Source organism: Desulfonatronum thiosulfatophilum (genome assembly GCF_900104215.1).
Classification (GTDB): domain Bacteria; phylum Desulfobacterota; class Desulfovibrionia; order Desulfovibrionales; family Desulfonatronaceae; genus Desulfonatronum; species Desulfonatronum thiosulfatophilum.
This window is the reverse complement of record NZ_FMXO01000005.1, coordinates 57,312-113,686: the sequence shown is the minus strand read 5'-3', so window position 1 is coordinate 113,686 and position 56,375 is coordinate 57,312. Positions and strand designations below refer to the sequence as shown.

General features: G+C 51.2%; 63 protein-coding genes and 5 tRNA genes (1 of these 68 only partly in view). 11 read left to right on the top strand and 57 right to left on the bottom strand.

The features are described 5' to 3' along the window. Nucleotides 1-114 precede the first annotated feature (114 nt). Entirely contained in the window at nucleotides 115-1,038 is a 924-nt protein-coding gene (locus tag BLP93_RS05445; protein ID WP_092118240.1) for a manganese-dependent inorganic pyrophosphatase, read from the top strand. Between the two features lie 77 nt (nucleotides 1,039-1,115). Here BLP93_RS05445 and BLP93_RS05440 read toward each other — a convergent pair whose 3' ends face one another. The 56 genes from BLP93_RS05440 to BLP93_RS05165 form a co-directional block, all read right to left on the bottom strand. Beyond that, nucleotides 1,116-1,406, bottom strand: a complete 291-nt coding sequence (locus BLP93_RS05440; RefSeq protein ID WP_208596573.1) for a ComEA family DNA-binding protein — start codon at nucleotides 1,404-1,406, stop codon at nucleotides 1,116-1,118. Nucleotides 1,407-1,688: 282 nt separating this feature from the next. Beyond that, nucleotides 1,689-2,975, bottom strand: coding sequence for a polynucleotide adenylyltransferase PcnB (gene pcnB, locus BLP93_RS05435; RefSeq protein WP_161946199.1), 1,287 nt, complete (start codon nucleotides 2,973-2,975; stop codon nucleotides 1,689-1,691). 212 nt (nucleotides 2,976-3,187) lie between these two features. After that, nucleotides 3,188-4,240, bottom strand: a complete 1,053-nt coding sequence (gene selD, locus BLP93_RS05430) for a selenide, water dikinase SelD (protein ID WP_092118234.1) — start codon at nucleotides 4,238-4,240, stop codon at nucleotides 3,188-3,190. Between the two features lie 326 nt (nucleotides 4,241-4,566). Next, the gene (locus tag BLP93_RS05425; RefSeq protein WP_092118231.1) at nucleotides 4,567-5,484 is read right to left on the bottom strand and encodes a selenium metabolism-associated LysR family transcriptional regulator; all 918 of its coding nucleotides are present in this window, start codon (nucleotides 5,482-5,484) and stop codon (nucleotides 4,567-4,569) included. Between the two features lie 78 nt (nucleotides 5,485-5,562). Next, nucleotides 5,563-5,994: a 50S ribosomal protein L17 gene (gene rplQ, locus BLP93_RS05420; protein WP_092118228.1), complete on the bottom strand. Its 432-nt coding sequence runs from the start codon at nucleotides 5,992-5,994 to the stop codon at nucleotides 5,563-5,565. Beyond that, nucleotides 5,972-7,024, bottom strand: coding sequence for a DNA-directed RNA polymerase subunit alpha (locus tag BLP93_RS05415; protein WP_092118225.1), 1,053 nt, complete (start codon nucleotides 7,022-7,024; stop codon nucleotides 5,972-5,974). The genes rplQ and BLP93_RS05415 overlap by 23 nt, the downstream gene beginning before the upstream one ends. Before the next feature lie 18 nt (nucleotides 7,025-7,042). Beyond that, entirely contained in the window at nucleotides 7,043-7,669 is a 627-nt protein-coding gene (gene rpsD, locus BLP93_RS05410) for a 30S ribosomal protein S4 (protein ID WP_092118486.1), read from the bottom strand. Between the two features lie 25 nt (nucleotides 7,670-7,694). Further along, nucleotides 7,695-8,087: a 30S ribosomal protein S11 gene (gene rpsK, locus BLP93_RS05405; protein WP_092118222.1), complete on the bottom strand. Its 393-nt coding sequence runs from the start codon at nucleotides 8,085-8,087 to the stop codon at nucleotides 7,695-7,697. A 59-nt stretch (nucleotides 8,088-8,146) separates the two neighbouring features. Continuing rightward, nucleotides 8,147-8,518 carry a 30S ribosomal protein S13 gene (rpsM, locus tag BLP93_RS05400; RefSeq protein ID WP_092118219.1) on the bottom strand — a complete coding sequence of 124 codons (372 nt, stop codon included), beginning with the start codon at nucleotides 8,516-8,518 and terminating at the stop codon, nucleotides 8,147-8,149. Nucleotides 8,519-8,528: 10 nt separating this feature from the next. Continuing rightward, entirely contained in the window at nucleotides 8,529-8,642 is a 114-nt protein-coding gene (rpmJ, locus tag BLP93_RS05395) for a 50S ribosomal protein L36 (protein ID WP_084031770.1), read from the bottom strand. 120 nt (nucleotides 8,643-8,762) lie between these two features. Next, nucleotides 8,763-9,557, bottom strand: a complete 795-nt coding sequence (map, locus tag BLP93_RS05390) for a type I methionyl aminopeptidase (protein ID WP_092118216.1) — start codon at nucleotides 9,555-9,557, stop codon at nucleotides 8,763-8,765. A gap of 2 nt (nucleotides 9,558-9,559) precedes the next feature. Then, nucleotides 9,560-10,867 carry a preprotein translocase subunit SecY gene (gene secY / locus BLP93_RS05385; RefSeq protein WP_092118213.1) on the bottom strand — a complete coding sequence of 436 codons (1,308 nt, stop codon included), beginning with the start codon at nucleotides 10,865-10,867 and terminating at the stop codon, nucleotides 9,560-9,562. After that, complete coding sequence (rplO, locus tag BLP93_RS05380) at nucleotides 10,848-11,318, bottom strand: 50S ribosomal protein L15 (RefSeq protein ID WP_092118210.1); 471 nt, start codon at nucleotides 11,316-11,318, stop codon at nucleotides 10,848-10,850. The genes secY and rplO overlap by 20 nt, the downstream gene beginning before the upstream one ends. 64 nt (nucleotides 11,319-11,382) lie before the next feature. After that, nucleotides 11,383-11,871, bottom strand: coding sequence for a 30S ribosomal protein S5 (gene rpsE / locus BLP93_RS05375; RefSeq protein WP_092118483.1), 489 nt, complete (start codon nucleotides 11,869-11,871; stop codon nucleotides 11,383-11,385). Between the two features lie 11 nt (nucleotides 11,872-11,882). Continuing rightward, nucleotides 11,883-12,242, bottom strand: coding sequence for a 50S ribosomal protein L18 (gene rplR, locus BLP93_RS05370; protein WP_092118207.1), 360 nt, complete (start codon nucleotides 12,240-12,242; stop codon nucleotides 11,883-11,885). A 9-nt stretch (nucleotides 12,243-12,251) separates the two neighbouring features. Then, nucleotides 12,252-12,788: a 50S ribosomal protein L6 gene (gene rplF, locus BLP93_RS05365; RefSeq protein ID WP_092118204.1), complete on the bottom strand. Its 537-nt coding sequence runs from the start codon at nucleotides 12,786-12,788 to the stop codon at nucleotides 12,252-12,254. A 12-nt stretch (nucleotides 12,789-12,800) separates the two neighbouring features. Next, nucleotides 12,801-13,181 carry a 30S ribosomal protein S8 gene (gene rpsH, locus BLP93_RS05360; protein WP_092118479.1) on the bottom strand — a complete coding sequence of 127 codons (381 nt, stop codon included), beginning with the start codon at nucleotides 13,179-13,181 and terminating at the stop codon, nucleotides 12,801-12,803. A 15-nt stretch (nucleotides 13,182-13,196) separates the two neighbouring features. Then, nucleotides 13,197-13,382 (bottom strand): type Z 30S ribosomal protein S14, encoded by a 186-nt coding sequence (locus BLP93_RS05355; RefSeq protein ID WP_092118201.1) that lies wholly within the window; start codon nucleotides 13,380-13,382, stop codon nucleotides 13,197-13,199. A gap of 15 nt (nucleotides 13,383-13,397) precedes the next feature. Further along, a complete protein-coding gene (gene rplE, locus BLP93_RS05350) occupies nucleotides 13,398-13,937 on the bottom strand; it encodes a 50S ribosomal protein L5 (RefSeq protein ID WP_092118198.1) in 540 nt (179 codons plus the stop codon). 12 nt (nucleotides 13,938-13,949) lie between these two features. Then, entirely contained in the window at nucleotides 13,950-14,273 is a 324-nt protein-coding gene (gene rplX, locus BLP93_RS05345) for a 50S ribosomal protein L24 (RefSeq protein WP_092118195.1), read from the bottom strand. Nucleotides 14,274-14,282: 9 nt separating this feature from the next. Next, nucleotides 14,283-14,651: a 50S ribosomal protein L14 gene (gene rplN, locus BLP93_RS05340; RefSeq protein WP_031388519.1), complete on the bottom strand. Its 369-nt coding sequence runs from the start codon at nucleotides 14,649-14,651 to the stop codon at nucleotides 14,283-14,285. Between the two features lie 9 nt (nucleotides 14,652-14,660). Beyond that, nucleotides 14,661-14,927, bottom strand: coding sequence for a 30S ribosomal protein S17 (rpsQ, locus tag BLP93_RS05335; protein ID WP_092118192.1), 267 nt, complete (start codon nucleotides 14,925-14,927; stop codon nucleotides 14,661-14,663). Continuing rightward, nucleotides 14,924-15,124 carry a 50S ribosomal protein L29 gene (gene rpmC, locus BLP93_RS05330; RefSeq protein ID WP_092118189.1) on the bottom strand — a complete coding sequence of 67 codons (201 nt, stop codon included), beginning with the start codon at nucleotides 15,122-15,124 and terminating at the stop codon, nucleotides 14,924-14,926. Before rpmC ends, rpsQ begins: the two co-directional genes overlap by 4 nt. A gap of 3 nt (nucleotides 15,125-15,127) precedes the next feature. Beyond that, nucleotides 15,128-15,538 carry a 50S ribosomal protein L16 gene (gene rplP / locus BLP93_RS05325; protein WP_092118185.1) on the bottom strand — a complete coding sequence of 137 codons (411 nt, stop codon included), beginning with the start codon at nucleotides 15,536-15,538 and terminating at the stop codon, nucleotides 15,128-15,130. Further along, entirely contained in the window at nucleotides 15,538-16,176 is a 639-nt protein-coding gene (gene rpsC / locus BLP93_RS05320) for a 30S ribosomal protein S3 (protein ID WP_092118182.1), read from the bottom strand. Before rpsC ends, rplP begins: the two co-directional genes overlap by 1 nt. A 13-nt stretch (nucleotides 16,177-16,189) precedes the next feature. Then, nucleotides 16,190-16,522 carry a 50S ribosomal protein L22 gene (gene rplV, locus BLP93_RS05315; RefSeq protein ID WP_092118179.1) on the bottom strand — a complete coding sequence of 111 codons (333 nt, stop codon included), beginning with the start codon at nucleotides 16,520-16,522 and terminating at the stop codon, nucleotides 16,190-16,192. An 18-nt stretch (nucleotides 16,523-16,540) separates the two neighbouring features. Next, entirely contained in the window at nucleotides 16,541-16,828 is a 288-nt protein-coding gene (rpsS, locus tag BLP93_RS05310) for a 30S ribosomal protein S19 (RefSeq protein WP_092118176.1), read from the bottom strand. 11 nt (nucleotides 16,829-16,839) lie between these two features. Next, nucleotides 16,840-17,670: a 50S ribosomal protein L2 gene (gene rplB, locus BLP93_RS05305; protein WP_092118173.1), complete on the bottom strand. Its 831-nt coding sequence runs from the start codon at nucleotides 17,668-17,670 to the stop codon at nucleotides 16,840-16,842. Nucleotides 17,671-17,673: 3 nt separating this feature from the next. Next, nucleotides 17,674-17,964 (bottom strand): 50S ribosomal protein L23, encoded by a 291-nt coding sequence (gene rplW, locus BLP93_RS05300; RefSeq protein WP_092118170.1) that lies wholly within the window; start codon nucleotides 17,962-17,964, stop codon nucleotides 17,674-17,676. A gap of 2 nt (nucleotides 17,965-17,966) precedes the next feature. Then, a complete protein-coding gene (gene rplD / locus BLP93_RS05295; protein WP_092118166.1) occupies nucleotides 17,967-18,587 on the bottom strand; it encodes a 50S ribosomal protein L4 in 621 nt (206 codons plus the stop codon). An 18-nt stretch (nucleotides 18,588-18,605) separates the two neighbouring features. Next, nucleotides 18,606-19,241, bottom strand: coding sequence for a 50S ribosomal protein L3 (rplC, locus tag BLP93_RS05290; protein WP_092118163.1), 636 nt, complete (start codon nucleotides 19,239-19,241; stop codon nucleotides 18,606-18,608). A 12-nt stretch (nucleotides 19,242-19,253) separates the two neighbouring features. Beyond that, nucleotides 19,254-19,568 (bottom strand): 30S ribosomal protein S10, encoded by a 315-nt coding sequence (rpsJ, locus tag BLP93_RS05285; protein WP_092118160.1) that lies wholly within the window; start codon nucleotides 19,566-19,568, stop codon nucleotides 19,254-19,256. A gap of 5 nt (nucleotides 19,569-19,573) precedes the next feature. Beyond that, nucleotides 19,574-20,767 (bottom strand): elongation factor Tu, encoded by a 1,194-nt coding sequence (tuf, locus tag BLP93_RS05280; RefSeq protein WP_092118123.1) that lies wholly within the window; start codon nucleotides 20,765-20,767, stop codon nucleotides 19,574-19,576. Nucleotides 20,768-20,776: 9 nt separating this feature from the next. Next, entirely contained in the window at nucleotides 20,777-22,855 is a 2,079-nt protein-coding gene (fusA, locus tag BLP93_RS05275; protein ID WP_092118156.1) for an elongation factor G, read from the bottom strand. Between the two features lie 13 nt (nucleotides 22,856-22,868). Then, on the bottom strand, nucleotides 22,869-23,339 hold the full coding sequence (rpsG, locus tag BLP93_RS05270) for a 30S ribosomal protein S7 (protein WP_092118153.1): 471 nt from the start codon (nucleotides 23,337-23,339) through the stop codon (nucleotides 22,869-22,871). Between the two features lie 18 nt (nucleotides 23,340-23,357). After that, on the bottom strand, nucleotides 23,358-23,729 hold the full coding sequence (gene rpsL, locus BLP93_RS05265; protein WP_092118150.1) for a 30S ribosomal protein S12: 372 nt from the start codon (nucleotides 23,727-23,729) through the stop codon (nucleotides 23,358-23,360). Nucleotides 23,730-24,167: 438 nt separating this feature from the next. After that, the gene (gene rpoC / locus BLP93_RS05260; RefSeq protein ID WP_092118147.1) at nucleotides 24,168-28,325 is read right to left on the bottom strand and encodes a DNA-directed RNA polymerase subunit beta'; all 4,158 of its coding nucleotides are present in this window, start codon (nucleotides 28,323-28,325) and stop codon (nucleotides 24,168-24,170) included. Between the two features lie 76 nt (nucleotides 28,326-28,401). Further along, complete coding sequence (gene rpoB, locus BLP93_RS05255) at nucleotides 28,402-32,505, bottom strand: DNA-directed RNA polymerase subunit beta (RefSeq protein WP_092118144.1); 4,104 nt, start codon at nucleotides 32,503-32,505, stop codon at nucleotides 28,402-28,404. A gap of 677 nt (nucleotides 32,506-33,182) precedes the next feature. Next, complete coding sequence (rplL, locus tag BLP93_RS05250; RefSeq protein ID WP_092118141.1) at nucleotides 33,183-33,563, bottom strand: 50S ribosomal protein L7/L12; 381 nt, start codon at nucleotides 33,561-33,563, stop codon at nucleotides 33,183-33,185. Between the two features lie 39 nt (nucleotides 33,564-33,602). Beyond that, nucleotides 33,603-34,133 (bottom strand): 50S ribosomal protein L10, encoded by a 531-nt coding sequence (gene rplJ / locus BLP93_RS05245; RefSeq protein ID WP_092118138.1) that lies wholly within the window; start codon nucleotides 34,131-34,133, stop codon nucleotides 33,603-33,605. 228 nt (nucleotides 34,134-34,361) lie between these two features. Next, on the bottom strand, nucleotides 34,362-35,060 hold the full coding sequence (gene rplA, locus BLP93_RS05240) for a 50S ribosomal protein L1 (RefSeq protein WP_092118476.1): 699 nt from the start codon (nucleotides 35,058-35,060) through the stop codon (nucleotides 34,362-34,364). A 17-nt stretch (nucleotides 35,061-35,077) separates the two neighbouring features. Beyond that, entirely contained in the window at nucleotides 35,078-35,503 is a 426-nt protein-coding gene (gene rplK / locus BLP93_RS05235) for a 50S ribosomal protein L11 (protein WP_092118135.1), read from the bottom strand. 32 nt (nucleotides 35,504-35,535) lie between these two features. Continuing rightward, a complete protein-coding gene (gene nusG, locus BLP93_RS05230; RefSeq protein ID WP_092118132.1) occupies nucleotides 35,536-36,081 on the bottom strand; it encodes a transcription termination/antitermination protein NusG in 546 nt (181 codons plus the stop codon). Between the two features lie 45 nt (nucleotides 36,082-36,126). Next, a complete protein-coding gene (gene secE, locus BLP93_RS05225; RefSeq protein ID WP_092118129.1) occupies nucleotides 36,127-36,375 on the bottom strand; it encodes a preprotein translocase subunit SecE in 249 nt (82 codons plus the stop codon). Nucleotides 36,376-36,394: 19 nt separating this feature from the next. Further along, nucleotides 36,395-36,471: transfer RNA gene (locus tag BLP93_RS05220), tRNA-Trp, on the bottom strand. 21 nt (nucleotides 36,472-36,492) lie between these two features. After that, the gene (gene rpmG / locus BLP93_RS05215; protein WP_092118126.1) at nucleotides 36,493-36,642 is read right to left on the bottom strand and encodes a 50S ribosomal protein L33; all 150 of its coding nucleotides are present in this window, start codon (nucleotides 36,640-36,642) and stop codon (nucleotides 36,493-36,495) included. Between the two features lie 18 nt (nucleotides 36,643-36,660). Next, nucleotides 36,661-37,854, bottom strand: coding sequence for an elongation factor Tu (gene tuf, locus BLP93_RS05210; protein WP_092118123.1), 1,194 nt, complete (start codon nucleotides 37,852-37,854; stop codon nucleotides 36,661-36,663). A 98-nt stretch (nucleotides 37,855-37,952) separates the two neighbouring features. Next, a tRNA-Thr gene (locus tag BLP93_RS05205) sits at nucleotides 37,953-38,028 on the bottom strand. A gap of 33 nt (nucleotides 38,029-38,061) precedes the next feature. Further along, nucleotides 38,062-38,138, bottom strand: a tRNA-Gly gene (locus BLP93_RS05200). Between the two features lie 73 nt (nucleotides 38,139-38,211). Further along, nucleotides 38,212-38,297, bottom strand: a tRNA-Tyr gene (locus BLP93_RS05195). Nucleotides 38,298-38,307: 10 nt separating this feature from the next. Further along, a tRNA-Thr gene (locus BLP93_RS05190) sits at nucleotides 38,308-38,382 on the bottom strand. 374 nt (nucleotides 38,383-38,756) lie between these two features. After that, the gene (qrcD, locus tag BLP93_RS05185) at nucleotides 38,757-39,989 is read right to left on the bottom strand and encodes a menaquinone reductase integral membrane subunit QrcD (protein WP_092118120.1); all 1,233 of its coding nucleotides are present in this window, start codon (nucleotides 39,987-39,989) and stop codon (nucleotides 38,757-38,759) included. Between the two features lie 3 nt (nucleotides 39,990-39,992). After that, nucleotides 39,993-40,766: a menaquinone reductase iron-sulfur cluster-binding subunit QrcC gene (qrcC, locus tag BLP93_RS05180; RefSeq protein WP_092118117.1), complete on the bottom strand. Its 774-nt coding sequence runs from the start codon at nucleotides 40,764-40,766 to the stop codon at nucleotides 39,993-39,995. Nucleotides 40,767-40,784: 18 nt separating this feature from the next. Further along, on the bottom strand, nucleotides 40,785-42,941 hold the full coding sequence (qrcB, locus tag BLP93_RS05175) for a menaquinone reductase molybdopterin-binding-like subunit QrcB (RefSeq protein ID WP_092118113.1): 2,157 nt from the start codon (nucleotides 42,939-42,941) through the stop codon (nucleotides 40,785-40,787). A 14-nt stretch (nucleotides 42,942-42,955) separates the two neighbouring features. Continuing rightward, nucleotides 42,956-43,537: a menaquinone reductase multiheme cytochrome c subunit QrcA gene (gene qrcA / locus BLP93_RS05170; RefSeq protein WP_092118473.1), complete on the bottom strand. Its 582-nt coding sequence runs from the start codon at nucleotides 43,535-43,537 to the stop codon at nucleotides 42,956-42,958. A gap of 324 nt (nucleotides 43,538-43,861) precedes the next feature. Further along, nucleotides 43,862-45,310: a mannose-1-phosphate guanylyltransferase/mannose-6-phosphate isomerase gene (locus tag BLP93_RS05165; protein WP_092118110.1), complete on the bottom strand. Its 1,449-nt coding sequence runs from the start codon at nucleotides 45,308-45,310 to the stop codon at nucleotides 43,862-43,864. A 492-nt stretch (nucleotides 45,311-45,802) separates the two neighbouring features. Between BLP93_RS05165 and BLP93_RS05160 the strand changes: the two genes are divergently transcribed. From BLP93_RS05160 to BLP93_RS05150, 3 genes are all read left to right on the top strand, one after another. Beyond that, entirely contained in the window at nucleotides 45,803-46,318 is a 516-nt protein-coding gene (locus BLP93_RS05160) for a ferritin (protein WP_092118107.1), read from the top strand. 172 nt (nucleotides 46,319-46,490) lie between these two features. Beyond that, a complete protein-coding gene (locus BLP93_RS05155) occupies nucleotides 46,491-48,206 on the top strand; it encodes a 2-oxoacid:acceptor oxidoreductase subunit alpha (protein WP_092118104.1) in 1,716 nt (571 codons plus the stop codon). 47 nt (nucleotides 48,207-48,253) lie between these two features. Next, nucleotides 48,254-49,108 carry a thiamine pyrophosphate-dependent enzyme gene (locus BLP93_RS05150; protein WP_092118102.1) on the top strand — a complete coding sequence of 285 codons (855 nt, stop codon included), beginning with the start codon at nucleotides 48,254-48,256 and terminating at the stop codon, nucleotides 49,106-49,108. A gap of 226 nt (nucleotides 49,109-49,334) precedes the next feature. Here BLP93_RS05150 and BLP93_RS05145 read toward each other — a convergent pair whose 3' ends face one another. Beyond that, complete coding sequence (locus BLP93_RS05145; protein WP_139162929.1) at nucleotides 49,335-49,970, bottom strand: FlgO family outer membrane protein; 636 nt, start codon at nucleotides 49,968-49,970, stop codon at nucleotides 49,335-49,337. Nucleotides 49,971-50,651: 681 nt separating this feature from the next. On the opposite strand from BLP93_RS05145, the gene BLP93_RS05140 reads away from it, so the two are divergent. The 7 genes from BLP93_RS05140 to BLP93_RS05110 form a co-directional block, all read left to right on the top strand. Then, on the top strand, nucleotides 50,652-51,368 hold the full coding sequence (locus tag BLP93_RS05140) for a hypothetical protein (protein WP_092118096.1): 717 nt from the start codon (nucleotides 50,652-50,654) through the stop codon (nucleotides 51,366-51,368). A gap of 12 nt (nucleotides 51,369-51,380) precedes the next feature. Continuing rightward, on the top strand, nucleotides 51,381-52,223 hold the full coding sequence (locus BLP93_RS05135; protein ID WP_092118093.1) for a FlgO family outer membrane protein: 843 nt from the start codon (nucleotides 51,381-51,383) through the stop codon (nucleotides 52,221-52,223). Between the two features lie 512 nt (nucleotides 52,224-52,735). Further along, nucleotides 52,736-53,308, top strand: coding sequence for a peroxiredoxin family protein (locus BLP93_RS05130; RefSeq protein ID WP_092118090.1), 573 nt, complete (start codon nucleotides 52,736-52,738; stop codon nucleotides 53,306-53,308). A 10-nt stretch (nucleotides 53,309-53,318) separates the two neighbouring features. Next, a complete protein-coding gene (locus tag BLP93_RS05125) occupies nucleotides 53,319-53,957 on the top strand; it encodes a redoxin domain-containing protein (RefSeq protein WP_208596572.1) in 639 nt (212 codons plus the stop codon). 496 nt (nucleotides 53,958-54,453) lie between these two features. Continuing rightward, nucleotides 54,454-55,098 carry a protein-L-isoaspartate(D-aspartate) O-methyltransferase gene (locus BLP93_RS05120; protein ID WP_092118088.1) on the top strand — a complete coding sequence of 215 codons (645 nt, stop codon included), beginning with the start codon at nucleotides 54,454-54,456 and terminating at the stop codon, nucleotides 55,096-55,098. A 123-nt stretch (nucleotides 55,099-55,221) separates the two neighbouring features. Further along, nucleotides 55,222-56,142 (top strand): Mrp/NBP35 family ATP-binding protein, encoded by a 921-nt coding sequence (locus BLP93_RS05115; protein WP_092118085.1) that lies wholly within the window; start codon nucleotides 55,222-55,224, stop codon nucleotides 56,140-56,142. A gap of 232 nt (nucleotides 56,143-56,374) precedes the next feature. Continuing rightward, on the top strand, nucleotide 56,375 holds a 1-nt sliver of the coding sequence (locus BLP93_RS05110; protein ID WP_092118082.1) for a lytic transglycosylase domain-containing protein. The gene runs 602 nt beyond the window's last position; only 1 of the gene's 603 nt is visible here; the start codon is cut by the window's right edge — 1 of its three bases falls inside, at nucleotide 56,375; its stop codon lies beyond the right edge, outside the window.

Here is a 56,375-nt window from a genome sequence, read left to right as displayed (position 1 = left end):
GGTCGCAAAGATCCTGCCTCTTGGCAGCGTTAGCGCTTCGTGCTATAAAGCACAATCTGTTTTTTAATTGACCAGAGTCCCTATTCCACAAGTATTTAACAGAGGAGGTCGTGAATGGCTGTTTACGTTGTAGGACACAAGAGTCCCGATACCGATTCGGTATGCGCTGCTATCGCCCTTGCTGACCTGAAGAGCAAGCTCGGCGTTGAATCCAAGCCGGCTGCCCAAGGCGAACTCAACCCGGAAACCAAATTTGTCCTGGACAAGTTTGGCGTCAGCGCTCCTGAAGTCGTGACGGATGCCACGGACAAAAAGATCTTTCTGGTTGACCACTCTGATTTGTCCCAGAGCCTGGACAACCTTTCCAAGGCCGAAATCCTGGGCATTGTGGACCACCACAAGCTTGGCGACGTGACCACTCCCAATCCTATTGAAGCCTGGATCTGGCCCGTCGGCTGCACCTGCACTGTGGTCAAGGCCATGTACGATTTTTACGGCGTTGAGATTCCGAAAAGCATCGCCGGAATCATGCTCTGCGCCATCGTCAGCGATACGGTTATTTTCAAGTCCGCTACTTGCACTCCCAAGGACGAGGAAGTTGCCGATGCTCTGGCCAAGGTTGCCGGTGTTTCCGATACCAAGGCTCTGGGCCTGGAAATGTTTAAGGTTAAGTCCGCGGTTGAAGGCACTCCAATCCGGGAACTGGTTTTCCGTGACTACAAGGACTTCAACATGAGCGGCACCAAGGTCGGCATCGGTCAGCTGGAAGTCGTCGATCTCTCCCTCCTGGACAGCGTCAAGGACGCGCTTTATGAAGACATCCAGAAGGTCAAGGCCGAAAAAGGCAACCACAGCGTTTTTCTGCTGCTTACGGACATCATGAAGGAAGGCACAGAGATGCTTATCGTTTCCGATGATCCTTCCGTTGTCCAGAAAGCCTTCGGAAAAGCTCCTGAAGGCCACAAGGTATGGCTCGACGGCGTGATGAGCCGCAAAAAGCAGGTCGTGCCTAATTTCGAAAAGGCTTTTGCCGGCTGATTCGTCTAATCCCGCAATAAAAAAGCCCGGATGATCAACTCATCCGGGCTTTTTTGTAATGCAGTATCAAGGAAGCGTTAAGCAGGATCATCCACTGTGATCAGATCCTCCAATTTGTTATAGGTCGCTTCTCCAATACCACTGACTTTCTGAATGTCTTCTTTCTCTTCAAAAGGGGTTGCCTCGCGGTAGGCAATGATTCTCTCGGCCAGAGCGGGTCCAATGCCGGGCAACGTCTGCAAAATTTCACTCGGCGCTGTGTTGATGTTGACCTTTTCATCAGCGTACACCATGGTTGTGCCCATGATCAGGCATAATGCCATGGCTCCAAGCCATAACCCAACCACACGTTTCAAGGTGTATAACATAGTTACTCCTCCTTTGCGTTTAGGGTTTACGAACCGACACTGCTTCAGCAGCATTTCGGACTGTTTATATTCATGGAAAAAGAAAATCAATACCCTGAATGCTATTTTTTCATGCTCAGTTTTACAACCTGCTCAAGCAACCATGAAGCATCACTGAACTGAAACTTCAATACTCTTCCCCTTTTCACGAAAAGAGTCGCTGTAGTCATAGCTGGAATTTCCGTACCCACTCAACAATATTTGCGGCCAATAGCAATGATCCGGCTTGCCGTTCGAGACCAGTCATCGTCGCCTTCTTCTTGAAGATCGTCGATACGGCTGCCGAACTTGTTCCGAATTCCCGCCTTCAGCCGTGATCCGCGCCAGCTGTGCTTCGGATTCTTTCCGCAGAGCTCTCCAGGGCTCACTGCGACTGAGATCCTCTCCGGCCACGCGCAACCCTAATTCATACAATGCCAAGGTTTCCGGAAAGCCTTCCTGGGCGGCGAACCCGCGTTTGGAGAATCTTTTGCGCTTATCCGGGACAAAACGCGATTGGTTGGTCATGATCTGGATCATCCGCGCCGACATCCACCGGGGCATGCTGATCCGTACACAAACAGGCACAAGGAGTTCGGCCAGCAGTTCGTTGGCTGAAACGCGTTCGCCCTTAGCCTCGAATTCAGCGAAACGCGCGGCGACAAGGCGCTGGATGGGAACAAACAGCAGAGTTGCGAAAATCAGAACCACTTCCAGCTTTCCCGTCTCCTTGATGCGGTCATCCAGGTGCCGTAACCAAGACCACAAAATGGAATCCTGGCTCTGATCATGATCCAGGTATTGCGAAACTTCCGGCATCAACTCTTGCAAAAGCCCTGTTTTGTACAACAGCCGAACAGATTTTTCGCCGCTGCCGTAGGAGAAAAGCTTTTGCAGCTCTTCGAAGATCCTTGCCGGCGATGACTTGCGAATCTCCGCGGAGTGACGTGTTATGGCATTGTATGTCGCCGGTTCGATGTTGAAATCAAGGCGTGAGGCAAAACGGATCGCTCGAATCATGCGCACCGGATCTTCACGAAAGCGGATATTTGGATCCCCGATACAACGAATCAAGCGGTTCTCAATGTCGCTGACGCCGCCGACATGATCAATAATGGAGAATTTACCAATCTCGTAGAATAATGCGTTTATGGTGAAATCTCGGCGTAGTGCGTCTTCATTCGGGGTTCCATAACAGTTGTCCCGGAACACATACAACTCATCGCTCCCGTTTTCTTCTGGCTCCGGGCATCGCCGGAAAGTCGATGTTTCGATGATCTGATCGTTAAACTTGATATGTGCCAAGCGAAACCGGCGTCCAATCAAAAAACAGTTGCGAAATACTTTTTTGATCTGATTCGGCGTGGCATTCGTGCTCACATCGAAGTCCTTGGGCACCCGGCCAAGAAGAAGGTCACGCACGCTGCCACCCACAAGATAGGCGATGTAACCTCTGCGCACCAGACGATACATGACCTTAAGGGCGTCGGGGTGAATGTTTTTCCGAGAAATGGGGTGCTCTGATCTTGAAATACGTATTACTTCCGTCACTGTACGGGAAATCCTTCAAAACGAGTTAGACTTGTGCGGGAAACGCAACTTTACGACTATTCAAGCCACGGCCGGCAAACGTCGGCGATATGATGGATGAAGTGAGGTCGGTTTCCATTTTGGGCTCAGATTATGCATGACGGAGCAGCAACGACCGTAGACCTGCTTCTGTCTTGTGGGCACTTGCGCAGCAGTTGTCACCCGAATGGAACCTAGCTGAGGATCAAGCGGGGTAATCCTGGTTCATAGGGCAAAACCTGTCCAATGACATCAGCCTTATCCCCGCCTTCCAAAAGCAATTCACGTGCTTCAGCCAAGCGATGTTCAGGCACGCCAAGCACCAGGCCGCCGGAAGTCTGAGCATCAAACATCAAATCCGCACGCAAGAGATCAACGCTGGATTCAATATGGACCTGACTGGCGCAGTATTTCTTGTTTGCAAAGCTTCCCGCCGGGAGCATCCCCATGTCCACCAATTCAAGAGCTTTGTCCATGATCGGTACATTACCCACATCCAGCTTGATGGACTTGTTGGAAGCTTTGGCCATTTCCAGAAGATGACCGCCAAGGCCGAACCCCGTCACGTCCGTGGCCCCTTTCAAGCCGAGTTGAGCAATGACTTTCCCGCCAATGCGGTTTAGCCGGGCCGCCCAATGATGCAACAGTTCTTCCATGCTGTCGGCACCTGGGAGACCAGCTTTGAGACCTGTAGCCAAAACTCCGGATCCGAGAGGCTTCGTCAGAATCAGTCGGTCGTCGGATTGGAGACCGCCATTGGTTGCGAATCCGTCCGCAGCGACAACCCCTGAAACGGACAATCCATATTTGATTTCCTGATCCTCCACGCTGTGTCCGCCGGCTAAAACCGCACCGGCTTCCTGAATTTTGCTCAAACCGCCACGTAATATCTCCTTGAGAATATCCTTGGACATCGTCTTGATGGGAAAACAGACAATGTTCATTGCACATAGCGGTTCTCCCCCCATGGCATAAATATCCGAAAGGGAATTCGCGGCGGCAATTTGGCCGAACCAGTACGGGTTGTTGACAATGGGCGTGAAGAAATCAACCGTTTGCACCAGGGCCATGCCTGGCGGAAAGCGCACAATAGCGGCATCCTCGGCATTTGCCGTTCCTGAGATCAACCGTTCATCATGGCCGGTGATCAGACCGTCCAGAATGCTCTCCAGGTCCCCTGGAGATAATTTGGAGGCTCAACCAGCGGCGGATACGGTTTGTACAAGATTCACAGTGCCAGAAGCCATCATCAAACTCCCCTTACATGTTGTTGGCATTAAAACCGATCCCGTGGGGCAGCAGCTCAATTCTCCTGAGACGAGCATGTTGCTTTACAGTGCCAGAGAAACTGGTCAGCGGTTAGGCTTGCCTTGTTTCGCGGCCACAATAGCCTTCAAGGCTGTGTCAGTTTAATATGCCAGATTTGAAAGCAACGGGTGCTTCAACTCTCCGATATGATTTCACGAAATACAAAAATCCTGCTCCAATCACATTCTAGCGGCAAATCAGAGCATCGAGACAAGTTGCTGTTGTCACAAATTACGGTATGGTAGTTGTCTGAAAGAAATGCGTGTCACTTCACCGGCAATGAAGCTGGTTGCGATACCGTATCAATCAAATAATTGAGGAAAAACCGGATTACAGGAAACTGATGACGCTGAGGATTGTGGACAACATAAAAACTGCGATGGAACTGCAACTCCGGGACATCAAGGGCAACCAGTTCACCACGTTGGATATAATCACGTGCAGCTAGCTTCGAGCTTACAGCGATTCCAAGGCCACACCGGACAAACCGCAGCAACGCTTCCGTGCTGTCCACCACGCTGAGAACCCTTAACATCCTGGGAGAAAAACCGGCTGCCTGCAGTGCCGATTCTGTGGCCAGCTGCGTTCCGGAACCAGGTTGCCGAACAATCCATGGCATCCGTGTTATGCAGTCAAGTGTAAATGGTGGTGCATACGCCCGAAGAAAATCAGGTGCCGCCAAAACAATTAGAGAATCATCAAATAGGGCAACGAATTCAAGTTCCGGGACATTTTCACGTGCACCGACTATCCCAATGGAGATATTACCGAGAAGAATTTGATTCACAATTTCTCGCGAATCACCTTGAATTAAAGAAATGGAAACATCCGGATACCGTAGCAAAAAACTGTTCAGCAATGAAGGTATCAAGTAGTTTGCGGGAATGGTGCTGCCGCCCAGAACCAATTCTCCGGAAACCTTGTTCGAGAGCAAACGAATTTCCGTCTCGGCCTGGTCCAAAGCGTCAAAGATTGTCTTGCAATGGCGATATAGAACATCAGCTGCCTGAGTAGGCTGGATTCCACGTCCAAGCCTGTCAAAAAAAGAAACCTCCATGAATTGCTCCAAAGAGGCGACATGAGCGCTGATGGTGGGCTGAGATAAAAAAAGTTCCTCGGCAGCTCTAGAAAAACTTTTTCGTTCGTAAACTTTGCTGAATGCCCTGAGCTGTCGGATATCCATAGATTGCATCTAGTTAATAGGTTTTACCTATAAGTATGTACAAAAAAAAGCAGAGCCGAAGCTCTGCCTTGTAAGTTACTACTTGTCGGAGGCTTCTGGCTCAGTCTGATCAACTCCCCCGGTATCTTGCGTGGCAGGGACACCAATTTCAGAATATTTGGTGAATTCGATCATGGCCAATGGTGCACAATCTCCTGGACGAGGGTCGCCGAACTTGAGTACTCGGGTGTATCCACCTGGAACACCTTGATACAACGGAGCGATTTCATCAAATAATCTTTTGACAATCGTATGGCTGCCCAAAGCTTTGTATACCAGTCGACGAGAGTGCAAATCATTGCGCTTGGCAGTGGTAACAAGCTTTTCAACGACGCCGCGTAACTCTTTCGCCTTGGCTTCCGTTGTTCGAATCCGACCATGCGTAATCAGTGCAGTGGCCATATTTCGGAACATGGCTTTGCGATGTGCCGGGGTCCGGTTGAATTTTCTACCGCTCTTCCTGTGTCTCATTATTCTCTTCCTTCTTCAGCCATTCTTGAAATTTCTCTTCAAAATTGGGCACGACAGTACCAAAATCAAAACCCATTTTATTGACGACGCGCCGAATTTCCTCAAGAGATTTGCGCCCAAAGTTGCGAGTCTCCAGAATTTCATGTTCAGATTTCTGAACAAGCTCGCCAAAAATAGCGATTCCGGCACTTTTCAAGCAATTTGTCGCCCGTACTGACAGTTCAAGATCTTCTATGGATTTGAACAGCAACGGATCAATATCTTGATGGGCTTGGCTTGAAGTTCCCTGTTCGTCCTCACTGTCGTCAAAGGTAATGAAGACAGACAACTGGTCTTTGAGTATCTTTGCTGCATACGCAAGGGCTTCATCAGGGCGGACCGAAGCATCCGTCCAGATCTCCATGACCAATTTATCGTAATTGGTCATTTGACCAACCCGAGCCTGCTCGACGGAATACGCGGCCTTAACGACAGGTGAGAAGCTTGAATCAATAGCAATCAATCCGATTTCCTCAGCAAGACCTTCATGAAGGTCAGCCGGTACATATCCCTTCCCCATGCGCACTTCTAATTCGAGCTTTAAGTCGATGTCATCAGTGAGCGTAGCGATGATCTGGTCTGGATTGACAATCTTGACCCGTTGATTCTCCTGAATGGCCGAGGCAGTGATTTGACCCTTGGTATTCGCTGAGAGTTGAAGACGTTGGGGTTCGTCAGTGGTCATAGCCAGTCGAACTTGCTTCAGATTAAGAACAATATCCGTTACATCTTCAAGTACGCCGGGAATGGTCGTGAATTCGTGCTGCACACCCTCTATGCGAACGGCAACAATGGCTGCTCCCTGCATTGAGGAAAGCAGCACACGCCGAAGAGCATTGCCAATGGTTGTCCCAAAACCACGCTCCAATGGCTCACAAACAAATTTTCCATAGGAGGAGGACGAACGCTTGTCTTTGACAAGCTGGTCCGGTCTGACCAGTTCCGTCCAGTTGCGGGTATTGAGTAACTTGTCGCCTTTTCGAATGAACATTCTTTACACCTGCAAAGATTATTTTGAATACAGTTCGACAATGAGCTGTTCGTTAATCTGAAATGATATATCTTCGCGTGTCGGAACGGCGACCAACTTGCCTTTGTGTTGTGATCCGTCAACTTCAAGCCAGGGCGGAGTGCCTCGACGGGCAATAACCTGCTGCGCTTCCTGAATAACAGGTACCTTGCGACTGGCTTCCTTGACGAGTATCTCGTCGCCGATACGCATTCGGAGTGAAGGAATGTTGACCTTGTGTCCGTTCAAGGTGAAGTGGCCGTGACGAATTAATTGGCGGGCCTGATCCCTGGAATTGGCGTAGCCCATTCTGTAAACGACATTATCAAGACGTGTTTCAAGGAGAAGCAGCAGGTTTGTTCCAGTCACGCCACGCTGCTTGTCGGCCTTGTAAAAATAGTTGCGGAAGGGTTTTTCCAAAACGCCGAAAGTGCGACGCAGTTTTTGTTTTTCCCGCAACTGAAGAGCATAATCACTAAATTTTTTGCGTGCTCGCCCGTGATCGCCGGGAGCATATGGACGTCGCTCATATGCACATTTGTCGGTAAAACATCGATCGCCCTTCAAAAAAAGTTTTGAACCTTCCCGGCGGCATATGCGGCACTTTGCGTCTGTATATCTGGCCAAAATCAATAACCTCCCCTAATCTGGGTTAAACACGTCTTCGTTTGGGGGGACGGCAACCATTATGCGGAATCGGCGTGATATCCCGAATGTAAGTTACTTGGAAACCAACCCTGTTAATCGCTCTCATGGCTGCTTCGCGTCCGGAGCCTGGTCCTTTAACAAGAACCCCGACCGTGCGCATACCCTGTTCTTGTGCTTTGCGTGCAGCTGTTTCCGCTGCCAGTTGCGCAGCAAAGGGAGTGCTCTTGCGTGAGCCTTTGAAGCCGGCCATTCCAGAACTGGCCCAACTTATGACGTTTCCTTTCTGATCGGTGAAAGAAATAATGGTATTGTTGAAGCTGGCCTGGATATGAGCGATTCCTAATGGAATATTCTTTTTTTCTTTCCGCTTGCCGACTTTACGAGCAGGTTTTGCCATGCTGATTACGCTCCTGTCCCTAGTATGTTCTCAAAAGGGTTAATATATAAAAGCCGAGATTATTTTTTCTTCTTGCCGACGATAGAGCGACGTGGTCCTTTGCGTGTTCTAGCATTGGCGTGCGTGCTCTGGCCGCGAACGGGAAGTCCTTTACGATGACGCAGTCCCCGATAGCATCCGATATCCATAAGGCGCTTGATGTTGCTGGTCACGTCCCGGCGCAAGTCACCTTCGACTTTATAATTTGATTCGATAATTTTGCGAATGTCGTTGACCTCGTCAGCTGTAAGATCATCGGTTTTTTTGGTCCAAGCAATGCTTGTGGCATCAAGGACTTTTAAGGCAGTTGTTCGCCCTATGCCGTAGATGTACGTCAAGGCAATATCCATCCGCTTGTTCTTGGGTAAATCAACCCCGGAAATTCGTGCCACGTTTCCTCCATTATCCTTGTCGTTGCTTGTGACGGGGGTTCTCGCAAATAACCCGTAAAATTCCATTGCGACGTATGATCTGACACTTGTCGCAGACTTTCTTCACAGATGGTTTAACTTTCATAGCTTGCTCCACATATTTCCGTCAGAAGGTGTTGAGTATTCTTTGAATCATCACGTTGGTCGACCACATAGAATGCCATAATAATCAATCTTACCGCTAAATCAAAAGCTTAATCATGGTTCAGGAATCTCTCCCTTGGCCGTATTCGGCGTGACTCCTGCTCAGGATTTCTGTTCCGTTAGAAGTCAAGGCTATTGTGTGCTCAAAATGAGCGGCAAGACTTCGATCCTTTGTGATGGCTGTCCAACGATCAGGGAGAATTTCCACTTCATCTCTACCGGCGGTAACCATTGGCTCTATGGCAAGCACCATTCCGGTTTTTAACGGAATATCGGTGTACCTTTGAGGTACAAAATTCGGAATTTCAGGCTTCTCGTGAAGACTGCGTCCGATTCCATGTCCGACAAATCGTTTTACGACTGAACAACCTTCTCCCTCTACATAACTCTGTATCGAACGGGATATATCATAAAGTTGATTCCCGACGACTGCTGAACGTATTCCGATATCCAGGGCATTTCGGGCAACGTCGATCAATTGCTGAGAGGTTGGAGAAATGTTTCCAACAGGAAATGTTCGCGCCGAATCGCCATAAAAACCCTGATATATAATCCCAAAATCAAGACTGACAATATCGCCTTCTTCAAGGTATCGCTCTGAAGGAAACCCATGCACAACCTGATCGTTCACTGAACAACATAATGCATAAGGAAATCCACGGTATCCAAGAAAAGCCGGTTTAACGTCAAATCTTGAGCACCAAGTTAAGGCAATTTCTTCCAGTTCCAGGGTTTTAATACCAGGACAAATCTTTTCCTGCAGTGCATCAAGAATAATGGAGACAATCCGATTTGCTTCACGAAGGATATTTATCTCTTTCTCGTTCTTGAGATAAATACCGAGAAACTTCTTCACTCTTAACGCCTGCCTTTAATCCGTGTCTTTTGCATCAATCCTTCATATTGATGAGTTATCAAATAGGAATCAACCTTGCTCATGGTATCCATCGCGACAACAACGGCAATCAATACACCTGTTCCACCAAAATAGAAAGGAACGTTAAACTGGGCTATAAGCAGCATGGGAAGAACACAAATCGCTGATATATATAATGAACCCCACAAGGTAATCCGGCTAAGGACGGTGTCGATATATTCTCGAGTCTTTAAACCTGGACGTATTCCGGGGACGAAACCACCCTGCTTACGAATATTTTCGGCTATGTCCTTGGGGTCAAAGATGATAGCTGTATAGAAATAGCAGAAAAAGATGATCAAAGCCACGAAAACGGTATTATAAATGATGCTCGCTGGATCGAAGATAACGGAAATTCTATTCAGTATTTCTGATTGCGAGAATGAAGCCAAAGTCGCCGGAAACATAAGCATTGAAGATGCAAATATGGGTGGAATGACACCGGCTGTATTGATCTTCAGTGGCAGATGGGTCGTCTGCCCCCCGTACATCTTACGCCCCAACATACGTTTGGCATATTGTATAGGGATTCGGCGCTGTCCTCGTTCCATGAAAACGATGAATATAAGTACCGAAGCAACAAGCACCGCCAACAAAATAGCGACGAACAGCGAGATCTGTCCAGCACTCATCAAGCGGAATGTATTGAAAACAGCACCTGGCAGCTGGGCCACGATACCGGCGAATATAATCAGGGAAATTCCGTTACCTATACCATACTCGGTAATCTGCTCACCGATCCACATCAACAGAACCGTGCCGGAAACAAGGGTAATAATAGTCGTCAGCCGGAAAGCCCAACCCCCGTCAAGGACGACGGGAACTCCGGCCGGACTGGTCATGTTTTCAATGCCAATAGCAATTCCAAGTCCTTGAATGGCGGCTATAAGCACAGTACCGTATCGCGTATACTGTGTAATTTTCTTGCGCCCAGCGGCTCCTTCTTCCTTCAATCTTTTCAATTCAGGACTGACCACAGTCAAAAGCTGAATTATGATGGAAGCGGAAATGTAGGGCATAATGCCCAATGCCATGATAGACAGGTTGCTTAACCCACCGCCGGCAAACATGTCGAACATGCCGAACAGGGTACCTTGCATACTGGCAAAAAAATCCACCATAGCGCGTGAATCAACGCCTGGAACCGGTATATGTACACCGATTCGGCATGTTGCCAGCAACAAAAAGGTAAAAAGAATCTTGCGTTTGAGTTCCGCAAGTCCTCCTGCTTTACTCGTTGTCTGCTGCACTCTGCTCGCCTTCCATGGCAATGGCTTGGCCACCGGCTTGAGTAATTTTTTCTATAGCCTGCTTGCTGAATTTGTGCGCTTCAACACGGACGGATGTTGAAACAGATCCCCGGGCAAGAATCTTCACAGGCATTCCCTTCTTCCCAAACCCGGCACTATAAATTTCTTCAAGAGAAATGGACTCGGATTTTGGAAAAGATTCCAGAAGGCGATCAAGATTCACCACGGAATATTCGATTCGGAACGGATTCTTGAAACCGCCTTTAGGGAGCCTGCGCTGCAACGGCATCTGTCCCCCCTCGAATCCGGGAGCCTTGGTACCACCACTGCGGGATTTTTGCCCCTTGTTACCTTTTCCGGATGTACAGCCGGTTCCGCTGCCAGAACCACGACCGACTCGCTTACGCGATTTCCGTTCTTCAAAAAATGGATACAGCTCGTGTAATCTCATGATGTCCTTCCAAATATGTTAAACCCGGAATAAGCTTCTATCGTGTGCGTTTCCGGAAAAGGAATCAACGTATCAGCTTGACGGATTGGCCGCGCAGAGTGCTGACCTGTTCGGCGGATCGCAAGGATACCAGGCCTTGTACTGTCGCTTTGAGCACGTTGTGTGGGTTGTTTGTTCCAATAGCTTTGGTCAATATGTCGCTGACTCCGACTGCTTCCATCACGGCACGAACGGGGCCGCCTGCGATAATGCCTGTTCCCTTGGAAGCAGGTTTCAAAACTACTCGCCCTGCGCCGTATTGACCTTCGACTTTATATGGAACCGTTCCATCAACCAGGTTGATCTTTTGCATGGATTTGCGAGCGCGTTCCGTTGCCTTGCGTATGGCCTCAGGAACCTCGTTGGCTTTGCCAAGACCGTAGCCTACTGAATCCTTACCATTGCCCACAACCACCAAGGCGCTAAAACTGAATCGGCGCCCGCCTTTTACAACTTTGGCCACGCGGTTCAAATAAACAATTTTCTCAATGAATCCTAGTTGCGTCTGTTCCATGAAGGTCCCCATTAAAATTGAAGTCCGCCCTCTCGAGCGCCGTCGGCAAGAGCCTTGATTTTCCCGTGATAGATGTATCCGCTACGATCAAAGACAACTTGGAGAATATCCTTGGACTTCGCCTTTTCGGCGAGATCCTTTCCAACTTGAGTGGCAACATCTCGGTTAAAGGCGGTAGAACCGTTTTCTTTCGCCATGGCGAATGAGGATGCGGACACGAGTGTGTGACCTTTCTCATCATCAATGAGCTGGGCATAGATGTACGTATTGGAACGAAACACTACCAGTCGTGGTCGTTGAGCAGTGCCGCTGATCTTTTTACGAATACGTTGCCTGCGCCGCATTCTGGCTTGAGATTTCGTGTATTTCATGGATCAAACCTATTTTTTACCAGTTTTACCGGCCTTACGGCGGATGACTTCATCAACATACTTAATACCTTTGCCTTTGAATGGCTCTGGTGGACGAAAACGTCGAATCTGGGCGGCAACTTCACCAACTTGCTCTTTGTTGATGCCGCTGATCGTCAACTTATTTCCCTCAGCCTTGGCAGTCATCCCTGATGGCAAAACGTATTCAACGGGGTGTGAAAAACCGACGTTTAAAGTAATCTTAGATCCTTCGACAGCGACCTTGTAACCAACTCCAATCACCTCAAGGACTTTTTGAAAACCGTCGGTGACGCCTTTGACGGAATTTGCGAGCAAAGTCCGACGCAGGCCGAATTGTTCACGTGCTGTTCGTGAGTCGTCAGCGCGTGACAAGTGAACGGCATTATCCTTCAGCTCATATTGAATTGCTGGATGCGTCGGCGTCTGCAATTCCCCCTTCGGTCCTTTGATATTGATCAGATCTTTTTGCAATCGGATCTCTACGCCCTGAGGCAGGGTGACCGGATTTTTTCCAATGCGTGACATCGTTACTTCTCCTTACCAAATTTCGCAGAGCAATTCCCCGCCGACATTATCGGCATGGGCTTTACGACCTTCCAGAACACCCTGCGGAGTGGAGAGGATGGCGATACCCAGTCCATTTTGTACGGCAGGTATATCTTTAGCGCCGACGTATATCCGCAAACCAGGCTTGCTCAGTCGTCGTGATCCTGAGATGGCGCCCTTAGAAGAAAGATACTTCAAAACGACACGAAGTTTGCCTTCTTCATTGGAGACATCTGAGACAAATCCGTGTTCCTTCAAAATGACGGAAATTGATTCAGTCATTTTTGAAGCAGGAATAAATACTTCTTTATGCAATGCTTTTTGTGCATTGCGAATACGTGCAAGCATATCCGCTATGGGATCATTGAGCAGCATGGGGAGTCCTCGTTACCAACTTGATTTTCTTACCCCAGGCAACTCACCTGCCAGGGACATGTTTCGGAAGCAAATTCGACATAGGCCAAAGCGCCTTAAAAATGCACGCGATCGGCCACAGACAGGGCACCGGTTGTAGGCGCGAGAAGAAAATTTCGGCTTTCTGGCAGCCTTGATGATGAGAGCAGTTCGAGCCAAAGCATCCTCCTTAAGTTATTTTTTAAATGGCATGCCCAACAACTGCAGAAGGGTCTTGCCCTCTTTGTCGGTGGAAGCAGTGGTCACTATAGTGATATTCATACCTTTGACACGATCAACGCGATCCATGTTGATTTCAGGAAAAATCGTATGCTCACGGATTCCCATGGTAAAGTTGCCTCTTCCGTCGAATCCACGATCCGGTATTCCTCGAAAGTCCCTGACGCGCGGCAATGAAAATGAGACAAGCTTATCCAGAAAGTCCCACATGCGTTCCCGTCGCAAGGTAACACGACAACCTACGGGCATTCCTTCGCGTAGCTTATAAGCGGCAATGGATTTTTTAGCCCTGGTGACTACAGATTTCTGACCGGCAATCTGGGTGAGTTCAGTGACAGCATCTTCGATCAGCTTGTTGTTCTGGGATGCTTCCCCAAGACCAATATTCAGGCTGATGCTATGTATTCGTGGAATCTCCATCACTGAAGAATACCCAAACTCCTTCATCAACTCAGGAGCGACCTTGTTCTTATAATTTTCCTGCAACCTGGACATGACGCACCTTGTTTAAGCAATTATTTCGTTACACTTTTTACAAAACCGGACCTTTTTGTCTGCTTCGATGAGCTTGTAGCCGATACGAGTCGGCTTAGAGCAATTATCGCAGACAAGATTCACATTGGAAAGGTGCAAAGGAGATTCTTTTTCTTTGATTCCTCCGGTTTCCCCTTTATAAGGGTTTCCCTTGGAATGCTTTTTAACCTTGTTCACACCCTCGATGAGGATCCGTTCTGTTTTAGGAAAGAGTTTTAATACTTTACCGATCTTGCCTTTGTCTTTCCCAACCATAACCATGACTTTGTCGTTTTTCAATATTTTGCGATTTTTCATGGCATATACCTACAGAACTTCGGGAGCCAGTGAAACAATTTTCATGAAATTCTTGGAGCGCAGTTCACGGGCAACAGGTCCAAAAATGCGTGTCCCAACCGGTTCGTTCTGCTTGTTCAAAAGTACGGCGGAATTATTGTCAAAGCGAATGAAAGAACCATCAGGACGATTCACTTCTTTTTTCGTGCGTACTATCACGGCTCGCATTACTTCGCCTTTCTTGACCTTGGAATGCGGCATGGCTTCCTTAACGGAAACAACAATTATGTCTCCAATAGAGGCATATCTGCGATGACTGCCGCCAAGCACCTTGACGCAGAAAACTTTCTTTGCCCCGGAATTATCCGCGACATCAAGCATCGATTGAACTTGTATCATGATTGCCTCTTAAACAGCTCTTTCCAGCACTTGCTTGAGCTGCCAGCATTTGCGTTTACTCAAAGGACGACTTTCGATTATTTCAACTTTATCCCCGATGTTGCATACATTTTGCTCATCATGGGCCATCATCTTCTTTCTTCGTCGAATATATTTCTTGAACAGAGGATGTTTTTCCAGTTTATTGACGGAAACGACAATAGTTTTCTCAGCCTTGTTGCTCATGACCACGCCGATTTCAGTACGTTTGGTCTTTTGCTTGAGTTCCGTATTCATGACCTTGCTCCTGCGTTTTGTTCACGCATAACTGTCAATATCCGTGCAACTGTTTTTCGGACAAAAGGCAATCGTTGCGTATTCTCCAGCTGGGCGGTTTTATGTTGAAATCGAAGATTGAACAATTCTTTCTGAAACTCGAGCAGCTTTTCTTGAAGCTCTGTACCCGTGAGTTCACGAAGTTCAGTTGTTTTCATATGTTATGCCTCCCTCAGCACGATACTCGTCTTGATTGGCAACTTATATGCAGCCAGGCGCAGTGCTTCAGAAGCCAGTTCAATGCTGACACCCTTAATTTCATAAAGCACACGACCTCTGCGGATCGGTGCACACCAGCCAACAGGGGCGCCTTTACCTTTGCCCTGACGAGTTTCCGCAGGCTTGGCAGTGATAGGCTTATCGGGAAATACACGTATCCATACTTTTCCGCCACGCTTGATGTGACGCATCATGGCAATACGTGCCGACTCAATCTGCTGGCTTGTCAACTTCCCAGGCTCTAGAGCCTTGAGACCAATATCTCCGAAAACAACACTGCTTCCTCTCAGGGCCATGCCCTTGATTCTATTCTTCTGCTGTTTTCGAAACTTAACTTTTTTGGGACTCAACATTACTGAATCACCTCATCAAGTATCTCACCTTTGAAAATCCAGACCTTCACGCCGATGACACCGTATGTTGTCTTTGCAATGGCCTGACCATAATCGATATCCGCACGCAGTGTGTGCAAAGGAACGCGTCCGTCACGATTCCACTCGCTTCGGGCTATTTCAGCTCCGCCAAGTCTTCCGGCGACACTGATTTTGATGCCCTCAGCGCCAAATTTTCGTGCAAGGCCGACGGTACGTTTCATTGCCCTTCGGAAAGCGACTCGACGTTCCAGCTGGAGAGCGACGTTTTCGGCAACCAGCTGCGCATCTGTTTCCGGACGACGAATCTCGATCACTTCAAGAGCAAAATCCTTTTGAAAACGTTTCTTCAAGGTTGCTCTCAAGTTTTCGATTTCCACACCCTTTCGTCCAATGACGATTCCAGGTCGTGCGGTAAAGAGGATAAGCCGAATCTTGCTTGCGGCACGTTCAATTTCGATCTTGGAGATGCCGGCATGATACAGAGTTTTTTTTAAAAAATTACGGATCTGCTTATCTTCGTAGACAAAGGCTGCGTAATCCTTTTTGCTGAACCACCTGGACTGCCAATTCTTGGTATAGCCAAGACGGAAACCAATGGGATGCGTTTTCTGGCCCAATTATCTATCCTCCCTACGCTTCCTCAACAATGATGGTGATGTGACTTGTCCGCTTCAAGATCCGATAGGCGCGACCCATGGCTCGCGGGCGGATCCGTTTCCAAGTCGGACCATCATTGATAATGATGTTTTTGACATACAAGGTATCCACATCCACACCACCGAGTTGCTCGGCATTGGCAATAGCGGAATGTAGAATCTTGTCCAGAACCGCGGCTGCCTTCTTGGGGGTAAACTTCAATATTTTACGTGCTTCCTCGATATTCTTGCCCCTGACGTTGGCAGCAACGAGTCGAGCTTTTTGCGATGAAATGCGCACGTACCGTGCAACAGATTTAGCTTCCATGATCACAGGCCTCCAGAACTACTTTTTGCCTTTCACGGCACTCTTTTTGCCACCAGCATGGGCATAAAACGTCCTGGTGGGTGAAAACTCACCAAGCTTATGGCCAACCATGTTTTCCGTAACAAAAACTGGAATAAATTTTTTACCGTTGTGAACGGCAAATGTCATACCAACCATTTCAGGGACAATCGTTGAACGCCGAGACCAGGTCTTGATCACCTTTCGATCGTTCGTTTCATGGGCCTTTGTCACTTTCTTGAGCACGTGCTCATCTACAAAAGGGCCTTTCTTTATTGACCGTGGCATATCCGTGACTCCTATTTCTGGCCGCGTCGTTTAACGATGAGTTGCGAAGACTGTTTTCTACGGTTTCGGGTTTTATATCCCTTTGTCGGCTTCCCCCATGGTGTACATGGATGACGTCCTCCTGAACTCTTGCCTTCACCACCGCCCAAAGGATGGTCAACAGGGTTCATTGCAACGCCGCGGACCTTGGGACGACGGCCCAGCCACCGATTACGCCCGGCTTTGCCAATGGAAATTTGTTCATGGTCCGTATTGCCGACTTGGCCGATAGTCGCCCGACAAGTGACGAGGATCTTACGCACCTCACCTGAGGGCAAACGCAGCAGGGCATACTTGTCCTCTTTGGCGACGAGCTGAGCATAGGTTCCGGCACTGCGACACATCTGTCCGCCCTTGCCTGGAGCCATTTCAATATTGTGGATAATTGTGCCGACAGGAATCCGAGAGAGATTCATCGCGTTTCCAGGGAATATGTCTGCATTATTGCCCGCCAAAATCGAATCACCGACATTAACGCCATTGGGAGCGAGAATATAGCGTTTTTCACCATCCGCATAGTGCAACAAAGCTATCCGGGCACTGCGGTTAGGATCATATTCAATAAATGCAACCTTGGCTTGGATATCCCACTTGTCGCGCTTGAAGTCGATTGTCCGGTAGCGGCGTTTATTGCCCGAGCCTCGACGTCTGGATGTGATACGCCCAAGATTGTTGCGTCCGCTTTTCTTGGAACGTCCTTTAGTCAGTGATTTTTCCGGCGTGCCGCGATTGATTTCTTCGAATTCAGAAATTGTCTGAAACCGCGTTCCGGGAGACGTTGGTTTGAGCTTGCGTATTGACATTGACTAGACCCCTTCAAAAAAATCGATTTTCTCGCCTTCGGCAAGGGTCACATAAGCTTTGCGAAAACCAGGAGTTCGAACAAGTCGACGATTGGCCTTGCGCTGGGTAAGCGTTTTTTTGCGTGCGACATTTACCTTGGCCACCTTCACGTCAAAGGCTTCCTGAACTGCCTGCTTGATTTCAATCTTGTTGGCTTCAGGATGAACCTGAAACACAACCTGATTAGCAAAGCTTTTGACCAGCGTCGCCTTTTCGGAAACATGTGGTCGAAGCAATATTTGTGTGTAATTCATGATTATTTCAACCTCATCTGAAAAGACTCGACAGCCGCGGAAGAAACCATGACATGGTGATGACGAAGCATCTCGTAGACATTAACCCCATCGGCGGTCTGCACGGAAACACCAGGAATATTTCTCGAAGAAAGGGCTAGATTTGTATCGACTTCAGAAACGACAATCAAGACATTCTTGAGATCAAACCTCTGGATAAATTCGGAAACCTGTTTTGTTTTGATCTGATCAAGTTGAAATTCCTCAACTACCGTCAAATCCTTATCAGCCAGGCGGGATGAAAGCGCCATGCGCATGGCCAGCTTTTGGACCTTTTTATTCACCTTGAATGAATAATCCCTGGCCATGGGACCATGCGTGACCGCTCCGGAACGCCAAATGGGTGAACGGTTCGAACCAGCGCGTGCACGTCCGGTACCTTTTTGTCGCCAAGGCTTTCGCCCGCCTCCACGTATTGTGGAGCGCGTCTTGACACCAACAGTACCTGATCGTTTCGCGGCCAGATGTGACCGAACTACCAAATGCAAAATCTCTGGACGAGCTTCGATTTCAAAGACATCCGGATCCAGCGTTATTTCACCCACAATCTGCCGCTGCTGATTGAATATATCGACCACAGCCATTTCATCCACCTTTTGAATTTACGCGTGTTGCTTTCTTACAATAACAAGACCGTTTTTGGGTCCGGGAATTTGGCCTTTCACCAGAAGAACATTGTCGTCAGCACGTATGGCGACTATTTCAATGTTCTTGTATGTCGTACGACGAGCACCCATATGACCGGCCATTTTCTTGCCTTTGATGACACGACCTGGCTTGGTATTGTTGCCAATGGAACCGGCATTGCGATGTACCTTTTCATGGCCGTGCGAAGCAGGAGAACCGCCGAATCCCCAGCGTTTCATGACACCTGCAAAACCTTTCCCTTTGGATGTGCCGGTAACCTTGATTTTTTCGCCAGGTGCAAACATATCCAGGTTCAAAGCTTGACCGATTTCATATCCGTCTACTGAGTCGATCCGAAATTCTCGCACGTGACGAAAAAATCCAGCCCCGGACTTATCCTGATGGCCTTTTTGCGGCTTGCTCAATTTTCCAACCGGAACTTCTTGATATCCGACTTGCAAGGAAGCGTATCCATCCCTTGTTTGTTCCTTCAGCTGCAAAATCGGACAAGGTCCAGCCTGAATCACCGTAACGGGAATGATCATTCCATCACTCCCGAATATGCGGGTCATCCCGATTTTACGGCCAAGTATTCCTAGAGTATTCGACATGACCGATCCTCGTTATAACTTGATTTCGACATCAACACCGGCGGGAAGATTCAACTTCCCCAAGGCGTCAACTGTCTGTTGGGTTGGCTCCAGGATGTCCAGAAGCCGTTTATGAACACGAACCTCAAACTGTTCACGAGACTTTTTATCAACGTGTACCGACCTGTTCACTGTTACCTTATTTATATTGGTCGGAATCGGAATCGGACCGGCCAGTCCAGCACCGGTATTTCGCGCTGTATCCACTATCTCTGCAACAGCCTTGTCCAGGATTCGATAATCAAAAGCCTTCAACTTTATCCTAATGCGGTCGCTATTCATGATCATATGCCTTATTCAATGATTTCGGAGATGACGCCGGCGCCTACGGTTCGGCCGCCTTCACGGATGGCGAAACGGACGCCGAGTTCCATGGCAATCGGGGCGATCAATTCGACGTTGAATGTCGCGTTGTCACCGGGCATGACCATTTCGACTCCTTCCGCCAAGGTCACCACTCCCGTAATATCCGTGGTTCGGAAGTAGAACTGGGGGCGATACCCGCTAAAAAATGGCGTGTGGCGTCCGCCTTCTTCCTTTGACAGAACGTACACCTCGGCAACGAAGCGGCGGTGAGGCGTGATGGATTTAGGAGCGGCAAGAACCTGGCCCCGTTCCACATCCTCACGCTTCACGCCGCGCAAGAGAGCTCCAATGTTGTCGCCGGCTTGGCCCTGGTCCAAAAGCTTGCGAAACATTTCTACGCCGGTGCAGACGGTTTTGCGGGTTTCGTTGATGCCGACGATTTCAACTTCCTCACCCACCTTGACAACGCCACGCTCCACGCGTCCGGTGACTACGGTACCGCGTCCGGAGATGCTGAACACGTCTTCAATGGGCATCAGGAAAGGTTTGTCTATATCACGAACCGGCTCAGGAACGTAACTGTCCAGGGCGGCCATTAATTCAAAAATGCATTTTGCTTCGTCGCTGTCCGGATTGTCTGATTCCAGCGCCTTCAGAGCACTGCCCTGAATCACGGGTACATCGTCTCCGGGGAAGCCGTACTTGGAGAGCAGCTCACGTACTTCGAGTTCAACCAGTTCCAGCAGTTCCGGATCGTCCACGAGATCGACCTTGTTCATGAACACCACAAGACACGGTACGCCGACCTGGCGGGCCAGGAGAATGTGCTCCCGGGTCTGGGGCATGGGACCATCCGTGGCGGCCACAACGAGAATTGCGCCGTCCATCTGCGCCGCACCGGTGATCATGTTCTTGATGTAGTCAGCGTGGCCGGGGCAGTCCACATGGGCGTAGTGCCGGTTGGCGGTCTCGTACTCCACATGGGCCGTGGCAATGGTGATGCCGCGTTCCTTTTCCTCAGGAGCCTTGTCGATCTGATCGAATGGAACATAACTCGCTCCGCCCTTGATGCTCAACATCTTGGTGATCGACGCGGTCAACGTGGTTTTTCCGTGGTCAATGTGGCCGATGGTGCCGACATTTACGTGCGGTTTGGTCCGCTCAAACTTTGCCTTGCCCATATGATCCCCCTACTTCCGCTTGGAAATGATTTCTTCGGCGAGCTGTGCCGGTACTCGCTCATAATGATCAAATTGCATGCTGTAACTGGCTCTTCCCTGACTCATGGAGCGCAATTGCGTCGCATATCCGAACATGGAACTTAAAGGAACATGTGCTCGGACGATCTGTGTACCGTGCCTTGATTCCAGGTTGGTGATCTTCCCACGTCGTCCATTGAGATCGCCCATTACATCACCAAGGTAATCCTCAGGTGAAAGGACCTCCACGGACATCACCGGTTCAAGAAGAACGGGCTTTCCCTTTCGACAGGCTTCCTTGAAGCACATGGAACCGGCAATGAAGAAAGCCTGTTCCGAAGAATCAACTTCATGGAAAGATCCGAAGACAAGCTTGGCGCGGATATCCACGACAGGAAAACCGGCCAGTACTCCGGAACTCATGGCATCCTTGATGCCTTTTTCAACAGCGGGGATATATTCCTTGGGAATCACGCCGCCGACAATGGCGTTGGAAAATTCAAAACCGCCACCTGGCTCCTGTGGTTCCAGTTCAAGCACGGTATGCGCATACTGACCCCGGCCACCACTTTGCTTGACGTACCGTGTCTCCTGCTTAATCGGAGTGGTAATCGTCTCTCGGTATGCCACCTGCGGCTGGCCGACATTGGCATTGACACCGAACTCCCGAGTCAAGCGATCGACAATGATCTCAAGATGCAGTTCACCCATCCCAGCAATAAGAGTTTGATTCGTTTCTTCGTTGCTTTTTACACGGAAAGAAGGATCCTCTTTGGCCAGTTTGGCAAGCGACTGGCTCAGGGCATCGCGATCGGCCTTGGTCTTCGGTTCGATGGCCACCTCGATGACTGGTTCGGGAAAATCCATGGATTCGAGCATCACGACACGGTCAGTGGCGCACAAGGTATCACCAGTGGAAGCATGCTTCAAACCGACAGCGGCTACGATGTCGCCGGCATAGGCTTCCTTGATGTCTTCACGTTTATTGGCATGCATTCTTAATAAACGACCGACTCTTTCCTTCTTGCCATTCGTTGCGTTGATAACAGTCATGCCGCTTTCGATCCGGCCGGAATATATGCGCAAGAAAGCCAAGTGGCCGACATAGGGATCATTTGCAAGCTTGAAGGTCAGTGCACTCAGAGGCAGGTCGTCATCGCAAGGGCTCGAGATCTCCTCGCCGGATTGCGGATCAACGCCTTTCATGACCGTGACGTCCAGCGGACTGGGAAAGTAGGATACGATGGAATCCAGAAGAGGCTGTACGCCTTTGTTCTTAAACGCGGAACCACACAGAACAGGGCAGATCTTCATGCTGATCGTCGCCAGACGAACCGCATTTATTATGGCCTCAGGATCCAGTTCTTCACCGCCAAGATACTTTTCCAGCAGTTCTTCGTCCTCTTCCGCAACGGCTTCAAGCATCACTTGTCGCCATGTCTCGTATTCATCTATATATTCATCAGGGATATCAACAAAAGCATATTCCTTAGCGACGATTGTCCCGTCGTCGAAGAACAGTGCCTTGCCCTGAATAAGATCAATGATTCCATTGAAATTCTCTTCTGATCCAATGGGAATCTGGAGAGGTACTGGTTTGGCTTTCAGTCGTTCCTTGATCATTTCCAAAACGCGAAAGAAATCAGCACCGGTTCGATCCATCTTGTTGACGAAAGCCAGGCGTGGAACTTTATATCGGTCTGCTTGGCGCCAAACCGTCTCGGATTGGGGTTCAACACCGGCAACGGCACAGAAAACCGCTACAGCGCCATCCAGCACACGCAATGAACGCTCTACTTCGACGGTAAAATCGACGTGGCCGGGCGTATCGATAATATTGATACGATGATCCTTCCAGGTGCAGGTTGTCGCAGCCGAGGTGATGGTAATCCCACGTTCCTGCTCTTGAACCATCCAGTCCATGACTGCCTGGCCGTCATGGACCTCGCCGATCTTGTGCGAAACACCGGTGTAGAACAAGATCCTTTCAGTTGTTGTCGTTTTCCCTGCGTCAATATGGGCCATGATGCCGATATTGCGCTGGCGACTAATGGGTACGGTTCTAGACACAATATATCCTTACTTACCAGCGGTAATGCGCGAAGGCCTTGTTGGCATCGGCCATCTTATGCGTATCTTCACGCTTTTTTACTGCGCCACCGCGATTATTGTAAGCATCCAGCAGCTCTGCGCCCAGACGCTGCACCATGCCCTTTTCACCACGATTCCGCGAGTAATTGATCAACCAGCGAATGGCCAGTGATGTCTGCCTGCTGGATGACACCTCAATTGGCACCTGATATGTGGCCCCACCGACCCTTCGAGACTTCACCTCGACCTGCGGACGGACATTGTCCACTGCCTGCTCGAATGACTTCAATGGGGGCTCCTGCGTTTTCTCAGCCAAAAAATTCAAGGCATTAAAAAATATGCCCTCGGCTACGCTTTTCTTTCCACCGTACATCAATCGATTGATGAACCTGGTGACCAACTGACTGCCGTAAACGGGATCAGGCAGTATCACTCGCTTGGGAATAGGTCCTTTTCTTGGCATGATTCTTTGATCCTTTAATTATTTAGGACGTTTGGCGCCGTATTTGGAACGCCCTTTGCGCCTGTCCTGAACTCCGGAAGTGTCCAGACTGCCACGCACGATATGATAACGAACCCCCGGCAAATCCTTGACTCGACCACCGCGGATCATGACAACGGAGTGCTCCTGCAGGTTGTGTCCTTCACCAGGAATATAGGAAGTCACCTCAATCCCGTTGGTCAGACGAACCCTGGCAACCTTGCGCAACGCTGAGTTGGGCTTTTTCGGTGTGGTCGTGTAAACCCTGACGCAAACGCCCCTTCGTTGCGGACAGCTTTGCAGAGCCGGGGTTTTTTTTCGTTTCTCAATTTTTTTTCGCTCATTGCGAATCAACTGACTTATCGTGGGCATTTCTTTCGTCTCCAGATTGAACGTCAAAAGAGGGGATGTTTATTATCTTGCCTGGCGGATGTCAACCCTTTCACCAAACTCTGTCAAAACACACACGGGCTCCAACTGAAAAAAAGGTGGAGAGGTGAACGTTTTTATTTAATTATTAAAAGAGTTATGAAAAAAACTTATTAAGATTTCCAGCTTGGCATATTTTTGCGATCGCTGTTGTTTGGCGCCAAAATCGTTCCATCGCACCTGAAGCCATGTAGCATAAACCTAATCGGACCTCAGGAAGGCGCGGATGGTCCGAGTCGCCGTTGCAGTTTTAGGCAGAAACATGGCAACGTCGGCCTCAGATGAAAAATTGCAAAAACACGGATGCGGATGAAGGACGAAGTCCTTCATCCGCTGATCGAATCAGATTGATTTGATCTTTCCGCGACCCTAAACAGGTAATCAATAGTCGCCAACAAGCAGATGGTTGTCTTCCAGATCCTCAAGGAAGGAATCTTCACGCTCGGGCTGGTCCGGAACATAGATTTCACAATCCGTATATTTACGATATCCCGTGCCGGCAGGAACAAGACGGCCGACAATGACGTTCTCCTTGAGCCCCAGAAGGTAGTCTTCCTTGCCCCTCAGGGAGGCTTCGGTCAGAACCTTGGTGGTTTCCTGGAAGGACGCGGCGGAGATGAAGGAGTCGGTATTCAAGGAGGCCTGAGTAATCCCCAGCACCAACGGTTCCGCCACGGCAGGTTGCAGCTCGCTCTCTACGCACCGGAGATTCTCCCTCATGAAGCGATGCTTGTCCACCTGCTCGCCAAGGAGGAAAGGCGTTTCACCGGGATCGATGACCTGCACCTTCTTGAGCATCTGGCGGACAATGACCTCAATATGCTTGTCGTTGATCTGTACGCCCTGGTGCCGATAGACTTCCTGCACTTCCTCGACAAGGTATTTGGCAAGCTGTTTCTCGCCCTTGATCTTCAAGATGTCGTGCAGTTCCGGGTAACCTTCGGTCAAAAGTTCCCCAGCCTCGACCAGGTCGCCTTCCTGAACAGTAATGTGCTTGCCCTTGGGCACCAGATATTCCTTAGGCTCTCCAGTGTCCGGCGTGATAATGAGTTTGCGCTTGCCCTTGGCATCCGGTCCAAAAGATACAATACCGTCAATTTCAGAAACAACGCCGAGTTCTTTTGGCTTGCGTACTTCAAACAGTTCTGCGACTCGGGGCAGTCCGCCAACGATATCGCGGGTCTTGGATGTTTCTCGAGGCTTTCTGGCGATGATGTCGCCGGGGCGAACCTGATCGCCGTCCTGCACCATGAGCACGGCGCCCACGGGCAGCTGGAACATGGCTGGCGATGAAGTGCCCGGACGAGTAACCTGGTTGCCCTGGGCGTCATGAATCGCGATGGCGGGCCGGAAATTGGTCGTGCGGTATTCAATGATGGTCTTGGTGGTTCTGAGCGTAGTCTCGTCCATCTTGTCCTGAAAGGTTCTTCCTTCAATGATATCGGAAAAACGCACCGCACCCTCGACGTCGACTACAAAGGGTTCGTTAAAGGGATCCCATTCCACAAGCAGCTTCCCTTTTTCAACTTCCTGTTGATCCTGAACGAACAGTTTGGCGCCCAAGGGCAGCGTATATTTTTCACGCTCGCGACCCTGGTCGTCGACAATGCTCAACTGACCGCTCTTGTTGATGATCAGGGCATGGCCTTCGGCGTTTTCAACAGTTTTTACCCGGGATAGGATCACTCGACCAACAAAGTGGGAGGTGATCGATGACTGTTCAATCTCCTTGGATGCAGTACCGCCGATGTGGAATGTGCGCATGGTCAACTGCGTACCAGGCTCTCCGATGGACTGGGCTGCGATAATCCCCACCGCCTCGCCAACGTTGACGACTCTTCCGGTAGCAAGATCCTGGCCGTAGCAGGATGCGCACACGCCGTGCGGACTCTTGCAGGTAACCACGGATCGCACGGTCATGGTGTTCAAGCCGGACGTTTCCACCATCTGGGTGTAGTGTTCGTCAATCAGAGAATTGGCGGGAATCATCACGTCGTCCGTGACCGGATCAAAGACGTCGAACATGGTCAGACGACCCGCGACACGCTGACTCAGCCGCTCCTTGATTTCACCAGCCTTGATCATGTGCCCGATTTCAAGTCCGTCCACGGTGCCGCAATCTTTCTCATAAATCTGCACGTCCTGGACAACGTCCACCAGGCGCCTAGTCAGGTATCCAGAGTTGGCGGTCTTAAGCGCCGTATCCGCAAGGCCTTTCCGAGCGCCGTGGGTTGAAATGAAGTACTGGAGCACGGTCAGCCCTTCACGGAAAGACGCAGTGATGGGCGTTTCAATAATCTCGCCCGAGGGCTTGGCCATCAATCCGCGCATTCCCGCCAGCTGGCGCATCTGGTCTGGGTTGCCCCGCGCTCCGGAGGTGGCCATCATGAAGATGGGGTTGAAGCTGACGTTCTCCTCCACGCGCCCACTCTTCTCGTCGGTCAGGATTTCATGCGACATCTTGCGCATCATTTCCTTGGCCACATCATTGGTGGCCTTAGTCCAGACGTCGACGACCTTGTTGTATTTTTCCGTGCGGGTGATGATCCCGTCACGGTACTGGGATTCGATATGCTTCACCTCGTCAAAGGAACTCTTCAGGATGACGTCCTTTTGTTCGGGAATAATCAAATCCATTAGACCAACGGAAAGTCCGGCCCTGGTTGAAAACTCATAGCCCATGTCCTTGAGCTTGTCGCAAAGGATGACCGTGGCCTTGATACCCGCGCGACGGTAAGCTTCTCCGACCAGACGGGCGATGCTTTTCTTGTTCAGCAACTGATTGACGAGTTCAAACGGGACGCCTTTCGGCAGCACTTCGCCCACAAGTATCCGTCCGGGCGTAGTCTCCACAAGGTGGCCGTCCATGCGCACCTTGATCCGGGCATGGAGGTCCAGCGTGCCGGAGTCATAGGCCAGGGTGACTTCTGAGGGATTTGAGAAAATCTTGCCCTCTCCGCGGCTGAAGGACCGGTCCACGGTCAAGTAGAACAAGCCAAGGACGATGTCCTGACTGGGTACGATGATCGGTACGCCGTTGGCGGGCGAGAGGATGTTGTTCGTGGACATCATCAGCACCCGGCATTCAATTTGTGCTTCGATGGACAGAGGAATGTGAACGGCCATCTGGTCGCCGTCAAAGTCCGCGTTAAACGCAGTGCAGACCAGCGGATGCAACTGAATGGCCTTTCCTTCCACCAGCAACGGCTCAAAGGCCTGAATACCGAGCCTGTGCAACGTAGGAGCCCTGTTCAACATGATCGGGTACTCCCGAACCACGTCTTCCAGAATATCCCAGACCACCACGTCCTCGCGTTCAACCATCTTTTTAGCGCCTTTGATGGACGTGGTCAGACCGCGTTTTTCTAATTGAGAGTAGATGAACGGTTTGAAGAGTTCCAGGGCCATTTTCTTGGGCAGCCCGCACTGGTGCAATTTCAGCTTCGGCCCTACTACAATAACCGATCGGCCCGAATAATCGACTCTTTTGCCCAAAAGGTTCTGCCGAAAACGACCTTGCTTACCCTTGATCATGTCGCTCAGCGACTTCAAGGGCCGCCCGTTGGTCCCGGAGATGGGCCGCCCGCGCCGTCCGTTGTCGAAAAGGGCGTCAACCGACTCCTGAAGCATCCTCTTCTCGTTCCGGATAATGATGTCCGGAGCGCCGAGTTCCATCAGGCGCTTAAGGCGGTTGTTGCGATTGATCACCCGGCGATAGAGGTCGTTTAGGTCTGAGGTGGCGAAACGTCCGCCGTCCAGGGGAACCAGTGGCCGTAGTTCCGGAGGAATAATCGGAATGACCTCCATGATCATCCATTCCGGCTTATTTCCGGATTCCAGGAAGGCCTCAATAATTTTCAACCGCTTGGCAACTTTCTTCTTCTTCGTCTGGGACTTGGTTTTGGCGCCCTCTTCACGCAATTCCGCGCGCAGTGCAGCCAGATCCAGTTCCTCGATCAGCTTGCGAATGGATTCCGCCCCCATGCCCACGGTGACAGCATCCTCGCCGAAATGTTCGATGACCTGATAGTACTGTTCTTCGGAAATAACTTGGAATTTCAAAAGATTGGTTTGTCCCGGATCCAGCACGATGAACGAATCGAAATACAGCACTTTCTCCAGATCGGCCATGGTCATGTCCAATAGAGTTCCGATCTTGGAAGGAAGACTTTTCAGGAACCAGATATGGGCAACGGGAGAGGCCAGTTCGATATGCCCCATTCTCTCGCGCCGAACCTTGGATGCGATCACCTCCACGCCGCATTTTTCACAAACGATACCCCGGTGCTTCATCCGTTTGTATTTGCCGCAATTGCATTCATAGTCCTTCACGGGACCAAAAATCTTGGCGCAGAACAGTCCGTCGCGCTCTGGCTTGAAAGTACGATAATTGATGGTTTCAGGCTTTTTAACCTCGCCGAAGGACCATTCACGAATGGTTTCTGGCGCGGCGATGGATATCTTGATGCCTTTAAGGCTCTTGCTGTTGGGCGTTGTCGAAGAACTTCCCCGCATGGAAAAGAGTTCATCTAATGTCATAATATCGTCCCCTTGGTACTCGAATCGCTATATATGGATAACCGCGGACGTCAGAATTCGAACTAGCAAAGCGTCGTTATGAGGCTGGGCCGCGGCGTTTCTTCTTCTCTTCCTGGAGCAGCGTGACGTCGAGTCCCAACGACATCAGCTCTTTAATGAGAACATTGAAGGATTCTGGCAACCCAGCCTCTAAAAAGTTGTCGCCTTTGACAATCTTCTCATACATGTTCACACGGCCGGTCACATCGTCAGATTTAACCGTCAAAAACTCCTGCAGGACGTGTGCGGCACCGTACGCCTCCATGGCCCAGACTTCCATTTCACCAAGTCGCTGTCCGCCGAATTGGGCCTTGCCCCCCAAGGGCTGCTGAGTAACCAATGAGTAAGGGCCGGTGGAGCGGGCATGGATCTTCTCGTCCACCAAGTGGTGCAATTTGAGAATGTACATGCTGCCCACGGTCACTCGGTTATGGAAAAGTTCCCCGGTACGGCCGTCGTAGAGAGCGCTCTTGCCATCATCAGGCAATCCGGCTTTTTTCAACCACTTCCAAATCTCATCTTCATGCGCGCCGTCAAAGACAGGGCTCTTGGTAATGATGCCGTTGCGCAGTTCCCGAACAGCGGAGACAAACTCCTGGTCATCCAGTTCATCCACCAGGGCGGAAATGCTTTCCGAGTCGAAAACATCCTTGACCTCACGGCGCAAATCAACAACGTCGTCGCCACGCTCGATCATCCGGGCCATCTGCTTACCCAGTTCAAAAGCACCCCACCCTAAGTGGGTTTCCATGATCTGCCCGATATTCATGCGCGAGGGCACGCCCAGGGGATTCAGGACAATGTCTACTGGGGTTCCATCGGCAAAAAAGGGCATGTCTTCTTCGGGCAATATGCAGGAGACGACGCCCTTGTTTCCATGACGCCCGGCCATCTTGTCGCCTACGGACAACTTGCGTTTGACCGCGACATAAACCTTGACCATCTTGATCACGCCAGGCGGCAAATCGTCGCCTTCGGTAATTCTTTCGCTCTTGATCTTATACGCTTCCTGGACAAAAGCGATCTGGCGCTCATAGTCCTCAATCAATTCCTGCAACTGATCGTTCACTTCCTTGACCACGAACAACCCAGGGAGCTTCTTAAGCGCGACCAGGTCCAGGATTTCCCTGCTCATGAACATGTTGGCTTCAACGAGAACCTCGCCCTTGCGCTTGCCCATCAATGTCTGGGCGAGTCGCTTGCCATCAACTATCTTCCAGATTTTGTCCCGCATTACATCGGTGAGACCGGCTATGATTTGGCGCTCCTTGGCCTCTAGACGGGTCAACTTGTGCTTTTCAATAACCTTGGAACGATCGTCCTTGTCGCCCATGCGTCGATTGAAAACCCGAACGTCAATGACCGTTCCCTCGATACCCGGCGGAACTTTGAGCGAAGAATTCTTCACATCCCTGGCCTTGTCACCGAAAATGGCTCGCAACAGCTTCTCTTCCGGGGTGAGCTGGGTTTCGCCCTTGGGCGTGATCTTTCCTACGAGGATATCATCGGGCTGAACCGGAGCGCCGATCCGGATGATGCCGCTTTCGTCCAGGTTGCGCAGCATTTCCTCCCCGACATTGGGAATATCCTTGGTGACTTCTTCAGGTCCAAGCTTGGTGTCCCGGGCGACCAGTTCGAACTCCTCGATATGCATCGAGGTGAAAACATCTTCCTTGACCACGCGTTCGGAGATGAGGATCGAGTCTTCAAAGTTGTACCCGCACCAGGGCATAAACGCCACGAGCAGGTTCTTGCCTAAGGCCAGTTCGCCCTGCTGAATTCCTGGACCATCGGCCAGAACCTGACCTTTGCGTACGGCCTGCCCCTCAACCACAAGAGGCTTCTGGCCGAAGCACGTATTCTGGTTGGATTTGTGAAACTTCAACAGATCATAGACTTTCAATCCGCCGGTTTCAGGAAACAGATCTCCCTCATAGCTGACGACGATTTGCTCCGCGTCAGCATACCTGACAACGCCGTCCCCGGCCGACAAGATGCAACTGCCGGAGTCCTGGGCCACGATGCTTTCCATGCCGGTGCCGACAATGGGCCTCTCACAGCGCAAAAGCGGCACGGCTTGGCGCTGCATGTTCGATCCCATGAGGGCTCGGTTGGCATCATCGTGTTCCAGAAACGGAATTAATGAAGCAGATACGGAAACGATCTGGCTGGGTGAAATGTCCATCAAGGTCACTTCATCCTTGTTTACCAGCGCAAAATCGCCTTTGAGACGCGCCGTGACGATATCGGTCACGAACCGGCCTTCGCTGTCCAGTTCGGCATTGGCCTGAGCGATGATCTCGGGTCCCTCCTTGGATGCATCCATGAACAGGACATCATGCGTTGCTTGCCCGTTTTTCACGATCCGGTAAGGACTCTCGATAAACCCGAATGCGTTGACCTGCGCAAACGTGGTCATGGAAACGATCAGTCCGATGTTCGGCCCTTCCGGAGTTTCAATAGGACAAATACGGCCATAGTGGCTGGTGTGCACGTCACGAACTTCAAATCCCGCCCGGTCCCTGGTCAAGCCGCCAGGTCCGAGAGCGGAGAGTCGCCGTTTGTGGGTCACTTCGGAAAGCGGATTTGTCTGATCCATGAACTGTGAAAGCTGAGAAGTTCCGAAAAACTCCTTGATCGCGGCCACCACAGGCTTTGGGTTGATGAGGTCGTGGGGCATCAAGGTGGCCACATCCTGGAGGCTCATTCTTTCCTTGATGGCCCGCTCCATCCTGACAAGGCCAATTCTGTATTGATTCTCAACCAGCTCTCCAACCGGACGAACTCGTCTGTTCCCCAGGTGGTCGATATCATCGGAAGGCCCGTGTGAATCCTTTAGTTCAACAAGATGCTTCAATGCCTTCAAGATATCATCGTTAGTCAAGGTACGTTGATCCAAAGGAACATCAAGCCCAAGTCGTGAATTCAATTTATAGCGACCAACGGGTGAGAGGTCATAATAGTCGGGGTTGCGAAAAAGGTTGTCGAAAAAGGTTGTCGCCACCTCAGGAGTGGGAGGCGAACTGGGCCGCAGGCGTCGGAAAATTTCAACCTGAGCGGTTTCGATATCCGTGGTCTTGTCCAGTGAGAGTGTTTCCAGGATCGTGGCGGAAACTTCGACGCCGGTGACATACAAAATTGGCAGGCGCTTGATGGAAGCTTCACGGCATTGTTCAAGAAAGGGCTCAGTGATTGCATCACCCACAAGAGCCAGAACTTCGCCTGTTTCCGGATGGACGACGTCCTGCGCCAAATACTGACCAACAATGGATTCAGGGTCGACCTCAATGCGTTTGACCCCGGACTTAAGAATCTTCTTCCAGGTCCGAGGCTTCATCATCGAGCCAGCGGATGCCAATACCTCTCCTGTTTCAGTGGCAACATCCGCGAAGAGTTGCTCCTTGCGGACGAGTTTTTCCTGTACCTCCCTGAAAACTCGACCATCTTCAATTTCGTAGTGCTCCGTCTGGTAGAAATAACTCAAGATGTCGGAATTGGTCATGCCCATGGCTTTGAGCAAAATGGTCACAGGCATTTTCCGGCGCCGATCGATCCGAACGTAGAAAATGTCTTTATGGTCGAATTCGAAATCCAGCCAGGAGCCGCGCATGGGGATGATCCGGGATGAATACAATACCTTGCGGCTGGTATGCGTCTTTCCAAAGTCATGCTCAAAAATGATTCCGGGGGAACGTTGCAGCTGATTGACGATTACACGTTCAGTACCATTGATTATGAAGGTGCCCTTTTCAGTCATCAACGGAATAGTTCCGAAATAGATGTCCTGCTCCTTGATGTCGCGAATGGAGCGGTTCCCAGTCTCTTCATCAACGTCGAAAACCACCAGGCGAACTCGGATCCGAACCGGTGCCTCATAATGCAGGCCTTTAGCCAGACACTCCGAGACATCGAACTTGGGCTGGCCTATCTCATAGCTGACAAATTCAAGTGTTGCCGTCTTGTTGAAGTCATGGATCGGGAATACCGAACGAAACACCCCTTCAAGTCCAACGTCTGCCCTCGCGGCTGGAGAGATATCCTTTTGCAAAAAATGATGATAGGATTGCGTTTGCAGCTCGAGGAGATGGGGAATATTGAGAACACTTTGGATTTTGCCAAACTTTTTCACAAGTTGTGTCATCGTCGCCCTCAACGTAGTGCTATTAAAAAGTTATATAAAGAAGCGCATGAATGCGCCAGAAAGGTTATGGAGTTTGTATTAGAAGATCGATGCAATACTGTTTATTCAAAAGAACGTCGTACGAGATATTGATTCATTCGTGAAAATCATTTAAATAATATTAAAATACAAACACTGATTACCAATGCGCATAAATAATTTTTGAGGAATCAGTCGCGTATACAGTACATTATTATTTTAGTTGAGGAGCAATAAGATGTGTATCAGTAGATTATTCCTAGACTTCAATGCATCGAGAAGTACACAGGAATGACGATATTAATGCTATGATTAGATATTCAGCACGTTCATATCATAATATGGAATCTTGGCCGTAGTCTCGGCTTTGCGAATCACGTATACTCGGCTAAGAAGGGTAATGCTCTATTCCTATCTTTTGGGCCCACGGTCCATTTTTAGCCGAAAGGGATGAGCACGGGATGATGTAAGCCAGGTAAGGGTTTGCATGAAAAACAAGGTAGACCATACCTCATGCGAGATGCGTGAATTATCTCGCTAAAGAATTTGTTTCAGGTACATCTCGGATTTCAGTCTCTCGAAAAGGCTGTTGAACTCACCAAACGGAAACAGGAAGTGTGGAATGACCACACTTCCTGAAAAAAAATTCAAGGCAAAATCTACTTCAACTCGACTGTGGCGCCGGCTTCTTCCAGCTGTTTCTTTGCGTCTTCAGCATCGGCCTTGGCAGCTGCTTCCTTGATCACGGAAGGGGCTTCATCAACTTTGGCTTTAGCTTCCTTCAGTCCAAGACCTGTCAAAGCGCGGACAACCTTGATAACATTGATTTTGTTCCCACCGGCACTGGTCAATACGACGTCGAATTCCGTCTTTTCCTCAGCAGCAGGCGCGTCGGCGGCTGCTGGAGCTGCGGCAACCGCAGCCACGGGAGCTGCTGCTGAAACACCAAACTTCTCTTCAAGTTCCTTAATGAACTCGGAGAGTTCAAGGACAGTCATATTGGCAATGAAATCGACAACCTGCTCTTTGGTGACACTCATGATATAAAATCCTCCTGATATCTACTTTGGCTCTTGAGATTAAACGGACTCGGGTTGTTCCTTTTGTTCCTTGATAGCATTCAAGGCGTATAAGAAATTCCGCAAAATATTGGCGAACAAGCCAACAAAATTGGTCGGAACGGCATTCATCGTTCCCAGCGTCATAGCCAGCAAAACTTCCTTGCTCGGCAACTTGGCCAAATCTTCAATTTGGTTCTTGGTGAGAAACTTGCCTTCGAGGCTTGCAAAGCGGGTATTAAAATTCTTGGAGCCTTTATCAAATTCAACAATGATTTTGGCAGCGGCTACAGGATCTCCAGTTGTAAAAGCAATTGCGCAACAATCTTTCAGGGAATCCTTTAGAATTTCGTGTTTCGACCCATCCAAGGCAATGCGAGCCAAAGTGTTTTTGACAACATGATAGTCAACTCCGGATTCTCGAAGTTTGACTCTCAGCGGTGTGACTTCCTCCACCTTGAGACCCTTGAAGTCTGTAACTATGGCAATATTTGCATTTGCTGCTTTGCCTCTCAATTTCTCAATAACTTCGCCTTTTTGCGTTCTGTTCACGTGATCTCACCTCCTTTGCGGCGTAATACGGCAAAGAAGAGCCAAAGTAGTGTCTCGGCAGGACATTAAGGAATTACTCCACCTGCTGTCTTTGACTCCTGAATGCCATCGAAATTTCTTCAAGCTCATAAGTTGGCTTTAAAGAAATGAAACTTAATAGACTAATCTATCGCCAGACATAAACAAGCTCGCCTGACTTGATTTAATAATGTTGCAAGCCTGAAGGAACTAGTCTCGCGGCATGGTTTGCGTGTCAATCTTGATGCCGGGTCCCATGGTTGTTGAAATCGCCATGGCTCGAAGGTAAGTGCCCTTAGCCGAGGAGGGTTTCAACCGGATGATGGTGTCGATGACTGTACGCAGGTTATCCACAAGCTTGTCCGCGCCGAATGAAACTTTTCCCAGAGGAGAATGGATAACACCGGCTTTGTCTACCTTGAACTCAACACGACCGGCTTTCATCTCCTTGACAGCCTTCCCAATGTCGAAAGTGACGGTTCCAGTCTTTGCGTTCGGCATCAATCCGCGTGGTCCGAGTATTCGTCCGATCTTTCCGATTTGAGCCATCATATCAGGGGTTGCAACGGCCTGATCAAATTCCAGCCAGCCGCCTTTAATCCTTTCGATCAAATCATCGTTGCCGACTATATCAGCACCGGCATCCTTGGCTTCGGCTTCCTTGTCGCCTTTGCAAAAAGCGGCAACGCGGACTACCTTGCCAAGGCCGTGCGGCAGCGTTACCGCGCCCCTGACCATTTGATCGGAATATTTTGGGTCAACACCAAGACAGACTGCGACATCAACCGTTTCGTCAAACTTTGCATAAGCAAGTCGTAACGCGAGATCCAAGCCGTCCTTAACCGGGAACTTGTTCTTCAGGTCCAGGTCCTGGACAGAATTGCGATATTTTTTTCCGTGTGTGGGCATGATCATTATCCTATTGCCTAGTTTTCGACCTCAATCCCCATGCTCCGAGCCGTTCCCATGATGCTCAGCATGGCGGCGTCAAGGCTCATCGCGGTCAAATCAGGCATTTTCAATTTGGCGATTTCTTCAACTTGGGTCTTGGATACCTTTCCGACCTTATTTTTGTTCGGTTCACCGGATCCTTTGTCAAGTTTCGCGGCTTTCAGGAGCAGAACCGAAGCTGGGGGCGTTTTGGTGACAAATGTAAAGGTTCTGTCGGCATATACCGTGATTATCACAGGTGTGATCATGCCCTTTTGGTCCTGGGTTTTGGCATTGAAGCTCTTGCAGAACTCCATGATGTTCACGCCATGTTGGCCCAGGGCTGGGCCTACGGGAGGAGACGGGTTGGCAGCTCCGGCTGGAACCTGAAGCTTAATTTTTGCTTTGATCTTTTTAGCCATAAATTACCTACCAAATTCCCACATGTGCAGGATTATGTTTTACTTACCTGAACGAATTCCAGTTCCACCGGAGTCTGTCTGCCAAAAATGGAAACGGTTACTTTCAGCTTTCCCTTATCGTAATTGACATCTTCCACAACGGCATTGAAGTTCGCGAACGGTCCATCAATGACACGCACCTCATCGCCACGTTCAAAAGAGAATTTCGGTCGAGGCTGCTCTTGACGGGTTTCCATCATATTGAGAATCTTTAATGCCTCTCTTTCCGGCATGGGCAAGGGCCTGTTCTTTCCGCCCAGAAAACCGGTCACACGAGGCAACGACTGAACCAGATGCCAAGATTCATCAGTTAGAACCATCTTGACCATGATATAACCGGGATAAAATTTTCGGGTGGAGGTTTTTTTCTCACCCTTGACGAGCTCTACGACCTTCTCCGTTGGGACGACAATTTCCTCGATCAGTCCAAGAGCTCTATTGGTGCGGATCATTTCCCGGAGAGTCCGTTCCACACGCTGCTCAAAGCCCGTGTGGGTATGAACTATATACCATTCCGACTTCGGTGCATTCAATTCCATAAGATGGTTCCGGGCTCACTGATTCAAGCGCTGATTTCTCGAAAACTAATAAAGAACAACCTCAACAATTTTTGCCAAAGCAAGATCAACGACTCCAAGAAAAAGAGACATCAATACTACCAGCACGACAACAGCAAGACATGTAGAGGTTGTTTCCTTGCGGGTAGGCCATGTGACCTTCTTCAGCTCCAGTTTAGATTTTTCAAAAAAATCCTTTAACTGGAGAGCTTTTTCCTTGAACTCAAAGCGTCCAGTAGGAACTTTCTTGTCATCACTTGATTGTAATTTAGCCATATTTAACCCATAAAAAAATTGGCAGGCCAGGAGGGATTCGAACCCCCATCCCCCGGATTTGGAGTCCGGTGCTCTAACCGTTAGAGCTACTGGCCTGCGGAACAGAGAAGATAATACTTACTTGGTTTCCCGATGCATCCGATGCCCACCACAGAAGGGACAAAACTTCTTCATTTCAATCCGTCCTGTAGTGTTTTTCTTGTTCTTCTCTGTCGCGTAATTGCGTCGCTTGCAATCAAGGCAAGCCAGCAAAATATTGATGCGCATGATAAGTCCTTCGGCTGACTATTCGATGATTTCGGAGATGACGCCGGCGCCTACGGTTCGGCCACCTTCACGGATTGCAAAGCGTACGCCGAGTTCCATTGCAATGGGAGCGATCAATTCAACGTTAAATGTCGCATTGTCCCCGGGCATGACCATTTCGACACCTTCCGCCAAGGTCACCACTCCTGTGATGTCCGTGGTCCGAAAATAGAACTGGGGGCGATACCCGCTGAAAAAGGGAGTGTGGCGTCCGCCTTCTTCCTTGGACAGGACGTACACCTCGGCAACGAAGCGGCGGTGGGGCGTGATGGATTTAGGAGCGGCAAGAACCTGACCCCGTTCCACATCCTCGCGCTTCACGCCGCGTAAAAGGGCGCCAATATTGTCGCCGGCTTGGCCCTGGTCCAGAAGCTTGCGAAACATTTCCACGCCGGTGCAGACGGTTTTGCGGGTTTCGTTGATGCCGACGATTTCAACTTCCTCACCCACCTTGACAACGCCACGCTCCACTCGTCCGGTGACTACGGTACCGCGTCCGGAGATGCTGAACACGTCTTCGATGGGCATCAGAAAAGGCTTGTCTATATCACGAACCGGCTCAGGAACGTAACTGTCCAGGGCGGCCATCAATTCAAAAATGCACTTGGCTTCGTCGCTGTCTGGATTGTCTGATTCCAGCGCCTTCAGAGCACTGCCCTGAATCACGGGCACATCGTCTCCAGGGAAACCGTACTTGGAGAGCAGCTCACGTACTTCGAGCTCTACCAGTTCCAGCAGTTCCGGATCGTCCACGAGATCGACCTTGTTCATGAACACCACAAGACACGGTACGCCGACCTGGCGGGCCAGGAGAATGTGTTCCCGGGTCTGGGGCATGGGACCATCCGTGGCGGCCACAACGAGAATAGCGCCATCCATCTGCGCCGCGCCTGTGATCATGTTCTTGATGTAGTCAGCGTGGCCAGGGCAGTCCACGTGGGCATAGTGCCGGTTGGCGGTCTCGTACTCAACGTGGGCTGTGGCAATGGTAATGCCGCGTTCCTTTTCCTCAGGCGCCTTGTCGATCTGATCGAAAGGAACATAGCTCGCTCCACCCTTGATGCTTAGCATCTTGGTGATAGACGCGGTCAAGGTGGTTTTTCCGTGGTCAATGTGACCAATGGTGCCAACATTAACGTGCGGTTTTGTCCGCTCAAACTTTGCCTTGCCCATACGATCCCCCTAACAAGATTTTTTTGATGAAATTTATGCCTACGGCGGCGAAATACGACACGAATCTAGCGGTTTTGAATGATTTCGCGACAGTGATATGGAGCCCACAACCGGATTTGAACCGGTGACCTCTTCCTTACCAAGGAAGTGCTCTACCGACTGAGCTATGTGGGCTAACCATGCTTCTAGGAGCGAGAGGGGGCCATTTGGAGCGGGAAACGGGACTTGAACCCGCAACCCTCAGCTTGGAAGGCTGATGCTCTAGCCAATTGAGCTATTCCCGCACAGGCGCTGACTATATGTGTAGTCCAGCAACAGGCCTTCATCGTCCTGTCTCCTACAGCTTTGTCAAAATTATGGTGGAGGGGGGAGGATTTGAACCTCCGAAAGCTTACGCTGACAGATTTACAGTCTGTTCCCTTTGGCCACTCGGGAACCCCTCCAAACTCTTCGTGGAGCTGGCGATGGGATTTGAACCCGCAACCTGCTGATTACAAGTCAGCTGCTCTACCGTTGAGCTACGCCAGCCACAAAGAGGAGACTTCTACATGCCCTCGTTCCAAAAAGCAAGGGGTATGAATGTCCAAAATTAAGTTTTTTATGGATTTTGCTTAACCATTTACAATCATCAACCATAATAATGTAATATATAAGGTTAATAGACAATAAATCAGGCTACCATGAATCAACTCAAAACACTTCCTGCGAAAATTCAAATTTCATCGGTCCGACGGAGTCAGAAAAACTTGTGAGGCAGCAAATTCAGAAAAGTCTGCCCCTGTACGCTTTATATTATCTATTAATGACATTCATGCGATACTAATGTCAAAGGCATCTCCCGAAAATACAAAAACGCTCCATCCGGCGGATAGAGCGTTTTTAAAGTCGGGAACTGAGCCTTGTTACGGGTTCAATTTCCGCTCCTGTGGAAAGACGGGCAGGTAGCGGTAAGACAGGCTGAGGATCAGTGCGCCGTAGGCAATGATAGCCAGGGAAGGCGCCCATTCCGCCCAGGTCGGCACATACACGTACCAGCGGTCAAAGGGCATGACCGGGTGGGCCAGTGTCTGTGCCGTCTGTACGTAGCGATTGATGATCACGCCGATACATGCCAGGATTGCTGCGCTGTACAGGATCCATGGCGTATTACGGGTTTTTGCGTAAAGCAGCAGGAATGCTGGAAAAATCCCGCAGATGATAAGTTCGGAGAACAAGAGCCATTTGCCGTAGGCCAATCCGTAGAAAACCTCGTCAAATGTCAGTCCGGATCTGGGGAGAATGCCGGCATACCATCCCCATGTATCCAGGAATTTAAAGAACATGTAGATAGCCAACATGGTTCCGGCAATCTTGCCCATCAAGGCCTTGACGCTGAAATCCACCAGTTTGCGCCCTGTCATTTTCTCCATGAGTGTGGCGACAAGCATAGTGAATCCAGGTCCGGAGGCAACAGCGGACAGGATAAAGAGAAAGAAGGTCCAGGGCCAGATAAAGAAGCCTTCACGGAATGCGTACGGCCGGGAAAAAAGCACGCCGTACATACCGCCCAGGGAACCTTGGTGAAAGAAGGACAGGAATGCACCGATACCGGCGAACAGCGGCATGATGACATGGAAGTTGTGCGCCAAGTGGTGCAGGAACTTGATCTTGTTCAACTTGCGGTTTTCCAGGATCAAGGGAATGAACTCAATGGTCAGGACCAACATGTACACAGTGATGCAAAAAATTACTTCCGTGAGCATGGAGTGAACGTTGGGGTGCCAGAAACCAAACCAGGCACGCAACGGCTGGCCGACCTCCAGGGTCAGGATCAGCAGTGCACCGGAATAACAAATAAAACCTATGATGACCGCCAGGTTGATAATGTTCTTCAACCCTTCCACGCGTACCAGATAATACAGTAGTCCGCTGAAAAAGGCGCCCGCACCGAGGGCGATGACTGCAAGGTCGAATATGATGTACAATCCAAAGGCGAAATAATTATCCATTCCCGTGACAATCAGTCCGCCGGCCCAGACCACATAGGCCGCGTAGACGCCCCAGGCTAAAACAGCGAAAACCACCGCCAACCACGCTATGAACAACTTCAAAGAACACCGCTGGACCCCTTCGGGCCACAATTCTTTATCGCTCATGGGTTAGACTCCTCCGACCGTTTCATGTTCCAAGTAATTGTCACCCAGCCTGCGCACCCATTCCCGTTTGCTGTAGTAATAGACCTGGGGATCGGTACCCAGTCTCTCGAGAAGTCGAAATGCATTCGGGCTCTTGGAGAGTTGATGCACTCTGTGCTCGGGATTCTCCAGATCTCCAAAGGTGATGGCGCCAGTGGGACACATCTCGACACAGGCCGGGATGTAGTCGCCTTCAGCCAGGGCATTCGGGTCACGGCCTTCGATACGTGCCTTGTCCCGAGCGTACATGAAGCGGTGGTGACAGAAGAGGCATTTTTCAACCACGCCTCGAGGCCGGGTCGACACGTCCGGAGTAAGAGTTTTTTCCATGCCCTCTGGCCAGACCGGATCGTGCCAGTTGAAATACCGGGCATGATAGGGGCAGGCGGCCATGCAATATCGGCAACCAATGCACCGGGCGTTGACCTGGCTGACAATGCCGCCTTCCTGGTTCTTGTCCGTGGCGATGACCGGACAGACAGGAACGCAGTTCGGGTGGCCGCATTGCAGGCAAGGCCTGGGCATATACGCCACGTCATGATCAGGATACGGTTTCTTGTTGGAGAGTTCGTAGACCAGGAGCCACGTCAAGCTGTAGCGTTTATCGGACGCATCCACGGGCGGGGCGATGTTGTTCTCCGCCTGACAGGCTACCATGCAGGCTCCGCAGCCGGTACAACTGTCGAGGTCTATGACCATTCCCCACTTGTATTTGAATTCCTTGAGATACAAAACCATATGCTCAACCTTCCTTTGCTAGGCTTTGGCAATGCGCACCCGGGAGTCGGCCCAGACAGGCAGATCGGTTCCCGGCTCGTAACGCACGGTCAATACGTTGTAGACATTCTCACCCTTGCCCCGGCTGAACTGATCCCATGCAGTGTGGCCGAAGCCCAGGGGAGCGGCCACCATATTCGGGCCGACACCTTCGAAGATGCGAACCCTGGCCGTGATCTCTCCGGTTGGTCCGGTCAGTTTGACCAACTCCTGGGCAGCTAACCCGTAGTTTTTCGCGGTCACCGAATTCATCCACACGTAGAACGTATTGCCCTGCATCTCCTGTTCGCCCAATAGGGGCAAGAGAAAGGGGGGAATGGCTATGTGCCTGGAGCCGTAAGCCCTGCTGTCCATGGCCACAAGACGCACGGGAAATGTCCAGTCATCCGTCTCCGGCGGTGCTGCCTGGGTCAGGATTCGTGTTCCCAGAAGCACTTCGGAATCATAAGGAACTTGCGTAGAGGCCCATACTGAACCTCTGGATATACTGCGCCAGAGGTTGCCGGAAGCGGACGATACGCTGGCGCCGGCACGAACTTCCCAGGGCTGGACCTTGTCCGTAAAGAATCCTTCCAGCTCCGTCAGGTTTGCGACTTTTGCCTCCAACACCTTGTCAAACGAGGCGAAACCAAGATCAAAACCCATCTTTTCTGCAACGCCGAGCAGCACGTCCCCGGTAGGTTTCGTGTCAAAAACAGGCTGAATCACCGGCCTGGTCAGGCTGTAACTTGCAAAGCCGGCTCCGTGAGGCGTCTGGACATCGTCAAAACGCTCCAGGAAATACGGAGTAGGCAGCAGCAGATCAGCCTGCGCCGCGGTTTCATCATAGAACGTGCTGAAGCTGACCAGGTAGGAACCCTGCATTGCCGTGGCCAGGGTGTTAGCCTGGGGCATGGTGAAGACCGGATTGGCTTCGTACACAAGATAAACAGCGGGCTTTTCAGCTCTACCGGCGGCAATTTCCTGGAGATAGGTCACCAAGTCCCTGGAACGAATCAGGGATCGCTCCTCGGCATCGGCAACAGCCTGGGGCATTTCCGGCAGAACGAAGACACCGCCGGGAGAATCCAGGTTGTTGAGCAGGAAGTTCAAGCTCAACGCAGCGGCAAAGCTGAATACGCCCCCGCCCTGGGAGATGGAGGAACCGGGAATGACCAACGGCCTGTCGGCGCGACGCAGCTTTTCAGCCAGGGAGGCCACTGTTTCCGGTGCGATTCCCGTCATGCGCTGGACATACTCCGGAGTATAACGGCTCATGACATGGTTGCGATAGGCGCTGAAATCATGGGCCTGGTTGGCCATAAGGCCGCTCTGCAGGAGGTGGTAGGCCACTCCGAGAGCAAGAATGCCTTCCTGTTCCGGAGCGACGGAAATCCACTGATCGGCTCCGCTCCCGGTATTGTTCTGCATGGGGCCGACATAGACGTATTCCGCGCTCGGATTCTCTCCGATACGCCGAGACGCGCCATACGCCTTCTTGTTTCGGACGATCGTCCCCCAGCTGTCCAACAAGTCCGCACCGAAGGCCACGACAAGATCCGCGTTCTCGATATCGAACCCAATGCTGCCCTGCTTCATGACTCGAGAAGCAGCGAGACTCTCACCCGGCATCAGGAAGAATGCTTGCGAACCCAGTTTGCCCAGAAAGGCGGAAAAGAGTTCATTGATGGTTCCATTCTCATCGCCGCTGATGCAGGCCACACTATTGCGCCTGCCTGTTTGAGCAGACAACTTTTCCTGGAGAAGAGCTTCGGCCTGCTCCCAGGAAATCGGCTGATGCGTCCCGTCTTCCTGCTTCTGCATCGGGCTTTTGATCCGAGCCGGGCTGTACAGCAGCTGCACGGCTGCTGCTCCCAGCGGACAGATGCCTCCCTGGCTCAACGGATGGTCTGGACGACCTTCGGCAACAACGGGTCGACCGCCGGCTGTCCGGATGTTCAACCCGCAACCGGCGGGACAGAGCTTGCATGTGGTTGCGGCATACGCACGCGGACCATATTCCAGTCGTGGAATCCACGGCCAGTTCTGGGTCCAGATGGCCGTGTCGTCGATGGATTTCCAAATCACCGGGGTGAACAGGGTCCCTGCAACACCCCCGGCAGCAAACGTGAGAAAACTTCTCCGATTAAGTGCCATTATTTCACCCTCTCCTATTTATGACAGATCTGGCAGGCGTTGGCAGCACCAAAGAACCGTTCCGGTTCCTGAGCGGCCACCGTGGCGTGACAGCGCTCGCAATCCTTCATCTTCATGGTGTCCTTGCTGTACTTCGTCAGCCGGTTTTCATAGTAGACCGGCAAGGTATTGGAACTGCCCACGTCCGGGTGACACGCGGTACAGTCGAATTCCCTGTGCGCGGCATGTGAAAAGAAGACATTGTCCGGCTGATATTGATAGACCAGCCATGGAACCTCGATGCCCTTTTCGTAAAACTCTTCCACGAACCTGATTTCGTCCGGATGGTCTCCCAAGGGAAAGGAGTGACACTCGGCGCACTGTGCGTTGGACGGTATTCCAGTGAAAGAGCCGTCCCTGCGGTAATCATGGCAATCCTCGCAGGCCATCCCGTACAGTTCCACATGGTTCTGATGCGTGAAAACCAGCGGCTGAGTTTTCTTGCTGAACAGCAACTGTGGAAAAATAAGCCATCCAAAAATCAAAGCAGCCGCGAACCCCACTACAAACGGCAGAGCGACTCCACCCGTACTCGATCCCCCTTTCTTTTCTTCCATCATGTTGCCTCACATGCTGTAATGTTGATGACGAAAAGAACCTCACGTTCCTGCATGAGCCCCAAATTTTCGGCACACTATGCAAGAGAGCAAAGTCCTGTCAAGCACAAATGAAATAATTCACGAATTAAACTGCATACTTTTCTTTTAAAAATTTGGACGGTTAGCATCACATTGCATTTGCCCTTCTTTCCAGTCAGCCGGCTGGTGAAGCCAGCCTTGAACCGAGTCCCGGCGCGGCGCGTAGCACCCTCTTACCGCTTCAAGCCTCGACTTGTCCTGAATTGCATGGTTTTTTTCGCACCAAACACCAAATGAATTCCGTCACTGATCTTCCGGTGTGTTCCCGGCAGGACTACGTCCATAGACATCATCAAACCGGACAATATCATCCTCCTCCAGATACGGGCCGCTTTGGATTTCGATTATCTCCACCGGAACCCTTCCCGGATTGGACAACCGATGCATGGAGGTCTTGGGGATGTCCACGGACTGGTTTTCCACCACGATCATCTCTTGCTCCCCAACCTGAACCAGAGCCGTCCCCTTGATCACGACCCAGTGCTCGCTGCGGTGATGGTGCATCTGCAGGCTCAGCCGGGCGCCGGGGTGAACCATGATCCGCTTGATCTTGTAGAATTGTTCCTCCTCTAGAACGGTATAACTCCCCCAGGGCCTGCGTACCGTGACATGCGCCTCGACAAGGGGTGACTTTTCAGCCTTCAGCCGGCCAACCACATCCTTGACCCGTTGAACCTGGTCCAGCGGGCAGACCAGCGTCGCGTCCCTGGTTTGAACAACGGCCATTTTCTCCAGACCTACCACGGCAAGTTTGCCGCCAGAGGAAAAAAACAGACTCTCACGGCAATCCAGGGCCAAAACATCCCCCGTGATTACACACTGATCATCGCTCTTGTCCCCCATACGGAACATGGCTTCCCAACTGCCCAGATCATCCCATTTGAAACCGGCTTCAACCACGGCCAAATGTCCGGCATGCTCCATGATCCCGTAGTCGATGGATATTTCGGGAATCCCCTTATATCCGTCAGCTAGGGGAGTCGCTTCACGCCCCTGCCACCAAATCCACAGATCCGGCTGCAATTCCTCAACCGCCTCCAAAAAAGCCTTGCCGGGTATGACGAACATACCGCTGTTCCAGTAATGTGTACCACCGGAAACAAATTCCTGCGCCTTGTCCAATGGCGGCTTCTCCACAAAGCCGGCCACCCTGAAGGCCTTCGCACTCAATTCCTCGGATTTGGCAATGTATCCGTAACCTGTTTCCGGCTTTCTAGGGGGAATGCCGAAGGTGACGAACCAATCCTGATCGGCCAGGTTTAAGGCCTCTTCCCAGTCGGACTCAAACTGATCCTGACCGCCGATCATGTGATCGGACGGAAAGATGCCCACCAATGGCTGCTGCGCGTGCAAGCTGATCCGATCCATACCGAGCATGATCGCCGGGAGAGTGTTTCTGGCCATGGGCTCCTTGAGCACATGTTGTTTCAGGTCAGGATGCAGTTCAGCGAGTTGGTTGCAAACCTCGAAAAAATGCTCTTCATTGGTCACGGTGACGATTCGTTCCGGTGGCAGCTTTCCCAGTAGGCGCTGCGCCGTTTGCTGCAAAAGAGTTTTCTCACCATTCAAAGCCAAGAGCTGCTTTGGCAGCAACGATCGAGACATGGGCCACAGCCGGGTGCCGGATCCTCCTGCCAGGATGATCGCCCACCCCCTGGACCAGATATCCATGTTCAAGCTGTTCTGCGTCATGAGCTTTCTCCATTTGCTGTAGTGGATTGTCCGCGCACATGCTTCTCGAAGCAGCCAATACCCTGCCCCTCCCATTGCCGCAACCCATTCCAGCATTATTCTAAAAACCGGACCTGCATTCGTTCAGCTAATTCTCGTGATATTCCGCGACTCAGCCGAGAAGTTACGCAACAGCGTTGATGGCCGGTTCAGGCTGAAATTGCAGCCTGAACCGAGATGAATATTCAGCACGACGCCCGGGGTACGAGGGCTCACTCGTCCTGACTTTACCTCTTCTCCGGGATGCTGTAATTTTTATTGTCGAAAAACGATTCTCAGCTCCTTGCTCTCAATAATATTGGGCGAATAGCGAGGATGCTCATTCGTGTCATGGTGAGCATCCGGAGGCAGTGTCCGAGGGAAGAGGTCATGTGATATCATACATTGTGCCGCGGTCGTTTTTTTCCCTTTACAACGGATCACTCCAAGATCCACAACAAATGCGGAGGCCCGATGCTGACCAAAAAAATCGAGGATGCCCTGAACAACCAAGTCAATGCCGAGCTCTATTCATCCTATCTTTACTTGGCCATGTCCGCTCATTTCAGCGAACAGAACCTGGACGGCTTTGCTCATTGGATGAACATGCAGGCCCAGGAAGAGCTCGCGCATGCCATGAAGTTCTATGCATTCATCAATGAACGCGGTGCCAGGATCACTCTCAAGGCCATTGAAGCGCCTCCTGTTTCTTGGGATTCGCCGCGATCCGTTTTCGAAGCTGTTTTGGAGCATGAGCAGAAGGTTACCAGCCTGATCAACAACCTCGTTGATTTGGCCATTGCCGAGAAAGATCATGCCACGAACATTTTCCTACAGTGGTTTGTCACGGAACAGGTGGAAGAGGAAGCCAGTGTGAATTCGGTGCTCCAAAAGTTGAAGCTGATGGGCGAAAACAGCGGAGGGCTGTTCATGATGGACCAGGAACTCTCCACACGTGCAGGCGCCTGTCCCTGCACACCGCAGGTATAGCTTTAACGCGCCTCATCGGCTAGCGCCTGCCCCTCAACCGGAGGTTCCAACCTTGAGCACCGGACACAACCCGAAGGAATTACCCTGACTGTCTTCTTTACCGGAGTAGCATGTCCGCTCCGGTAAAGAAGATGGCTCGTCCACGCAGCCAAAGCAAAACCTGGAGCTGAACATGCGCCCATCCAAAAACATCCTGATCGGCGGGGAAGCCGGTCAGGGTCTGGTCACGGTCGGTACGCTGCTGGCCAAGGCTCTGGCCAGAACAGGCTATGAAATATTTGTAACCCAGAGCTACCAATCCCGGATTCGCGGCGGGCACAACACATTGTCCCTTCGCACCGGAAACGCCTCGCTCCGGGCACCCGTAAGCGAGGTGGACATCCTTGTGGCCCTGAATGAGGAAACCGTCAACCTGCACGCTGAGGAACTGACTGATGAATCCTTGATCATGGTGGACGCGGAACACTCCGAAGGCAAATTTGATTCGAAAGTTCCGGATCGATCCCGGATTCTTCGGGTTCCCTTCGCCGAACTGGCCCCAAAGAAAATCTTCACGAACGTCGTGGCTCTGGGCGTGCTGGCCACTGTCCTGGGATTGCCCAAAGAGGTGCTCGCCAATCTTCTCCAGGAAACCTTCGCCCACAAGAAACAAGAAGTGGCGGATACAAACGACGAAGTCCTCACTGCAGCCATGGAATGGACCGTTGGACAGGACGTCACCTTCTTGCGGTTGCCGGAAGCCGGCAAGCAAATCAGGCGTATGGCTCTGGATGGCAACCATGCCGTGGCTCTTGGCGCCTTGGCGGCCGGCATAAGGTTTTGCGCTTTTTATCCCATGACGCCCGCCACGGGCGTGGCCATGAATCTGATAGCGGCCGCCAATGACTTTGGGTTGATCGTGGAACAGGCCGAGGACGAAATAGCCGCCATCAACATGGCCATCGGCGCCTCCTATGCCGGCGCTCCAAGCATCGTTCCCACTTCGGGAGGGGGATTCGCGTTGATGACCGAAGGCATCAGTCTGGCCGGAATGACTGAAACACCAGTGGTCATTGTCCTCGGGCAACGACCTGGCCCGGCCACGGGCCTGCCGACACGAACCGAACAGAGCGACCTGAACCTGGCTCTGTACGCCGGACACGGCGAATTTCCCCGCGCCATTCTGACGCCCGGCAATGTCGAGGAGTGCTTCCGGCTAACCCACATCGCCGTTGACATGGCCGAAAAATTCCAAAGCCCGGTGATCGTCATGACAGACCAGTACCTGGCGGACACCATGCAGGCGATCCCGCCCTTCGACCTGGAGATGCTTAACGAACCGGCTCGGCCCCAGCATCAGGGCGAAAGTAACGAATCCTATAAACGATACGCCTTCACCGAAAGCGGCATCTCTCCCCGCCTGCTTCCCGGGACGGGGAAGCACCTCGTTGTCCTGGACAGTGATGAACACGCGGAAGATGGACACATCACCGAGGACCTCAATGTCCGCGTCCGCATGGTGGACAAGCGTCTGTCCAAGGGGCGAAAAATTCGCGAGGCCACGTTGGCTCCAACTTATATCGGCGACGAGCAGAGCGATATCCTGCTGATCTGCTGGGGGTCAACGCTAGGCCCGGCGGAAGAGGCCGCTGAAATTTTACGCAAAGATGGAAAAAATGTCGGCGTCCTGCACTTCCGTCAGGTCTGGCCGCTGCGACCCGAACAGTTTCTGGACAGGATGGAAAAGGCCAAGGAAACCATCTGCATCGAAGGCAACGCCACAGGCCAGTTCGCCCATCTGCTCCAGCGCGAAACCCAATACAGCCCTTCACGGACCATCTTGCGTTACGACGGTCTGCCTTTCACAGCCTCGGACATTATAAAAGAACTGGATAACGGGGATGGGTAGGCGTGGCCAGGAAAATGTTTTTTGTACTGTTTCAAGGAGAAAAGTGAATGTCCTCAATACAAGATTACGGCGAGTTTGAGACGGCATGGTGTCCGGGCTGCGGCAATCATTCCATTCTCAAGGCTCTCAAGACAGCCTTGGCCGAGAGTGACTTGGACCCGCACCAGGTGCTCATGGTCTCCGGTATCGGGCAGGCGGCCAAGACGCCGCATTACCTGAGCTGCAATGTCTTCAACGGCCTTCACGGAAGGGCTCTGCCCGCTGCCATTGGGGCCAAACTGACCAACCCGAAACTGCACGTCTTTGTGGAAAGCGGCGACGGGTGCTCCTACGGCGAGGGGGGCAATCATTTTTTGGCCGCTTTGCGCCGCAATCCGGACATCACCATGCTCGTGCACGACAACCAGATCTACGGCCTGACAAAAGGTCAGGCCAGCCCCACCACCCAACAAGGTCAAAAAACAAAGGCCCAGCCCGACGGCGTACCTGCGGACTCCTTCAACCCAGTTGCCGTGGCCGTGACCATGCACGGAGGGTTCGTGGCTCGGGGATTTGCCGGCATGGCGGACCATCTGACCGATCTGATCCGGCAGGCTCATGCCTTTCCGGGGTTTGCGCTGGTGGACATCCTCCAACCCTGCGTCACCTACAACAAGGTGAACACCTTTTCCTGGTACAAGGAACGGGTCTATGAAATTCCCGCGGATCACGACCCGACGGACTGGGTTCAGGCCATGACCCTGGCCCAGGAGTTCGGGGACCGGATTCCCATTGGGGTCATCTATCGCAACGAAAATCGTCCCACGTTCGAATCCCGATTTCCCATCCTCCAGGAAGGCCCTTTATATGGTCGCATTCCGGACCATGCCAAATTGGAAAAGCGGATGGACGGCTACTGCTAAAGAGCCTTACATCTGTTCAGCATAGCCTGTACTCATCACAGGGCGTTGACTGAAACGGCTGGTTCTCATGGCGAGAATCAGCTGTATTTGCATTCGTTGCCAAATCTTCAGGTGGAACCGGCCAGATTCCTTCCATCATAACAACATATAATAGTAAGTCATTGAAAAATACCCCACCGAGCCGATGCACGGCCTTCAGCTGTTTTTTCTGAAGACTCGAAGCGTGCTATAGACGAGTCAAAACAGAGGGAGTGATTATTCCCTCAAAAGGATCGGGAAGCTGTTCAGGGCTGGAAAAAATTCGCTCGTTGACAGTCTTAGCCTGGCGCAGGGCTTTGCGATCCACGGGAAGATGATAGTCCAGTGAAGCAAGCAGGGTGCCGTCGCTGCTGCGCAAAACCATTGCCGTGATGTAAATCCGCCCATAAACAACGGAATACGTCCCAGTGAGCACCGAATAAGCATCCACGTCCTGATTGATCTTGTCCAATTCCCGGGACAAAGCAAACTCGCCCTGATCCTTCCGGATCAGCAAGGAGTGAGTGCGCAGGCGCACATCCACAATGTTCAAGCCGTGCTGGACAAACCGGGACCCGATCTGTTGCGGAATGATGCGTCCAAGCGGACTGGTTTGATCCAGATCATCCAGACTGACAAAGGTGGCCACGAGCATGGGGAACTCGAATGACGGCGATCCGCTGAGCAAGGAAAACAAAGCATCAGCCACGGTGTAATGCACCGCGATCAATTCAGCCGGCGGCTGTCGCGCGATACGTGGAACGTTTTGTCCCGGCGGAGAACAGCCTGTCAGCAATAATACTAGAAGAAGTCCTGTCAGAATCGCCGATACATTGCCGGCCATGGCTGCGCCGCCAACCGACGCATGCTTTTCTACGCGCCGTATTTGACCCCCGAGATGCTTTTTTATCAATAACGCCAATCTTCCGCGCCGTCCCAATTCTCTATGAACTGCCATTATCTTCTCCATTCAAGCAAATAAGAACACAAGCTCAAGGCGAGCATGCCCGGAGGCAAGTCTAAAGAATATCCCGGTGAATGCCGATAAGGCATGAAACATTACATCTCCAGATTGTAGCTATTCAGCCTATTCTTTAAGTACACAGGACTGGCCCGGTTTGACTTGATTTTGCGGTCTCGCATGTTTGACTGAGCCAGGATTTGTTCATCAAACCATTGCCAAGCACTTGAAGCTCCAAATGCTGTTTATTCACGCAATGTTTTGATGTTACGAAGCCGTCGAAGGAGTCCGCGAGGCCGCAAAATCTAGGCAAGCCGGACCTCAGCTGAGTAGTTGCCCCAGATTTTGAATTGGGGGATCAAATAAAACGGGGTGCAAAAAGTTCCCGGCGCCTCCCCGACAGCAAAAAAATGCAATATTTGATCCAATCTAAAACATGTTCATCCATGATTTCATGAGCAGGGCTGATGGATTATTTTCAAGAAACTCCTGCGCTGGGAAGCAGGGGTCTCAACACTTCCTTCAACCTCGTTACTTCTCCATCAAACTTAAGGAATGGTTTTCATGCGCAGCGTGTTGCACGGAGTTCTGCTTATCGCCGTCATTTTGTTGATCCATGGCTGTACCCATCGGCATGGCACACTGCCGGTTCTTTCCCAAATCCCCGTACCCACGGCCTATCCTCTGCGAGCCCAGCAGAAGATGCAGGCCATGCACCACTGGGAGGTGCTGGCCGACGATGTGGCCGGCCGAGTCCACAAGTCTCTGGAACGGCACGTTATGGAACGGCAATTTCCTATCTACGTGGCTCCTTCCGGAACCACGCCATTTGCGAAATCCTTTCATAGCCTGCTGATTACCAGGCTGGTAGAGCGAAACATTGCCGTTACCGGCAGTTTCAGCAACGCCATGATTCTGAGCTTCGATTTAGATATGGTTCGCCATGGCGACAGGTTTGTTCGAACCGGAAGCGGACTTTACAAGGCGCTGGCTCCGGATGTTTTCGTGCAGCGAGCGTCCCTGCTCACACCGGACGGCCACGGTGCTCTGATAAATCAAGCCCTGATGCGCAGCGCCGAGGCCGATGTGGATGCCGGCGTCTACACCTCCAATCTTCCACGGACCGAAGTCATGATCACATCCTCCCTGCTTTTCGACGACGATTTCCTGATGCGCGATACGTCGATCTACTACATCAATGATTCGGAATGGTGGCATTACAAACAACACATCCTTCCCAGAGAACCGGGAGTGGTCACCTTTCATCTCGTGGATCGCTAGAGGAGCAAGGCCATGATGTGGATCCGTTCCTTCTTTGTCTTTTCCATCCTGACCATATTCACGTTGATGAGCGTTCAACCCGGCCGGTCCCATTCCGACTCCGCCCGCCACGCCGTGCGCGGATTTCATGGGATTGCCCATGCCCTGGCCGATGGACTGGATCACAATCTCGTTCAACATGTGGACCGCACCAAGACGATCCTGTTCACCAGTTTGGTCGACCTGGACGACCTCAATGCCTCCAGCACCTTTGGTCGGCTGTTGGGAGAACAGATCGCCTCGCGCATGTCTCAACTCGGCTACCGTATCGTGGAGCTCAAGCTTCGCCAGGGATCAATGATCATCAGTGAAAATGCTGGAGAAATGGTCCTGTCCAGAAATCTGCGGGAAGTCAGGTCAAGCCATGATGCTCAGGGCATAATTGTCGGCACCTATACGGTCCTCTCGGATTCGATCATAGTTACCGTTAAATTGCTCAGCACCCTGGACGGGTCAATCCTGAGCACCCAGGACGCCACCTTGCGTAAAACGTCCGAACTGCACGAACTGGTCGCCAAGAATCCGACGATATTCCAACCCCAACGATCGCAACCTTCCGAACAATCGACTCAACCAGCGCCGGAAGGTCCTCTGGCCAGGGGCACCATTCTGCTCGACCCGAAAAACTCCCTAGCCGCCCGGCTGATCCAGACTCGTCTCGCGGAACTGAACTACTATACAGACAGAATTGACGGCCTCTGGGGCAAGAATTCCCGCGCGGCCCTGAACCGTTTCAAGTCGGCTCGACAACTTGCATCGCCCACAGCCTGGGATCTATCAACCCAACGCGAATTGTTTCAAGGCACGGGTCAGTAAGAACGAACGACGCCTCTTTATCCTGGGACCGCAGCATCCATATGCGGTCTCTTTGTCTCTTGACGTGTAGCTGACAGGTTATATCTTGTGGATCAGCTTTGGCCCGTATAGATGCGCGAGGCGAGAGATTTTCCCTTAGCCCGAATGCCTTGGTCTTACAGACCCGAAACGCAACATTTCGACGGTAGCATTTTTTGAGCGCCCCCATTTCGCATTGCACCGTGGCCCTGCGCTCCCGAGGCACTCTACGCCTGAAACTTCCCTGGATTGCCGTTGATGCCGACCGAATTCTCACCTTGATTTCCATCGATGAATAATGCCAGAGCCTGCGTAAGACCGTGTTTCTTGCACAGCGACTGTGAACTCGTCTAAAGTTCATAAATGAGATAAATCTTCGCTTTACACTCTGGATATTCACTCTTCAAAAGGTGCCTCTCCGGTCACGCCGTCGTCGCTCAAAGCTCATGTTGAAGCCCCCATTTCACCCTTTATCAAATTAATGGAGATGACCAATGCATCGTTTGATCATTCTCGTTCTTACTGTTTTGTCGCTTGGCCTAATCCAACCTGTCGGCGCCCAGGATGGTCCGTTCGGCATCGGAGACGTCCTCCCTGATCTGACGCTGCCCGTCCAGGATGTGCAGGAGCACGGTGAATATTTGGGCTTGCCGGACGGTGCGAAGACTTTTTCCCTCTCCGACATTGACGGCAAAGCCGTGATGATCCAGATCTTCAGTATGTACTGCCCCATCTGTCAGAAGGAAGCACCCGCGGTGAATGCATTGTATGCCGCCATCGCGGAAAAAGGTCTGGCGGATGAAGTCAAAATATTGGGCATCGGCGCCGGCAACTCCCAGATGGAAGTCCAATTCTTCAGGGACAGATACGACATTCCCTTTCCACTGATAACAGATCCTGACTATGTCCTGCACAAAGCTTTCGCTGGCGTCGGCACACCCTATTTTGTCCTGGTGCAGCCTGAAGGAGAGGCGCCGAATGTCAAGCACGTAGTTCGACTTTCTCATTTGGGAAGTTTTGACGATCCGGACAGTTTTCTTGAACTATTGCTGGCAGCCATACGTTAAGGATCAGCATATGCCTCCCATTATCCTTTCCAAGCTCCGTTTCGCGATCTTGGGCATCTTCCTGGCGTTTGCCCTTGTTTATGTTCCGAAAAATGCAAAAGCCGAAAATTCAAGCAGGGTCATGGATCAAGTCTACCAGGTGCACGATCTCCAGCCCATCGACAGCGAACTCAAGGTACAGGTTGGTGATATTGCCCCTGATTTCACCCTGTCCGCCGTTGACGGCGAAACCATCATCCTGAGCGACTATCGTGGCCGCAAAAACGTGATGCTCTCCTTCGTCCCAGCGGCCTGGACTCCGGTTTGCTCGGACCAGTGGCCCGGATACAACATCCTAAAGGATGTGTTCAATGAGCATGAAACCGTCATCCTCGGCATCAGCGTGGACAACATCCCGACATTGTACTCCTGGGTTCAGGCCATGGGCGGATTATGGTTTCCAGTGCTCTCCGACTTCTGGCCCCATGGTCAGGCAGCACAGTCCTATGGGGTACTGCGCTCCGACGGCACTACCGAACGGGCGTTGATTTTCATCGACAAGGACGGGGAGATTCGTTTTCTGCACGTTCAGGACATCAATATCCGTCCTCCCCTGGAAGTTGTGATCCAGGGCCTGCAATCCCTCACGGCAGCAGAGGCTGCTCCCTGAGTCCGCTTTCCTGTCGATACTTTCGCTCGACATGAATCTTCCACGCAAAGCTTGCTGATCGGCAAGCTTTGCGCTTTGCAACGACTCAACCCATCTCACGACAAGACTCGGAGGGTTCCGGCTTGTCTCGATTTTTGGGCGTCGCCTGTCTGACTGAGCCAGGATTCGTTCAGCTAACCATTGCCGAACGCATGAAGCACAAAATGCTGATTATTCGCAATGGTTCGATGTTACGAAGCCGGCGAAGGAATTGCGAGGCCGTAAAAATCGAGACAAGCCGAAATGCAGTTGAGTCGTTACTGCGCTTTTTTCTCCTCAGGTTGGCACCTCCATTCCGTTTCTCCTCCATCTCGATTCTATTCCAGAATGCTTCACTTGGAGCACTTTTGACGGTTTTTTCATTGACTTGCCACTAAAAATTTGTTTTCAAAAAGTGTTTTCCAACAGTAAGCCCTACGAATAGGGAACACCAAGCATTTTTTCCCGGAGTACATGGTTGAGTATTGATCCGAAACGCAAGCGGGAGCGAATGGTCCGCGAACAAATCGAATCCCGAGGCATTACGGACTCCGCCGTACTCGCGGCCATGCGCAAAGTACCGCGTCATCTCTTCGTTGAAGAGGCGCTGCGGGCCCAGTCGCACGAGGATCATCCCCTCCCGATTGGTTACGGGCAGACGATTTCCCAGCCGTATATCGTCGCCTTGATGACCGCCCTGCTGCATGTGCAGCCGGGAATGCGAGTTCTGGAAATCGGTACCGGCTCCGGCTACCAGGCGGCTATTCTTGCTGAAATGGGAGCAGACGTTTATACCGTTGAACGGGTAAAGCCGCTGCACAACGCGGCATTCACCCGGCTGAACAAGATGCGTTACTTTAACGTCCATCTAAAACTCGACGATGGAACCCTGGGATGGCCGAATGAAGGGCCGTTTGATCGGATCATGGTTACCGCCGGAGGGCCGGACGTCCCCCCCCCCCTGCTGGATCAGCTCACTGAACCCGGCATCATGATCATTCCCGTGGGCGTCAGGCAACGCAGTCAGGAACTGATTCGTTTTGCCAAACGGGACGGAAAAATCATGAAATCCAATCTGGGAGCTGTCATGTTCGTCAACTTGGTCGGCGCCCACGGCTGGTAAGCAAACGCTTGATCTGGGTTGTTCATCCATGCATGGAGCCTTTTTTCAGGGACAATTTAATTCTTGTCAGAAGGTGCATGAACTGACAAACTGCTCATCGAACATTTTTTCCAATACATTACTATGACGAAATCATCAGATACAAAAAACGAATCCTCCTGTTCTTCGTGTCCATCGCAACAAAAGGGTAGACGATCCGCCGCGGCAGCCGTTCAGGACCAGTTGATCAAATCTACGCTGGACAACATACGTTTCAAGCTTTTCGTAATGAGCGGCAAAGGCGGAGTCGGCAAAAGCTCCATTGCCGTGAATCTCGCCGCGGCACTTTCCTTGAAAGGATACCGCGTGGGCTTGCTGGATGTGGACATTCACGGCCCCAGCGTTCCGCACCTGCTGGGACTGACCGGAACCCTTGAAAGCAAACGCGGCTCCTTGGTTTCTCCCATACAATACAGTGAACGCCTTTTTGTGGTGTCCATGGAATCAATCCTCAAGGACCCGGATCAGGCCGTGCTCTGGCGAGGGCCGATGAAAACCGCCGCTATCCGACAATTCATCGCCGATGTGGACTGGGGCAGTCTCGACTTTCTTGTTGTGGACTCCCCTCCGGGGACGGGGGACGAGCCGATGACGGTACTGAAAACCATTCCCGAAGCCTTGAGCATCGTCGTCACGACGCCCCAGGAAATATCTTTGGCGGACGTGCGCAAGGCCATCAATTTCTTACAGTACGCCCATGCCAATATTCTCGGAATCGTCGAAAACATGAGCGGTCTGATCTGTCCGCACTGCACCGGCAGGATCGAATTGTTCAAGACTGGTGGCGGCAAGGCCCTTGCGGAAAAATACGGCCTGGAATTTCTCGGGGCCATTCCACTGGATCCGGCGGCCGTGGTCGCCGGAGATCTGGGCAAGCCCGTGGTCATGCTGGATGAAGACACCCCGGCCAAACAGGCGCTGCTAGACTTGGCGGATTCCGTCATTCGCACTTCGGAAAACAGCCTGGAGGCCACTGCCGGAAAGCTGAAAAAGGAAGATCAATAGCAACTATTCTCGTATCTGATCGTATAACAAAGGACTGGTCCGGCATGCATGATTTTTTGCTGCCTCGCATGTTTGACTGAGCCAGGATTCGCTCATAGAAACCAATGCCGCACACGTATTCACGTAATGATTCGATGTTGCAAAGCCGGCGAGGAGTTTGCGAGGCCGCAAAATCAGGTAGCCGGATCTCAACTGAGTAGTTTCGATCTATAACGACCTGCAGGAAAGGCGCA

Bases quoted from the DNA above. Each gene is read 5' to 3' on its own strand.
- nusG (WP_092118132.1), bottom strand. From the start codon at position 36,081: ATGGAATTGAATGCACCGAAGTCGGAATGGTATATAGTTCATACCCAC.
- BLP93_RS05160 (WP_092118107.1), top strand. From the start codon at position 45,803: ATGCTGACCAAAAAAATCGAGGATGCCCTGAACAACCAAGTCAATGCC.
- rpoB (WP_092118144.1), bottom strand. From the start codon at position 32,505: ATGACACAACTTGTGAAAAAGTTTGGCAAAATCCAAAGTGTTCTCAAT.
- tuf (WP_092118123.1), bottom strand. From the start codon at position 37,854: ATGGGCAAGGCAAAGTTTGAGCGGACAAAACCGCACGTTAATGTTGGC.
- rplL (WP_092118141.1), bottom strand. From the start codon at position 33,563: ATGAGTGTCACCAAAGAGCAGGTTGTCGATTTCATTGCCAATATGACT.
- rplW (WP_092118170.1), bottom strand. From the start codon at position 17,964: ATGAATTACACACAAATATTGCTTCGACCACATGTTTCCGAAAAGGCG.
- BLP93_RS05445 (WP_092118240.1), top strand. From the start codon at position 115: ATGGCTGTTTACGTTGTAGGACACAAGAGTCCCGATACCGATTCGGTA.
- BLP93_RS05165 (WP_092118110.1), bottom strand. From the start codon at position 45,310: ATGACGCAGAACAGCTTGAACATGGATATCTGGTCCAGGGGGTGGGCG.
- qrcA (WP_092118473.1), bottom strand. From the start codon at position 43,537: ATGGAAGAAAAGAAAGGGGGATCGAGTACGGGTGGAGTCGCTCTGCCG.
- rpmC (WP_092118189.1), bottom strand. From the start codon at position 15,124: ATGAAAACAACTGAACTTCGTGAACTCACGGGTACAGAGCTTCAAGAA.
- BLP93_RS05415 (WP_092118225.1), bottom strand. From the start codon at position 7,024: ATGTTCATTCGAAAAGGCGACAAGTTACTCAATACCCGCAACTGGACG.
- rplN (WP_031388519.1), bottom strand. From the start codon at position 14,651: ATGATACAAGTTCAATCGATGCTTGATGTCGCGGATAATTCCGGGGCA.
- rpsL (WP_092118150.1), bottom strand. From the start codon at position 23,729: ATGCCCACGATAAGTCAGTTGATTCGCAATGAGCGAAAAAAAATTGAG.
- BLP93_RS05440 (WP_208596573.1), bottom strand. From the start codon at position 1,406: ATGTTATACACCTTGAAACGTGTGGTTGGGTTATGGCTTGGAGCCATG.
- BLP93_RS05155 (WP_092118104.1), top strand. From the start codon at position 46,491: ATGCGCCCATCCAAAAACATCCTGATCGGCGGGGAAGCCGGTCAGGGT.
- rpmG (WP_092118126.1), bottom strand. From the start codon at position 36,642: ATGCGCATCAATATTTTGCTGGCTTGCCTTGATTGCAAGCGACGCAAT.
- rplA (WP_092118476.1), bottom strand. From the start codon at position 35,060: ATGCCCACACACGGAAAAAAATATCGCAATTCTGTCCAGGACCTGGAC.
- rplF (WP_092118204.1), bottom strand. From the start codon at position 12,788: ATGTCACGCATTGGAAAAAATCCGGTCACCCTGCCTCAGGGCGTAGAG.
- BLP93_RS05135 (WP_092118093.1), top strand. From the start codon at position 51,381: ATGATGTGGATCCGTTCCTTCTTTGTCTTTTCCATCCTGACCATATTC.
- rplO (WP_092118210.1), bottom strand. From the start codon at position 11,318: ATGAGATTACACGAGCTGTATCCATTTTTTGAAGAACGGAAATCGCGT.
- BLP93_RS05140 (WP_092118096.1), top strand. From the start codon at position 50,652: ATGCGCAGCGTGTTGCACGGAGTTCTGCTTATCGCCGTCATTTTGTTG.
- rplR (WP_092118207.1), bottom strand. From the start codon at position 12,242: ATGAAATACACGAAATCTCAAGCCAGAATGCGGCGCAGGCAACGTATT.
- secE (WP_092118129.1), bottom strand. From the start codon at position 36,375: ATGGCTAAATTACAATCAAGTGATGACAAGAAAGTTCCTACTGGACGC.
- BLP93_RS05150 (WP_092118102.1), top strand. From the start codon at position 48,254: ATGTCCTCAATACAAGATTACGGCGAGTTTGAGACGGCATGGTGTCCG.
- qrcB (WP_092118113.1), bottom strand. From the start codon at position 42,941: ATGGCACTTAATCGGAGAAGTTTTCTCACGTTTGCTGCCGGGGGTGTT.
- BLP93_RS05115 (WP_092118085.1), top strand. From the start codon at position 55,222: ATGACGAAATCATCAGATACAAAAAACGAATCCTCCTGTTCTTCGTGT.
- rplP (WP_092118185.1), bottom strand. From the start codon at position 15,538: ATGTTGAGTCCCAAAAAAGTTAAGTTTCGAAAACAGCAGAAGAATAGA.
- BLP93_RS05130 (WP_092118090.1), top strand. From the start codon at position 52,736: ATGCATCGTTTGATCATTCTCGTTCTTACTGTTTTGTCGCTTGGCCTA.
- rplE (WP_092118198.1), bottom strand. From the start codon at position 13,937: ATGTCCAGGTTGCAGGAAAATTATAAGAACAAGGTCGCTCCTGAGTTG.
- rpmJ (WP_084031770.1), bottom strand. From the start codon at position 8,642: ATGAAAGTTAAACCATCTGTGAAGAAAGTCTGCGACAAGTGTCAGATC.
- rpsE (WP_092118483.1), bottom strand. From the start codon at position 11,871: ATGGAACAGACGCAACTAGGATTCATTGAGAAAATTGTTTATTTGAAC.
- qrcD (WP_092118120.1), bottom strand. From the start codon at position 39,989: ATGAGCGATAAAGAATTGTGGCCCGAAGGGGTCCAGCGGTGTTCTTTG.
- rpsK (WP_092118222.1), bottom strand. From the start codon at position 8,087: ATGGCAAAACCTGCTCGTAAAGTCGGCAAGCGGAAAGAAAAAAAGAAT.
- rplV (WP_092118179.1), bottom strand. From the start codon at position 16,522: ATGGAAGCTAAATCTGTTGCACGGTACGTGCGCATTTCATCGCAAAAA.
- rplQ (WP_092118228.1), bottom strand. From the start codon at position 5,994: ATGAGACACAGGAAGAGCGGTAGAAAATTCAACCGGACCCCGGCACAT.
- qrcC (WP_092118117.1), bottom strand. From the start codon at position 40,766: ATGGTTTTGTATCTCAAGGAATTCAAATACAAGTGGGGAATGGTCATA.
- rplD (WP_092118166.1), bottom strand. From the start codon at position 18,587: ATGGCTGTGGTCGATATATTCAATCAGCAGCGGCAGATTGTGGGTGAA.
- rpoC (WP_092118147.1), bottom strand. From the start codon at position 28,325: ATGACATTAGATGAACTCTTTTCCATGCGGGGAAGTTCTTCGACAACG.
- BLP93_RS05425 (WP_092118231.1), bottom strand. From the start codon at position 5,484: ATGGATATCCGACAGCTCAGGGCATTCAGCAAAGTTTACGAACGAAAA.
- rpsJ (WP_092118160.1), bottom strand. From the start codon at position 19,568: ATGATCATGAATAGCGACCGCATTAGGATAAAGTTGAAGGCTTTTGAT.
- rpsS (WP_092118176.1), bottom strand. From the start codon at position 16,828: ATGCCACGGTCAATAAAGAAAGGCCCTTTTGTAGATGAGCACGTGCTC.
- rplB (WP_092118173.1), bottom strand. From the start codon at position 17,670: ATGTCAATACGCAAGCTCAAACCAACGTCTCCCGGAACGCGGTTTCAG.
- rplC (WP_092118163.1), bottom strand. From the start codon at position 19,241: ATGTCGAATACTCTAGGAATACTTGGCCGTAAAATCGGGATGACCCGC.
- BLP93_RS05125 (WP_208596572.1), top strand. From the start codon at position 53,319: ATGCCTCCCATTATCCTTTCCAAGCTCCGTTTCGCGATCTTGGGCATC.
- rplK (WP_092118135.1), bottom strand. From the start codon at position 35,503: ATGGCTAAAAAGATCAAAGCAAAAATTAAGCTTCAGGTTCCAGCCGGA.
- BLP93_RS05145 (WP_139162929.1), bottom strand. From the start codon at position 49,970: ATGGCCGGCAATGTATCGGCGATTCTGACAGGACTTCTTCTAGTATTA.
- rpsG (WP_092118153.1), bottom strand. From the start codon at position 23,339: ATGCCAAGAAAAGGACCTATTCCCAAGCGAGTGATACTGCCTGATCCC.
- tuf (WP_092118123.1), bottom strand. From the start codon at position 20,767: ATGGGCAAGGCAAAGTTTGAGCGGACCAAACCGCACGTAAATGTCGGC.
- rplX (WP_092118195.1), bottom strand. From the start codon at position 14,273: ATGAAAAATCGCAAAATATTGAAAAACGACAAAGTCATGGTTATGGTT.
- rpsQ (WP_092118192.1), bottom strand. From the start codon at position 14,927: ATGAATACGGAACTCAAGCAAAAGACCAAACGTACTGAAATCGGCGTG.